The sequence below is a fragment of the Flavobacterium sp. CG_9.10 genome, assembly GCF_015752245.1.
Classification (GTDB): Bacteria; Bacteroidota; Bacteroidia; order Flavobacteriales; family Flavobacteriaceae; genus Flavobacterium.
In genome coordinates this window covers 1-57,671 of the sequence record NZ_JADOVD010000006.1, presented here as the reverse complement: position 1 = coordinate 57,671, position 57,671 = coordinate 1, and the positions used below count along the sequence as shown (strand labels likewise).

Annotated in this window: 61 protein-coding genes (1 of these 61 running past the window's edge); 43 read left to right on the top strand and 18 right to left on the bottom strand. The window is 33.9% G+C overall.

The features are described from left to right. From IWX84_RS06675 to IWX84_RS06635, 9 genes are all read left to right on the top strand, one after another. Positions 1-1,526 carry the 3' portion of an energy transducer TonB gene (locus IWX84_RS06675; protein ID WP_196849962.1) on the top strand. Its footprint begins 598 nt before the window's first position, so the window shows 1,526 of its 2,124 coding nt (coding positions 599-2,124); its start codon lies off the left edge, out of view; its stop codon occupies positions 1,524-1,526. Between the two features lie 108 nt (positions 1,527-1,634). Next, the gene (gene cyoE / locus IWX84_RS06670; protein ID WP_410743752.1) at positions 1,635-2,534 is read left to right on the top strand and encodes a heme o synthase; all 900 of its coding nucleotides are present in this window, start codon (positions 1,635-1,637) and stop codon (positions 2,532-2,534) included. A 2-nt stretch (positions 2,535-2,536) separates the two neighbouring features. Then, positions 2,537-3,124: a heme-copper oxidase subunit III gene (locus tag IWX84_RS06665; RefSeq protein ID WP_196849960.1), complete on the top strand. Its 588-nt coding sequence runs from the start codon at positions 2,537-2,539 to the stop codon at positions 3,122-3,124. Positions 3,125-3,166: 42 nt separating this feature from the next. After that, on the top strand, positions 3,167-4,144 hold the full coding sequence (locus IWX84_RS06660; protein ID WP_196849959.1) for a cytochrome c oxidase subunit 3: 978 nt from the start codon (positions 3,167-3,169) through the stop codon (positions 4,142-4,144). 16 nt (positions 4,145-4,160) lie between these two features. Continuing rightward, on the top strand, positions 4,161-4,511 hold the full coding sequence (locus IWX84_RS06655; protein ID WP_196849958.1) for a cytochrome C oxidase subunit IV family protein: 351 nt from the start codon (positions 4,161-4,163) through the stop codon (positions 4,509-4,511). Positions 4,512-4,586: 75 nt separating this feature from the next. Beyond that, positions 4,587-5,228: a hypothetical protein gene (locus IWX84_RS06650; RefSeq protein ID WP_196849957.1), complete on the top strand. Its 642-nt coding sequence runs from the start codon at positions 4,587-4,589 to the stop codon at positions 5,226-5,228. A gap of 12 nt (positions 5,229-5,240) precedes the next feature. Next, positions 5,241-5,927: an SCO family protein gene (locus IWX84_RS06645; RefSeq protein WP_196849956.1), complete on the top strand. Its 687-nt coding sequence runs from the start codon at positions 5,241-5,243 to the stop codon at positions 5,925-5,927. Between the two features lie 2 nt (positions 5,928-5,929). Then, complete coding sequence (locus IWX84_RS06640) at positions 5,930-6,472, top strand: DUF420 domain-containing protein (protein WP_196849955.1); 543 nt, start codon at positions 5,930-5,932, stop codon at positions 6,470-6,472. Further along, positions 6,462-6,728, top strand: a complete 267-nt coding sequence (locus IWX84_RS06635; RefSeq protein ID WP_196849954.1) for a hypothetical protein — start codon at positions 6,462-6,464, stop codon at positions 6,726-6,728. The genes IWX84_RS06640 and IWX84_RS06635 overlap by 11 nt, the downstream gene beginning before the upstream one ends. Before the next feature lie 40 nt (positions 6,729-6,768). On the opposite strand, the gene IWX84_RS06630 is transcribed toward IWX84_RS06635, so the two are convergent. Continuing rightward, positions 6,769-8,178, bottom strand: coding sequence for a DUF4403 family protein (locus IWX84_RS06630; RefSeq protein ID WP_410743751.1), 1,410 nt, complete (start codon positions 8,176-8,178; stop codon positions 6,769-6,771). A 337-nt stretch (positions 8,179-8,515) separates the two neighbouring features. On the opposite strand from IWX84_RS06630, the gene IWX84_RS06625 reads away from it, so the two are divergent. The 4 genes from IWX84_RS06625 to tsaB all read left to right on the top strand — a co-directional run bounded on the left by IWX84_RS06625 (position 8,516) and on the right by tsaB (position 12,514). Then, the gene (locus tag IWX84_RS06625; RefSeq protein WP_196849953.1) at positions 8,516-9,952 is read left to right on the top strand and encodes a TolC family protein; all 1,437 of its coding nucleotides are present in this window, start codon (positions 8,516-8,518) and stop codon (positions 9,950-9,952) included. Positions 9,953-9,958: 6 nt separating this feature from the next. After that, the gene (locus IWX84_RS06620; RefSeq protein ID WP_196849952.1) at positions 9,959-11,257 is read left to right on the top strand and encodes an efflux RND transporter periplasmic adaptor subunit; all 1,299 of its coding nucleotides are present in this window, start codon (positions 9,959-9,961) and stop codon (positions 11,255-11,257) included. A 182-nt stretch (positions 11,258-11,439) separates the two neighbouring features. Continuing rightward, positions 11,440-11,820, top strand: a complete 381-nt coding sequence (locus IWX84_RS06615; RefSeq protein WP_196849951.1) for a hypothetical protein — start codon at positions 11,440-11,442, stop codon at positions 11,818-11,820. A gap of 25 nt (positions 11,821-11,845) precedes the next feature. After that, positions 11,846-12,514, top strand: a complete 669-nt coding sequence (gene tsaB / locus IWX84_RS06610) for a tRNA (adenosine(37)-N6)-threonylcarbamoyltransferase complex dimerization subunit type 1 TsaB (RefSeq protein WP_196849950.1) — start codon at positions 11,846-11,848, stop codon at positions 12,512-12,514. A gap of 5 nt (positions 12,515-12,519) precedes the next feature. Here the strand turns inward: tsaB and IWX84_RS06605 are convergent, their stop codons facing one another. From IWX84_RS06605 to IWX84_RS06590, 4 genes are all read right to left on the bottom strand, one after another. After that, positions 12,520-13,347, bottom strand: a complete 828-nt coding sequence (locus IWX84_RS06605; RefSeq protein ID WP_196849949.1) for a mechanosensitive ion channel family protein — start codon at positions 13,345-13,347, stop codon at positions 12,520-12,522. Between the two features lie 80 nt (positions 13,348-13,427). Beyond that, a complete protein-coding gene (locus IWX84_RS06600; protein ID WP_196849948.1) occupies positions 13,428-14,111 on the bottom strand; it encodes a hypothetical protein in 684 nt (227 codons plus the stop codon). Positions 14,112-14,376: 265 nt separating this feature from the next. Then, a complete protein-coding gene (locus IWX84_RS06595) occupies positions 14,377-14,577 on the bottom strand; it encodes a dodecin family protein (protein WP_196849947.1) in 201 nt (66 codons plus the stop codon). Positions 14,578-14,717: 140 nt separating this feature from the next. After that, positions 14,718-15,617, bottom strand: coding sequence for a NifU family protein (locus tag IWX84_RS06590; RefSeq protein WP_196849946.1), 900 nt, complete (start codon positions 15,615-15,617; stop codon positions 14,718-14,720). Between the two features lie 152 nt (positions 15,618-15,769). Between IWX84_RS06590 and IWX84_RS06585 the strand changes: the two genes are divergently transcribed. Then, positions 15,770-16,768, top strand: a complete 999-nt coding sequence (locus IWX84_RS06585; RefSeq protein WP_196849945.1) for a type IX secretion system membrane protein PorP/SprF — start codon at positions 15,770-15,772, stop codon at positions 16,766-16,768. A gap of 10 nt (positions 16,769-16,778) precedes the next feature. Further along, positions 16,779-17,306 carry a gamma carbonic anhydrase family protein gene (locus tag IWX84_RS06580; protein WP_196849944.1) on the top strand — a complete coding sequence of 176 codons (528 nt, stop codon included), beginning with the start codon at positions 16,779-16,781 and terminating at the stop codon, positions 17,304-17,306. Between the two features lie 10 nt (positions 17,307-17,316). Here the strand turns inward: IWX84_RS06580 and murI are convergent, their stop codons facing one another. The 8 genes from murI to IWX84_RS06540 form a co-directional block, all read right to left on the bottom strand. Next, the gene (gene murI, locus IWX84_RS06575) at positions 17,317-18,096 is read right to left on the bottom strand and encodes a glutamate racemase (RefSeq protein WP_196849943.1); all 780 of its coding nucleotides are present in this window, start codon (positions 18,094-18,096) and stop codon (positions 17,317-17,319) included. Between the two features lie 110 nt (positions 18,097-18,206). Beyond that, positions 18,207-18,707, bottom strand: coding sequence for an OmpH family outer membrane protein (locus tag IWX84_RS06570; protein WP_196849942.1), 501 nt, complete (start codon positions 18,705-18,707; stop codon positions 18,207-18,209). Positions 18,708-18,727: 20 nt separating this feature from the next. Next, positions 18,728-19,750, bottom strand: coding sequence for an OmpH family outer membrane protein (locus IWX84_RS06565; RefSeq protein WP_196849941.1), 1,023 nt, complete (start codon positions 19,748-19,750; stop codon positions 18,728-18,730). A 37-nt stretch (positions 19,751-19,787) separates the two neighbouring features. Next, on the bottom strand, positions 19,788-22,541 hold the full coding sequence (locus tag IWX84_RS06560; protein ID WP_196849940.1) for an outer membrane protein assembly factor: 2,754 nt from the start codon (positions 22,539-22,541) through the stop codon (positions 19,788-19,790). Beyond that, positions 22,474-23,214: an isoprenyl transferase gene (locus IWX84_RS06555; RefSeq protein ID WP_196849939.1), complete on the bottom strand. Its 741-nt coding sequence runs from the start codon at positions 23,212-23,214 to the stop codon at positions 22,474-22,476. Before IWX84_RS06555 ends, IWX84_RS06560 begins: the two co-directional genes overlap by 68 nt. Positions 23,215-23,218: 4 nt before the next feature. Further along, the gene (locus tag IWX84_RS06550) at positions 23,219-23,902 is read right to left on the bottom strand and encodes a DUF6089 family protein (protein ID WP_196849938.1); all 684 of its coding nucleotides are present in this window, start codon (positions 23,900-23,902) and stop codon (positions 23,219-23,221) included. A 158-nt stretch (positions 23,903-24,060) separates the two neighbouring features. Next, positions 24,061-24,945, bottom strand: coding sequence for an NAD kinase (locus IWX84_RS06545; RefSeq protein ID WP_196849937.1), 885 nt, complete (start codon positions 24,943-24,945; stop codon positions 24,061-24,063). Positions 24,946-24,999: 54 nt separating this feature from the next. Continuing rightward, on the bottom strand, positions 25,000-25,659 hold the full coding sequence (locus tag IWX84_RS06540) for a CBS domain-containing protein (RefSeq protein ID WP_196849936.1): 660 nt from the start codon (positions 25,657-25,659) through the stop codon (positions 25,000-25,002). Positions 25,660-25,772: 113 nt separating this feature from the next. Between IWX84_RS06540 and IWX84_RS06535 the strand changes: the two genes are divergently transcribed. From IWX84_RS06535 to IWX84_RS06400, 28 genes are all read left to right on the top strand, one after another. Next, positions 25,773-26,486 (top strand): pyridoxine 5'-phosphate synthase, encoded by a 714-nt coding sequence (locus tag IWX84_RS06535; protein WP_196849935.1) that lies wholly within the window; start codon positions 25,773-25,775, stop codon positions 26,484-26,486. Between the two features lie 157 nt (positions 26,487-26,643). Beyond that, positions 26,644-27,405 carry an alpha/beta fold hydrolase gene (locus IWX84_RS06530; protein WP_196849934.1) on the top strand — a complete coding sequence of 254 codons (762 nt, stop codon included), beginning with the start codon at positions 26,644-26,646 and terminating at the stop codon, positions 27,403-27,405. Between the two features lie 54 nt (positions 27,406-27,459). Further along, positions 27,460-27,804 carry a phage holin family protein gene (locus IWX84_RS06525; protein ID WP_196849933.1) on the top strand — a complete coding sequence of 115 codons (345 nt, stop codon included), beginning with the start codon at positions 27,460-27,462 and terminating at the stop codon, positions 27,802-27,804. A gap of 84 nt (positions 27,805-27,888) precedes the next feature. Continuing rightward, a complete protein-coding gene (locus IWX84_RS06520) occupies positions 27,889-28,254 on the top strand; it encodes a hypothetical protein (protein ID WP_196849932.1) in 366 nt (121 codons plus the stop codon). A 149-nt stretch (positions 28,255-28,403) separates the two neighbouring features. Next, positions 28,404-29,279: a DUF3347 domain-containing protein gene (locus IWX84_RS06515; protein WP_196849931.1), complete on the top strand. Its 876-nt coding sequence runs from the start codon at positions 28,404-28,406 to the stop codon at positions 29,277-29,279. A gap of 2 nt (positions 29,280-29,281) precedes the next feature. Further along, positions 29,282-29,842 carry a helix-turn-helix domain-containing protein gene (locus tag IWX84_RS06510; RefSeq protein ID WP_196849930.1) on the top strand — a complete coding sequence of 187 codons (561 nt, stop codon included), beginning with the start codon at positions 29,282-29,284 and terminating at the stop codon, positions 29,840-29,842. Positions 29,843-29,951: 109 nt separating this feature from the next. After that, complete coding sequence (locus tag IWX84_RS06505; RefSeq protein ID WP_196849929.1) at positions 29,952-30,662, top strand: DUF3347 domain-containing protein; 711 nt, start codon at positions 29,952-29,954, stop codon at positions 30,660-30,662. A gap of 1 nt (position 30,663) precedes the next feature. Further along, complete coding sequence (locus IWX84_RS06500) at positions 30,664-31,134, top strand: heme-binding domain-containing protein (RefSeq protein ID WP_196849928.1); 471 nt, start codon at positions 30,664-30,666, stop codon at positions 31,132-31,134. A gap of 5 nt (positions 31,135-31,139) precedes the next feature. Continuing rightward, positions 31,140-32,435, top strand: coding sequence for an efflux RND transporter permease subunit (locus IWX84_RS06495; RefSeq protein WP_196849927.1), 1,296 nt, complete (start codon positions 31,140-31,142; stop codon positions 32,433-32,435). Next, the gene (locus tag IWX84_RS06490) at positions 32,432-34,369 is read left to right on the top strand and encodes an efflux RND transporter permease subunit (protein WP_196849926.1); all 1,938 of its coding nucleotides are present in this window, start codon (positions 32,432-32,434) and stop codon (positions 34,367-34,369) included. The genes IWX84_RS06495 and IWX84_RS06490 overlap by 4 nt, the downstream gene beginning before the upstream one ends. 43 nt (positions 34,370-34,412) lie before the next feature. After that, a complete protein-coding gene (locus IWX84_RS06485) occupies positions 34,413-35,609 on the top strand; it encodes a TolC family protein (RefSeq protein WP_231385429.1) in 1,197 nt (398 codons plus the stop codon). 2 nt (positions 35,610-35,611) lie between these two features. Further along, on the top strand, positions 35,612-36,859 hold the full coding sequence (locus IWX84_RS06480; protein ID WP_196849924.1) for an efflux RND transporter periplasmic adaptor subunit: 1,248 nt from the start codon (positions 35,612-35,614) through the stop codon (positions 36,857-36,859). A 2-nt stretch (positions 36,860-36,861) separates the two neighbouring features. After that, complete coding sequence (locus IWX84_RS06475; RefSeq protein ID WP_196849923.1) at positions 36,862-37,983, top strand: efflux RND transporter periplasmic adaptor subunit; 1,122 nt, start codon at positions 36,862-36,864, stop codon at positions 37,981-37,983. A gap of 726 nt (positions 37,984-38,709) precedes the next feature. Beyond that, a complete protein-coding gene (locus IWX84_RS06470; protein WP_196849922.1) occupies positions 38,710-39,189 on the top strand; it encodes a DUF305 domain-containing protein in 480 nt (159 codons plus the stop codon). Between the two features lie 46 nt (positions 39,190-39,235). After that, complete coding sequence (locus IWX84_RS06465) at positions 39,236-39,754, top strand: helix-turn-helix domain-containing protein (RefSeq protein WP_196850081.1); 519 nt, start codon at positions 39,236-39,238, stop codon at positions 39,752-39,754. Positions 39,755-39,840: 86 nt separating this feature from the next. Next, complete coding sequence (locus tag IWX84_RS06460; protein WP_196849921.1) at positions 39,841-40,125, top strand: heavy-metal-associated domain-containing protein; 285 nt, start codon at positions 39,841-39,843, stop codon at positions 40,123-40,125. A gap of 143 nt (positions 40,126-40,268) precedes the next feature. Continuing rightward, positions 40,269-42,833, top strand: a complete 2,565-nt coding sequence (locus IWX84_RS06455; RefSeq protein WP_196849920.1) for a heavy metal translocating P-type ATPase — start codon at positions 40,269-40,271, stop codon at positions 42,831-42,833. Between the two features lie 171 nt (positions 42,834-43,004). After that, complete coding sequence (locus IWX84_RS06450; RefSeq protein WP_196849919.1) at positions 43,005-43,451, top strand: universal stress protein; 447 nt, start codon at positions 43,005-43,007, stop codon at positions 43,449-43,451. Between the two features lie 108 nt (positions 43,452-43,559). Next, positions 43,560-43,922: a hypothetical protein gene (locus tag IWX84_RS06445; RefSeq protein WP_196849918.1), complete on the top strand. Its 363-nt coding sequence runs from the start codon at positions 43,560-43,562 to the stop codon at positions 43,920-43,922. 236 nt (positions 43,923-44,158) lie between these two features. Beyond that, positions 44,159-45,187, top strand: coding sequence for a pesticidal protein Cry7Aa (locus IWX84_RS06440; protein WP_196849917.1), 1,029 nt, complete (start codon positions 44,159-44,161; stop codon positions 45,185-45,187). Between the two features lie 22 nt (positions 45,188-45,209). Then, positions 45,210-45,458 carry a hypothetical protein gene (locus tag IWX84_RS06435; protein ID WP_196849916.1) on the top strand — a complete coding sequence of 83 codons (249 nt, stop codon included), beginning with the start codon at positions 45,210-45,212 and terminating at the stop codon, positions 45,456-45,458. A 359-nt stretch (positions 45,459-45,817) separates the two neighbouring features. Continuing rightward, a complete protein-coding gene (locus IWX84_RS06430; protein WP_196850080.1) occupies positions 45,818-47,914 on the top strand; it encodes a copper-translocating P-type ATPase in 2,097 nt (698 codons plus the stop codon). A gap of 11 nt (positions 47,915-47,925) precedes the next feature. Next, positions 47,926-48,975 (top strand): type II glyceraldehyde-3-phosphate dehydrogenase, encoded by a 1,050-nt coding sequence (locus IWX84_RS06425; RefSeq protein WP_196849915.1) that lies wholly within the window; start codon positions 47,926-47,928, stop codon positions 48,973-48,975. 186 nt (positions 48,976-49,161) lie between these two features. Beyond that, the gene (locus IWX84_RS06420) at positions 49,162-49,782 is read left to right on the top strand and encodes a membrane or secreted protein (RefSeq protein ID WP_196849914.1); all 621 of its coding nucleotides are present in this window, start codon (positions 49,162-49,164) and stop codon (positions 49,780-49,782) included. Between the two features lie 191 nt (positions 49,783-49,973). After that, a complete protein-coding gene (locus IWX84_RS06415) occupies positions 49,974-50,111 on the top strand; it encodes a hypothetical protein (protein ID WP_196849913.1) in 138 nt (45 codons plus the stop codon). Between the two features lie 24 nt (positions 50,112-50,135). Next, entirely contained in the window at positions 50,136-52,757 is a 2,622-nt protein-coding gene (locus tag IWX84_RS06410; protein ID WP_231385428.1) for a multicopper oxidase domain-containing protein, read from the top strand. Between the two features lie 134 nt (positions 52,758-52,891). Next, positions 52,892-53,029, top strand: a complete 138-nt coding sequence (locus IWX84_RS06405; protein WP_196849912.1) for a hypothetical protein — start codon at positions 52,892-52,894, stop codon at positions 53,027-53,029. A 271-nt stretch (positions 53,030-53,300) separates the two neighbouring features. Further along, complete coding sequence (locus IWX84_RS06400) at positions 53,301-53,474, top strand: hypothetical protein (RefSeq protein ID WP_196849911.1); 174 nt, start codon at positions 53,301-53,303, stop codon at positions 53,472-53,474. A 116-nt stretch (positions 53,475-53,590) separates the two neighbouring features. Here IWX84_RS06400 and IWX84_RS06395 read toward each other — a convergent pair whose 3' ends face one another. The 5 genes from IWX84_RS06395 to IWX84_RS06375 all read right to left on the bottom strand — a co-directional run bounded on the left by IWX84_RS06395 (position 53,591) and on the right by IWX84_RS06375 (position 57,508). Beyond that, the gene (locus tag IWX84_RS06395) at positions 53,591-54,499 is read right to left on the bottom strand and encodes an NmrA family NAD(P)-binding protein (protein WP_196849910.1); all 909 of its coding nucleotides are present in this window, start codon (positions 54,497-54,499) and stop codon (positions 53,591-53,593) included. Positions 54,500-54,705: 206 nt separating this feature from the next. After that, positions 54,706-54,912 (bottom strand): hypothetical protein, encoded by a 207-nt coding sequence (locus IWX84_RS06390; RefSeq protein WP_410505207.1) that lies wholly within the window; start codon positions 54,910-54,912, stop codon positions 54,706-54,708. Positions 54,913-54,964: 52 nt separating this feature from the next. Then, on the bottom strand, positions 54,965-55,336 hold the full coding sequence (locus tag IWX84_RS06385) for a hypothetical protein (protein ID WP_196849909.1): 372 nt from the start codon (positions 55,334-55,336) through the stop codon (positions 54,965-54,967). Between the two features lie 147 nt (positions 55,337-55,483). Then, entirely contained in the window at positions 55,484-56,935 is a 1,452-nt protein-coding gene (locus IWX84_RS06380; protein WP_196849908.1) for a flavin-containing monooxygenase, read from the bottom strand. 270 nt (positions 56,936-57,205) lie between these two features. Beyond that, positions 57,206-57,508: a hypothetical protein gene (locus IWX84_RS06375; protein ID WP_196849907.1), complete on the bottom strand. Its 303-nt coding sequence runs from the start codon at positions 57,506-57,508 to the stop codon at positions 57,206-57,208. Positions 57,509-57,671 lie beyond the last annotated feature (163 nt).

The following is a 57,671-nucleotide window of genomic DNA, read 5'->3' as shown; positions in this document are numbered from 1 at the left end:
CTTTAAATCAAGTGGGCAGTAATAATCATACAGCATCTAAGCCATATACCTATGTGGAGGTTTCGAAATATTATAATCTTAAAGCGGTAAATGAAAAGCTTAAAAAAAATACTTCTGGCTGGTGGGCCAGAAAATTATGGAATGAAAGTACGGTTGAAATTCAAGGGGAAGGGTATTGGTTTACATTAAATCCGATATTGGATTTACAAGTTGGTAAAGCATCGCAGACCAAAGCGAATTATACGTATATAAACACACGTGGGATAAATTTTAGAGGTGGTATTGGGCAGCAAATTAATTTCACAACTACGGTTTTTGAAAGTCAGGGGCGATTTGCGGATTATTACAATCGGTATGCCGAATCTATAAAACCAGCGGGAGGAAATCCTGCAATTATTCCGGGTATGGGAATTTCCAAAAATTTCAAAACGGATGCTTATGATTTTCCTTTGGCGGAAGCCAATATAACTTTTGCACCAAGTAAACATTTCGATTTGCAATTGGGTTACGGGAGAAATTTTATAGGAGATGGGTACCGCTCATTATTAGAAGGTGATGGTGCGAGTCCGTATCCATATTTTAAAATTAACACCAATTTTTGGAAAATAAAATATACAAATACGTATATGTGGCTCAAAGATGTTCGCCCAGCGGTGACTCTGGAGAGAACATACGCCACAAAATTCATGGCAAACCATTATTTGAGTTGGAATGTATCGAATAAATTAAATATTGGTTTGTTTGAATCGGTAATTTGGACCAATACGAATGATAGGGGATTTGATGTAAATTTTGTAAATCCAATTATATTTTATCGTTCGGTTGAATTTGCTTCTTCGGCAAGAAGTGGAAATGCCGTTTTAGGATTGACCTATAAGTACAAATGGGATAATCAGATAAATGCATACGGACAATTTATTCTGGATGAATTTTCTCTTGGAGATATTAAAAAAGCGGATAATAGCTGGAAAAATAAATTTGGATATCAGTTAGGTGTTAAATATTACAATGCTTTTCATGTGGATAATTTATTACTGCAGTTAGAATACAATCATGTTCGCCCTTACGTTTATTCTCATAGCAATCCCATTACAAATTATGCACACAATAATCAAAGTGTTGGGCATCAGTGGGGAGGGAATTTCAAAGAGTTTTTAGCGATCGCCCGTTATCATAAAGGAAGGTATTTTGGAGATGCCAAATTTACAGTAGGAACTCGAGGATTGGATTTTGATACGGTTGAGGATGGTTATAATTATGGAGGAAATATCTATAAAGATTATGATGAGAAAAGACCCTTTGATTCCGGAGTAAAAGTAGGGCAGGGTAATAAAACTGCTGTTTTTATTGCAGATATTCAGGGCGGATATTTGATAAATCCGGCTACTAATTTAAAACTTTTTGGAAGTTATATTTACCGAAGTTTTGATCCTAATATGAATACAACAACTACTTTTAATCAAAGTACTAATTGGTTCACATTGGGAATACGATCAGATGTTTTTAATTGGTATTTTGATTATTAGTTCTGATTGAATTAAAATAAATCTTTTTTATGAATTGTTTTTTGTCAAATCCCTTTTGTTGAGTTACTTTTGCAAAAGTTTTTACAAAGCAAATAAACGAGAACATTGATCCCAACACAAAATACACTTTCATTAAAATCTATTTATATTGATTTCCGCGAAATTACTAAGGCTCGCCTTGCTATTAGCGTAGTGTTCTCTTCTTTAGCGGGGTTTATGCTTGGAATTTATGACATTCATTCATTTAGTTGGATGGTGTTGTTGAAATTGGCAATTGGAGGATATTGTATGGTGGGTGCATCTAATGCATTTAATCAGGTTATCGAGAAAGATTTAGATGCGTTAATGGATCGAACAAAAAATCGTCCTGTTCCAGCAGGAAGAATGTCTTCGACTTCTGCTCTTTTTTTAGCCAGTTTTCTAACGATTGTCGGTATAGCTATGTTGTATACCATCAATCCGAAAACGGCCATGTTCGGAGCAGTTTCAATATTTCTTTACACAAGTGTTTACACTCCATTAAAAACGATTACTTCATTATCAGTATTTGTGGGAGCATTTCCTGGGGCCATTCCTTTTATGTTAGGCTGGGTTGCGGCAACTGGTGATTTTGGAATAGAAGCAGGAACTTTATTTTTGATACAGTTTTTTTGGCAATTTCCTCATTTTTGGGCTATTGGATGGTTTTTGTACGAAGATTATGAAAAAGCAGGGTTTTTTATGCTTCCAACAGGAAAGAAAGATAAAACTACAGCTTTACAGATTATTTTATACACAGTTTGGTTAATAATAGCGTCGTTATTACCTGCTTTAGGTTATACGGGTCGTTTGTATATAACTCCGGTAGCTGCAGTTTTGGTATTTTTACTGGGTCTTTGGATGCTTTATTATGGAGTACAGTTGTATAAAAAGAGAACAGCTAAAGCAGCCAGAACATTGATGCTGGTTAGCGTCTCCTATATTACGTTATTACAGTTAGTTTATATATTTGATAAATTTTTAAGATAGTTATGGAAATTTCAATGACAACAGCAGAAGATAGAGCTAGAACAGCAAGATCCTACAAATTACTATTGCTTTTTGCGATGGTAAGTATGATTATGATGTTTGCAGGATTAACAAGTGCTTTTGTGGTAAGTAAATCAAGAGCCGATTGGTTGAAAGATTTTCAATTACCAACAGCGTTTTACTTTAGTACAGTTGCAATTATTGGTTGTAGTGTTACTTTTCATTTGGCAAAAAAAGCAATCCAAAAAGACAATAGAAGTGCAACAACTACATTTCTTTTATCTACCTTAGCATTGGGAATATTATTTGTGATTTTGCAATTTGCAGGGTTCTCACAGATAGTGGAAAACGGGTATTATTTTACAGGAAGTGAGAGTTCAATAACGACAACATTTTTATACATTGTAACCGTTGTGCACTTGATTCACCTTGCTGGTGGGCTAATTTCGCTGCTAATTATAATTTATAATCATTTTAAACAAAAATATAATTCATCTCAAACCCTTGGAATTGAACTGGGTGCAATGTACTGGCACTTTCTTGATTTATTGTGGGTTTATTTGTTTTTATTTTTATATTTCTTTAAATAAGAAAAAAACGTAAATTTGGGAACTTTTTAACGAATAACTTTTATGGAAGCGACAGTTACTACTGCAAATAGTGAAGAGAAAACTTGGGGAGGCGGCAATGAGCCAATGAGAGCAAGTTATGGTAAATTAATGATGTGGTTTTTTATCGTATCAGATGCCTTAACGTTCTCTGGATTTCTAGCTGCTTATGGATTTTCTAGATTCAAATTTATTGAAACTTGGCCATTGGCCGATGAAGTGTTCACGCACTTTCCATTTATGCATGGAGTATCTGCTCCGATGTATTATGTGGCATTTATGACTTTTATTTTGATTTTTTCATCTGTAACAATGGTTTTGGCTGTTGATGCAGGTCATCAAATGAAAAAAGATAAAGTTGTTATTTATATGTTTTTAACCATTATCGGAGGGATGATTTTCGTAGGATCTCAAGCTTGGGAATGGAAAAATTTCATAAAAGGGGAATATGGTGCGATTGAAACAAAAGGAGGTAGTTTACTTCAATTTGTGGATAAAGAAGGACATCGCGTTGCTCTTGCCGATTTCGCTGCAAAATTGCCAGAACAAAGAGAACAATTGACTAGAAGTAAGGGAAAATGGTTCATGGAAGAATCAACTTTACCTTCTTATTCAGTTTCTGAAGTTCAAGCCGGATTTAAATCACATCCAGGTCTTTTGATAAGAACAGAGGTGATAACGAAAGACAAACAAAAAACAATTCTTTCTAGAAAAGATTCTGAATTGAGATTGACCCAAGCCAGCTTAGTAGTTGAAGGGGCTAATTTAACTCATAATGAATATGGAAGTAAGTTATTTGCTGATTTCTTTTTCTTTATTACAGGTTTTCACGGTTTTCACGTATTTTCTGGAATAATTATAAATATTATCATATTCTTTAATGTACTAGTAGGTACTTATGAGAAAAGAAGAAGTTACGAAATGGTCGAAAAAGTTGGTTTATACTGGCACTTTGTCGATTTAGTTTGGGTATTTGTATTTACGTTTTTCTACTTAGTTTAATCTTAGATTTATTATTATGTCACACGAACATGTTTCTAATACAAAAAGAATTTGGACCGTTTTTGGTCTGCTATCTGTAATAACAATTGTTGAGGTGTTTTTTGGAATTTTTAAGCCAGCAGCACTTTATATGAATAGCTTCATGGCTATGAGTTTATTAAATTGGTTATTTATTATCCTTACACTTGTAAAAGCATATTATATCGTATGGGCCTTCATGCACATGGAAGGTGAAAAAAGTACTTTAAGAAATGCTGTTGTTTTACCAGTGATTTTTCTAATATTATATTTGCTTTTCATTCTTTTGACTGAGGGAAATTATATTTATGAGGTTTTTAAGAATTCTACTATAAAATGGAATTTTTAACAAGATATTAATTCAAAAAAAGGGTGCGCATTGCGTGCCTTTTTTTATTTTTGTACTTTAAATAATTTCAAAATAATGAAAAAAAATATCGTTCTTTTTGTGCTTTTTATTTTGCCTATTGTAGCTTATCTTTTTTTTGCGTCAGGAATTAATAGTTTTACTAAATTACCGGTAATTACTCCTAAAGTTTCTGATTTTGGACAATGGAAATCTCTAAATGGAGAAAAAGTCACCTTGAATAATAAAATAACTATTTTAGGTTTTTCCGGAACAGAGCTTTTAAATAACAGAGGTAATTATTTCAACTTAAATGAAAAAATTTATCAAAGATATCATGATTTTAAAGATTTGCAGTTTGTTGTAATTTGTCCACTCGGCACAGAAGATCAAGCTCGAAAGTTAATTGATGCCTTAGATGATTTTACGGATGTTTCACAATGGCATTTTCTATTTACTTCTCCTCAGGAAATTAATTCTTATTATAATCAACTAAAACTCGTTGGAAAACTAGATGAACATCTAGGTACTCCAAATGTTTATATTATTGATAAGGAGAGAAATCTTAGAGGAAGAAAGAAAAAGAAAGAATATAAAGAAGGTTACAATACATTCCATCCCGCTGAATTGAGTAATGAGATGTTAGATGATTTTAAAGTTATTCTATATGAATATCGTGCCGCTCTTAAAAAAAATCATAATGCTACGAAAGAACTTTAATTCTTAGAAAATATGCTTAAAAATAAATCATATATAGGGATTTCATTCATTATTTTAATCTTTGGCATATACGCTATTCCAAAGATAGTTGAAAGGATACAAGATAATGATATCGTTAAAGGAGATCGTTTAGACCAGGTTGGTGGAACTACTAGACGTGATGATAAACTGGTTAAAATAGGTCCAGCGCCAAATTTTGAATTAGTAAATCAAGACAATATAAAAGTCAGCAATGAGACCTATAAAGGCAAAGTATATGTTTTAGAGTTTTTCTTTACCACGTGTCCTAGCATTTGTCCAAAGATGAATTTAAGCATGTTGGACATCGAAAAAAGTTTTTTTGGAAACCCTAAATTTGGATTGGTTTCTATTACGATAGATCCATCTCATGATACGCCTGAAGTTTTGAAATCGCACGCAAAGTTGCTGGGTGTTAAATCGTCGAATTGGAATTTTTTGACAGGAGATCGAGAATACATTTATAATTTAGCCAATAAAGGTTTTAACCTGTACGTTGGAGAAAACAATAAGATAAAAGGAGGTTTTGAACATTCTGGATTATTTGCCTTGATTGACAAAAATGGAAATATTCGTTGTAGAAAAGACAATTTTGGGAATCCAATTTTGTATTACGATGGGTTAGATAAAAAAGGAGTTAGAGATATTCAACAGGATATTAATATTTTATTAAAAGAGTAGTTATGGAAGATAATACAGTAGAACAAAAATATAATAAATGGATTGTTATCCTTTCTATTCTTATACCTGCGGCAGTTGCCATACTTTTTAAGGTAAAGCTTAAAGATTTTGGTATTCATGTTGCTCCATTACATTTTTTGCCATCGATTTATGCAACAACTAACGGGTTAACTGCCGTTGTTTTAGTTGCTGGTGTATTGGCAATTAAAAATGGAAGAAGGAAACTTCATCAACAATTGATGACGTCAGCAATTGCTCTTTCGGTGGCTTTCTTGGTGATGTATGTTGCGTATCACATGACAACGGATTCTACCAAATTTGGTGGCGAAGGGATTATTAAATACGTTTATTTTTTTATTTTAATAACACATATTATTTTGTCAGTGGCTATTATTCCATTGGTGATGATTACGTATGTTAGAGCTTTAGCAACTAAATTTGACAAACATAAAAAAATTGCCAGAATAACATTTCCACTATGGTTATATGTTGCTGTTACTGGAGTAATTGTCTATTTAATGATTTCCCCATATTATGTTCAATAAAGAAACAACAAACAGAACGCAAGAAAAACGATTTTTAGGAAAATGGGTTGTACTGACTTTTCTTCTTATCTCGATTTTACTGCCTCAGAATTCTAATGCTCAGTGCGCCATGTGTCGTGCTGCTTTGTCAAGCGAAGGTAATAAGACTAAAGCTGCAGCAGTAAATGACGGAATTGTTTACCTAATGGTAATTCCTTACTTGCTTGTCGGCGGTATAGGTTATGCTGTTTACCGAATGAGAAAGAATAAAAAATAGGACTTTTTTTGGGTATGCACATGTTGTATGGAATGTCACTTTACTTTAGTCCGTTTACGGATACATTTACAGTTCCTTTTACTTTTATAAAGGCAATGATGGCTTGATTGGTTAATTCTATTTTTTGGAATTGAATGTCTTCCATTTTTCCGTTTACATACACCCCTTGCATGGGAGAATAATTTTTTAAGTAATTCATCATGCTTTGTTTACCTTCTTCTAAATTTGGTTTTATCGAATAGCGACAGCTTTGTTGAATTTTTCTTAAAACTAATCCTTGCGTAAGCCAGTTTGCCGTTCGTATTAATTTGTTTTTGGTATCAAGTGCATAATCTAATTGATCAAAAAACACCTCTTTAGTTTGTTCATTGTATTTGGGGAAACCTGCTAAATAGATTGTTCCATTTACAGAGCCCGTTACATCTAAAGCAATGATCATTTTACCCTTTTTATGCCAAATGGCTACGTTTTGTACTTTTATTTTATTGCTTCCAGAACCAAATTCTTGTCCCGAAAAATTCTTTGTCATTATTTTTGAAGCTTCTTCATAAGTAGAAACGGCAACTATATTGGCTGTTATGTCTTCCGGGATTTTAGCAACGGGTTTCAAAATTATTTTACTTGCCTCAAATTTTGATTCGGGTTGTCTTCCTATCAACGTTTCCATGTTGCATTTCATTCCCATTTCCAGTAAAAAAGTATCGTTTTTAAGTTTGGCATTAGTAGAATAGATTTCGATAGGAACAATTCGAAGCCAACTTTCGTAATCGGAATTCATTTGAAAAGGGGTACAGATTTTTTCTAGTGCGGCCAAAACATTAGGTTTGAAATCCATTGATTTTTCAATTACAGCATCAATCTTTTTTTCGATTTTTGATTTGAAAAGTGTAACCCCAGGATTAATGAGATACGTTACGGGTACATTTTTTCCAAAAATGGTCATCGTGGGACTTTTATTCCAATCTAGTGATTTCAGTTCTGTTTTAGTATTTAATTTCCAATTGGTCAAGCCAACTTCACTAACTAAAGTCACTACTCCGTTTAGATTAAATTCTCTTGTGTCATACAATGGAACACCAAGTCTTTTTGTGCCTATTCTATATTTTACGATTGCTTTTAACGGTAAAATCGTTTTTATTTTATCTCCGGATGTCCCGTGATCGTTTACTATAGTAATGGGTGCCAGTTTCCAAATTTTCATTTCAATATCATCATCTTCAATGTTGTTGTCTTCATAAATCAAACCGTTCAATAATGTGTTAGTTTGGTTCTCAATATCCTTCAGTTTTACACTAATAGGTAAATTAATAAAAGAAGGAACATTTTCGTAAACCAAAGGAATGGCATCATCTGGTTCTGGTTTTAGTGTAGCTATCTTTTGAGAAGTGGAACAGCCAGAGATTAGTATGACAAATAGAAAAACAAATAGAATCGAAAAGAATTTCAGCATATTATTATTGTTAGAAAGAACAAAATTAAGAAAACAATTATATTTTATAGTTAAACTGTAACATTTTCACCGCTATTATGTCTTATAGGTAAATTACTGGGAAAGCTAGTAATTTATTTAAATTACGATCTTATTGAAAAATTAATTTTGGTTCAAAATTATCAGAATCGATTTTAAAATTTGTAAAGATAGAATTAGGCTTATGGTAGAATATTAGTTGGAAAACACAAGTAGTTAAATAAGCATCAAATCGTTTAAAGGTTGCTTAAAAAGAGAATTAGTTTGTAAAAAATGTTAGATTTGTGTAGTACCTTTGTTACACTTTCATCAAATGAATATGAGAAAAAATAGTTGTATTAGTGTCGTTTTTATTGTTCTTTTTGGAATGTTCGCTCGTGGACAATCTAAAAAGTGGACACTGGAAGAATGTGTAAAGTACGCCGTAGAAAATAATATTTCAATCAAGCAAACAGAATTGGATTCTCAAATTGCCACAATTGATAAAAAGGGAGCCATAGGTAATTTTTTACCTTCTGTAAATGCCAATGCTTCCCATTCTTGGAATATTGGTTTAAATCAAGATATTACAACAGGACTTCTGCGAAATCAGACTTCACAATTTACCTCTGCCGGAGCAAGTGTAGGAGTTGATATTTATAAAGGATTGCAAAACCAAAATACGCTACGAAAAGCCAATCTGTCCATAGTTGCTGCGAAGTATCAACTGTTGAAAATGAAAGAAGATGTTGCGTTAAATGTGGCGAACGCTTTTTTGCAAATTCTTTTTAACAAAGAAAATTTAAAAGTACAGCAAGAACAAAAAGTATTTAACGAAAAGCAATATGCACGTTCAGAAGAATTAGTAAAAGCAGGATCTATCCCCCGAGGTGATTTATTTGACGTAAAAGCTACTTTGGCTTTGGATAACCAAAAAGTTATCGCTGCTGATAATGCTTTGCTAATTTCTAAATTAAGTTTGGCTCAATTGTTACAGTTAAAAGATTTTGAAAGTTTTGATGTAATTGATGATACTTCAGCTAAAGATGAAAATAATATTTTGGCTCAAACACCCACTTCTGTTTATGAAAAAGCCAAAGAAAGTCGCACTGAATTAAAAATCGCCAATACGAATTTGGAAATTGCAGAGAAAAATCTAGCCATTGCAAAAGGTGGTTTTCAGCCTACTTTAAGAGGATTCTATAATTTTAATAGTAGGGTTTCATATGCCGATGTTATTACTGGTTTTGGTCCAAATCCTACGAATCCTACTTCGGTAATTGGTTATGTTGAAGGAACAAATCAGAACGTATTACAACCAAATTCCTCTGCTATTTTAGGCAAATCGGCACCTTTTTTCGATCAGTTTAGCAATAATAAAGGGCAATCTTTTGGGGCGCAATTGTCAATTCCAATTTTTAATGGGTTTTCTGTACGAAACAATGTTGAACGATCTAAAGTGAGTTTGGAAAAATCTAAAATTGCAGTTGAACAACAAAATTTAGATTTGCAAAGAAATGTATATATCGCATTTACAGACGCGAAAGGAGCACTGAATGCCCATGAATCTGCGATTGCATCGCTTGAATCCAGACAAGAATCGTATAATTATGCTAAAGAAAAATATGCTGTTGGTCTAATGAATTCATTTGATTTTAACCAATCACAAACCTTATTGTCAAATGCACAATCTGAAGTTATAAGAACTAAATACGATTATATTTTTAAAATTAAAATCCTGGAATTCTATTTTGGAATTCCAATTATCAAAAACTAATTTATCATGTCAAAAAAAACAATCTATATCTTAATTGGTAGTGCAGTAGTAATTATTGCATTATTAGTTGTCCTTTCAAAAACAGGAGTAATTGGTAATAAAGATAAAGGAAAAGAAGTAGAGTTAACCACCGTTAAATCATCAACAATTGTTGAAACTGTATCTGCAACCGGGAAAATCCAACCTGAAATAGAAGTTAAAATATCTTCAATGGTTTCAGGAGAAATTATTGCATTGCCTATAAAAGAGGGCCAAGTGGTGAAAAAAGGGGATTTATTGGTAAAGATAAATCCAGATTTATATACTTCTGGATTAAACAGAACTGTTGCTAATTTATCAGGAACCAAAGCTGGTTTAAGTCAGGCAGATGCGTCTTTTAGAGAAGCCAAGTCAAGTTATGACAGAAATAAAACATTATTTGATAAAGGAATTATTTCTAGATCGGATTGGGATAAAGCAATCGCTTCTTTTGGAGTAGCAAAAGCAACAAAACAAACGGCTTATTTCAATGTACAAAGTGCTTCGGCTTCTGTAATTGAAGCTAGAGATAATTTAGGTCGTACTGTCATTTATGCGCCGGCAGACGGAACTGTTTCTGTACTTAATGTGGAGTTAGGAGAACGTGTTTTGGGAACGCAACAAATGGCAGGAACTGAAATATTGAGAGTTGCTAATTTGAACAATATGGAAGTTGAAGTTGATGTAAATGAAAATGATATTGTAAAAATAAAAGTAGGTGATGAGGCTAAAGTTGAAGTTGATGCATATTTGAAAAAACAATTTAAAGGTATTGTTACAAGTATTTCTAATTCGGCAAGTTCTTCTTTAACGGCGGATCAAGTGACTAATTTTAAAGTAAAAGTGAGAATACTTAAAGAATCATATCAAGATTTATTAGAAGGGAAACCTGCTGCTTATTCTCCTTTTAGACCAGGAATGACTGCAACTGTTGATATAATTACCAAAACTAAAAATAATGTTTTGTCAGTCCCAATTAGTTCTGTTGTAGTAAAAGCGGATACTAGTGCGGTTGTAAAACCTAAAATGGAAGATGCCAAAGCAGAAGCAAAAGATGTAGCTCCAAAAAGCGACAAAAAATTTGAATGTGTTTTTGTGAAGGTAGGTGATAAAGCAAAAATAAGAATCATAAAAACAGGTATTCAAGATGATACGAATATTGAAGTTTTGACCGGTCTTAAAAAAGGGGATGTTGTTATAACAGGACCTTATACTACGGTGTCAAAGGATTTGAATTCTGGGGATAAAGTGACCTTGAAAACTGATAAAGAAAAAGAGAAGAAGTAATTTTTTTTTAAATTTTAGAAAGCAAATCTAAAATTTAAAGTTTTATACCGAGATTTGTACTGTGATTGTATTTTATTACAAAATAAATCTCTCAAGTTTTGTCATTCCGACGAAGAGAGCTTTATGTGATTCCTCCTTTGTCGGAATGACAAGTTTTGGAAGTATACAAAAAAATAATAATTATGATTTTTGAAATTATTGCAGGCTTAATAATATATTTGTTTCTCCCAATAATTGGTATAATTTATTTTTTTAAAATTAAAAAGAAAATGGTTGTTGAAGGAATTAAAAATCAACCGATAGTCGAAATTTTTTTGCATTTCGTTACCTATGGAGGATTATTGCTTGTGGTGCTGACATCATTTTTTTTGAAATGGTCTGGATTGGCCTCGCTTGGAACTTTCTATTTAGTTATTGGAGCTCCAATTATCATGGGGATTGTAATATCTAAACAATCAAAAAATAAAGAATTATCAAAATATCACTTTTGGATTTACCACCTTGGGGTTTTGTATTTTTTAATAGCACCATTATCATTTTTGGGTCTCTTTTTAATTGATTGAAAATAACTTTAAATTTTAAACTATTTTGACTTACATACTCAATATTGAAACCGCGACTAAAAATTGCTCTGTTGCTATTGCAAAAGACGGAATAACCATTTCTTATAAAGAAATTGCTGAAGAAGGCTATTCTCATGCCGAACGATTGCATGTTTTTATTGAAGAGGTAATTGCGGAAGCAGGTATAAATTTAAAAGATTTGTCTGCGATTGCTGTAAGTCAAGGTCCCGGTTCTTATACAGGTTTGCGAATAGGTGTTTCAGCTGCTAAAGGGTTATGCTATGCGTTAGACATTCCATTAATTGCAATTGATACTTTGAAAACTCTAGCTTCGCAAGTAATTGTTAAGGAGGGTTTGATTATTCCAATGATTGATGCCAGGAGAATGGAAGTTTATAGTGCCATATTCACTCCTAATTTTGAGATTAAACGAGCGATTTTGGCGGAGGTAATCACTGAAGATTCCTTTAATGATTTAGAGGAAACAATTTATTTTGTGGGTGATTGCTCTGAGAAATGCAAAACAGTTTTGACGAAAGATAACTTTATTTTCTTAGACGAGATCAAGTATCCTTCTGCGAAAGAAATGAGTTTGTTAAGTTTTGAAAAATACAAAATAAGCGACACGGTCGATGTCGCTTATTTTGAACCTTATTATTTGAAAGATTTTATGATTACAACTTCAAAGAAATAGTATTCTTAAGCATTACTTTGAGACATTTCTTTTACAAATGGCTGAATAATAATTCCAGCAGTGTCAAAAGCCAACTTACAATTTTCTAAAGTTTCAGCGTAAACAATACCAAAATCTTCATTAATGACCCATGGTCGAACAGCAAGTTGTATGGAATTATCGGTCAAATTCTTTACTGACACTTCAAAGCTAGGGGTTTTAAGCACTTTAGGATTTTGATTTAAAACTGCAGTAATAATATCTTTTGCTTTTTTTATGTCAGTATCATAGGAGATAGAAATCGTTAAATCCAGTCTTCTAGAACCCTGTAAGGAGTAATTTATGATTGTTCCATTTGATAAAGATCCGTTTGGTACAAAAATAGTTTGGTTGTTAGCCGTAATTAATTTGGTCACAAATATTTGGATTTCACTTACTGTTCCGGAAACACCTTGTGCCTCAATTGAATGGCCAACTTTAAATGGTTTAAAGACAATAATAAGCATTCCGCCGGCAAAATTAGATAATGAACCTTGAAGTGACAGACCCACAGCAAGACCCATAGCTCCAAGAATGGCAACAAAAGAGGAGGTTTCAATTCCTAATTTTGAAATAAAAGAGACAAATAAAAGAACCCTTAACACCCAAAGTAATATATCAGCAAGAAACTTAGTTAAAGTAGGGTCTAAATCCCTTTTTACCATTATTGTTCTAATGAATCTATTGATAAGTCTAATAACATAAAGTCCTGCAAATAGAATGAGGAATGCAGATATTAATTTTGGAGAATAATCAATTAATACTTTTGTAAAAGTGCTGGCATAATCCGTAATTTGACTTGGATCTAAGTTCATTTTTTAAAAATAAAAAACCCTCTCGTGAGAGAAGGTTGAGTTTGATTGGCAAAAATACATATAATTTATTTTCTAATAAACTAATCAGCGTCTTCTTCTATTTTATTTATAGTTTTTTTAGCAATTTCGTGGGCTTCAGAATCTGCATCACTTATCAATTCACTAGTTTTTTCGGAAATTGAATGTGCAGTTTCGGATGCAATTGCTTTCGATTCATCTACAACATCTTCAACTTTGTCTTTTGCATCTTCGATATTTTCTTTTACATTATGTGTAGTTTCTGAAGCAATAGCTTTCGATTCATTTACAGCATCATGTATATTTTCTTTTACATTATGTGTAGTTTCTGAAGCAATAGCTTTTGAATCTTCGGCTAAACTTTCAGCTTTGTCTTCACCAATGTTAGTTTTTTCTTTTACGGTATCCACTACTTTTCCTAGAGCGTCACTGGCTTTTTCACTATACTCGCTAACCACTTCCTTTGCTTTATCGGCATAAACTCCAGATTTTTCTATAATTGGAGCTGCAGTTTCTTTTATCTTATCGATTGTTTCGTCTGCAAATGTCTCTGCTTTTTGAAGATAAGGTGATGCAGTTTCTTTTGCTTTATCTATTGTCTCTTCTGCAAATGTTTCTGCTTTTTCAATATAAGGCGTTGCCGCTTCTTTCGCTTGTTCGTAAGTTGTTTCAGCTTTATCGGCAAATTCACCAGCTGATTCTTTGGCTGAGCCAAATAATTTTTTAAAAAATGATGCTACTCCCATGGTCTTTTTATTTGATTAGTCTTACAATATTAAGCAATTTATATTAATATTGTTTTAATATCTAGTTAATAATTTGCTGAAAATCAGCATTTGGCATTATTTACGCGTAGTTTTTACAAGTATAAAAAAGGATGATTCCATCTATATTGTGTGCTGCCAGAAAAGAAAAGTTTGTTTTTTTTGTGTATTTTTATTTTAGTAGGGGACTTAAAAACAAAAAAAAGCGTCTCCAATGAAACGCCTCAATTTAATTTTTAAAATTACTCTATTCCAATTCGAATGTTAATTTTAAAGTTACTCTGTACTCTGAAATTTTACCGTCATTTACGGCAGCACTATGGTCTTTAACATATACAGAACGTATATTTTTTAACGATTTAGCTGCCTGAGTAACCCCTTTTCGAGTTGCATCTTCCCAACTAATTTCTGAATTAGCCAGCACTTCAATTACTTTTAATATTGACATGATTACTAGGTGTTAAATTAGATATTAAATGTACCAAATTTTTTAAAATTTTAATTTAAAATTAGGTGTTTTTTAATTTAATATTAACATTGTCAATTGGTTATGCGTTTTTAAAATGATTTTTATAAATGACCGATTGTTTATGCGTTTACCGCTTCCACTTTAATGTTTTCATCGTTCAGCATACTTTTCAACATGTTTTCGATGCCACTTTTTAACGTAAATGTTGAAGAAGGGCAACCACTACAAGCCCCTTGCAAAATTACTTTTACAGTTTTGTCATTTTCATCGTAGGAATCAAAAACGATGTTACCACCATCAGCAGCAACAGCCGGCTTTACATATTCTTCTAATATATTAATAATTTGCTGTGAAGTCACATCCAGATTATCGAAATCTTGATGCGTACTGTTTTCTTGTTTTGCACTAGCTTCAACTAAACTTTCATCAAGTACAGTTCCGCCATTCTCAATGTATTGCTTGATAAAACTTCTTAACTCTAGGGTTATTTCTTGCCATTCATTGATTTCATATTTAGTTACCGAGATGTAATTTTCGTCGATAAAAACTTCTTTTACATATGGGAATTTGAACAATTCTTTCGCTAATGGCGAAGGAGTAGTTTGATCAATATTTTTAAATTCAATAGCGTTTTTAGTCAACATCTTGCTAACTACAAATTTTAATGCTGCTGGATTGGGAGTTGTTTCTCCGTAAACAGTAATAGGCTGTTTTTTTGTTTTGTTTTCCTCGACATTGATAATTACTCCGCCATTGTTTACAAATGTTTCTATTTGTTCAGCAACGGCATCCTTAACATCTTCCCATTCTACAATGCTGTATTTTTCAATTGCAATGAAATTTCCTGAGATGTAAATTGTTTTTACAAATGGTAAGTAAAATAATTGTTGTGCTAGAGGGGAAGTTTTGGCTTCATCTATGTTTTTGAATTCAAAACTTTCATTTTGAGTAATGAAATCTTGGAATTCAAATTTTAGTATGGTTGGGTTTTGTGTTTCTTTTATGCTAACTTTTGTCATGATCTTTGTAAATTTTTACAAATTTAGTAAAGAAATTTTCCACGATTAGCTATATTTGAATATTAATAAAATAAATTAACAATAATTTAGTTATTCAATTAGATATTTGTATTTTTATTAGGGTAATAACCGTTCTATATAATTGTATTTCAATGTATAATAAAATTAAATTTTTAGTACTACTTTTTTTTATATCCCAATATTCTTTTTCGCAAGAAGGAATTGCTGTTTATTCTGATTATTTATCAGACAATTATTATTTGATACATCCTTCTATGGCTGGTGCTGCCAATTGTTCTAAAATTAGATTAACGGCACGAAAACAATGGTTTGGTCAGGAAGATGCGCCTGAACTTCAAACCGTAAGTTTTAATGGAAGAATCACGGACAAAGCGGGAGCAGGGATTATTCTTTTTAATGATAAAAATGGATATCACTCTCAAAAAGGAGTTAAGCTGACCTACGCTTATCATCTAATGTTTTCGAGAGATGATATTGATCTAAATCAATTGTCTTTCGGAATTAGTGCAGGTTTAATTCAAAGTCAATTAGACGAAACTGCTTTTTTACAATCTGGAGATTTTGATCCCATAATTGATGGGACTGTTGTACAAAAAGATTCCTATTTCAATGTTGATGTTGGTGCGTCATATAATTATTTGGATTTTTATGTTCATGGTACGGTGAAGAATGCCATTGAGACTAGGAGAGATATCTATACCGAATATGAAAGTGATAATTTAAGAAAGTATTTGTTGAGTGCCGGTTATGTATTTGGGGATAGGGATAGAATATTATGGGAACCATCAATTTTATTTCAATTGGTTGAAAAGACCCAAGAAAAGTCAATTGATCTTAATATGAAAGCGTATAAGAATTTTGATTTCGGGAAATTATGGGGAGGCTTATCTTACCGCAGAAGTTTTGATGGTGCTGAATATACGAGCGGAAGCGGAATTTCTAAACAGAAACTACAATATGTAACTCCTATTATTGGGCTTAATTTCAATAATTTTATGTTTGCTTATACTTATTCTCATGTCGCTGGGGCCATAAAATTCGATAATGGTGGTTATCACCAAATTACTTTAGGATTGAATTTATTTTGTAAACCTGAAAAGTATGAATGTTTTTGTCCTGCAATAAATTAATTATAGTACCATGCTGATTAAATCTGTTAACGGAAAAACACCTTCTATACCGAAGGATTGTTATGTAGCCGAAAATGCAACTATTGTGGGTGAGGTAACTTTTGGAGATTCTTGTAGTGTTTGGTTCAATGCGGTCATAAGAGGCGATGTGAATTTTATCAAAATAGGTAATAAAGTAAATATACAGGATGGCGCAATTATTCATTGTACCTACAAAAAACACCCAACAATTATAGGCAATAATGTTTCCATTGGTCACAATGCAATTGTTCATGGCTGTACCATTCATGACAATGTATTAATTGGAATGGGTGCGATTGTAATGGACAATTGTGTAATAGAAAGTAATTCTATTGTGGCAGCAGGAGCTGTAATTACCCAAAATACAGTTGTATCCTCAGGGACTATTTATGCAGGCGTTCCTGCGAAAAAGGTAAAAGATATTGATCAATCTGACTTTGCAGGGGAAATCGAGCGGATTTCGAATAATTATGTAATGTATTCCGGTTGGTTTAAAGAATCTACCGACGAAGACTAAATCTCTTATTTTAAAAATCTATTTCTTCGATAGTATATTTATTTCCCAGTATTTCAGATAATACTTGTGGATTGGTGTTGGTGTAGAATATAGGTTCGCTTTTTTCTGCTGAAGAAAAACCTATTTTCTCTTTTAATATTTTTTGTGTTTGTTTAGCAACCGCTTCTCCGGAATCAATTATTTGTATGTGTGGTGGAAGTATGTTTTTTATTTGAGGAATAAGGTAAGGATAATGACTGCAGCCTAATACCAGATAGTCTATATTAGCTTCAATCATTGGCGTAAGATAGGAGTGGAGTAGTTTCGTCATTTCAGGTGAGTTGATATCGCCATTCTCAATTAGCTGTACTAATCCATGACCAACCTGTTCTATTATTTTGGTGTCTTGATACTTTTCAGTAGTCTTGTTAAATAATTCGCTGTTAAGCGTTCCTTGTGTGGCTAAAATACCGATTATTTGCGTCTTAGAATGATTTACAGCTGGTTTTATCGCTGGTTCTATACCAATGAAAGGGACATTGTATTTTCTTCTTAACTCTTCAATAGCATTAGTAGTTGCGGTGTTACATGCGACTACGATTAATTTGCAATTCATCTGGAGGAGAAGTTCAGTATTCTTCATGCTTAATGCAATAATCTCGTCCTTTGATTTCTGACCATAAGGAGCATTCTTGCTATCCGCTAAATAAATTGTTTTTTCATTTGGTAGTAAATGGTGTATTTCTCTCCAAATTGAAGTCCCGCCAATCCCTGAGTCAAAAATCCCTATTGGTTGATTGTTACTATTCATAAAAACAAAGTTAAGTGCTACGATTTATATATCCTAAAAATAATTTCGGTCAAAAAAAAACTGCTCGATTCCAATTGAATGAGCAGTTTTGTATACTAATTGTGTGTTTTTTAGAAACCCAAATCTTTCTTCACATCAGCAGTCAAGTTTGGACCATCAGCTAATAAAAGTGTAGAACCATCTAATACATATTGGAACCCTTTAGCTTTACCTACTTTTTGGATTGAAGCTCTTACTTTTTCCATTAATGGTTTTACGATATCAGATTCTTTTTGTTGCAATTCTTTTTGTGCATTGTCTCTAAAGTCAACAATTCTTTTTTGCATATCTTGAACTTCTTTTGAACGTTCTCCATTTACAGCTTCAGTTACAGTTGCAGATTCTCCGTCGTATTTTTTTAATTTTGTTTGGTATTCTTCCACCATTTTTTTATAGTTAGCGTCATAAGTACCACTCAATTTCTCCAATTGTTTTTGAGCATCAATCATAGATGGCATTTTAGCCATAATTTCACTTACATCAACATGTGCTGTCTTTGCTTGTGCATTAATTGTTTGATTTGCTCCAAAGAATAGTATTCCGGCAATAAGTAAAGTTTTAATTTGTTTCATCGTTTTTAAAATATTTAATATTAATTTTTGTTTGTATTCTCTTTTAATTTTTCTGCTTTTGCTTTTTTAAGTGCTTCTCTTTCTTCTAGTATTTTTTTCTTTTTTTCTTCCAATGCTTTTTTGCGATCTTCTATTACCTTTTTACGGTCTTCTAAAATCTTTGATCTTTCGTCTGCTTGTTTAATTTTAGTCTCTTCTAGAACTTTTTTTGAAGCTAATTTAGTCGAGTCATTTGCAGTCGTTGTTGTTTTTACTTCGTCTGTTTTAGAAGAGGCAGAAACCGTGCCAGTTTTTTTAGCTTCTCTTTCGGAAAGAAGTTGTTTTCTTCTATCGTCAAATTCTTTTTTCTTTTGCTCCTGAAGTAGTTTTCGATCAGCGATAATCTGGTCTCTTGCTGCTTTTTTCTCGTCCAATGCTTTTTTTCTATCCGCTAAAACTGGATTTTCATCCACTGCATCTTCCTTACTTTCTTTGACTTGTTGGTCTTTAAGTTGTTTTTTACTTAACTGCTCTCTTTTTTCAGTACGGTTCAGCACTCGCAAAACCTGCTCGCTAACGTCAAATCTTTTTGCTGCAAAAAGCATCGTCAAATCAGATGATTTGTCAAAAATAAAATCATATTTTTTTGCTTCAGCTATATCTTGAATGGCAGTAAATACTTGATCTTGTATTGGCTTTGCCAAAACTGATTTTTGCTGCATTAAATCACCAGTTGGACCAAATCTTTTCTGCTGGTAATCTACTATTTCATTTTCCAGAAACTTAATTTCAGTTTCTCTTTCGTCAATTAGTTCTTTTGTTAATAACGCTTTTTCTGCCTTTAGCGCCTCTTTCAGTTTATTGACATCTAATTTTTTTACTTCAATTTCTTGCTTCCATTTTTGAGCTTTTTGATCTAATTGGCTCTTGGCTTCGGTATAATCAGTTACATTTTCTAAAATGTACTCCATATCAATATAGCCTATTTTGGTTCCTCGGGTTTGCCCTTTGACTGTGTTTAAAACGATCACGGCTAAAAATAGAAATAAAAATTGTTTTCTCATAACGGTTTAGTATTAGAAAATTTTATGTCATTTTTTTTTAAAATTGTTGTCCAATGATAAAATGTGTTTCCCATCCATTAGCTTTTGCTGTTCCAGGCAAAGCATCAAAACCATATCCAAAATCAATACCTAGTAATCCAAATGCAGGCATGAATACACGTAAACCAGCTCCAGCGGAACGATTCAATGAAAACGGATTGTAGCTTTTGAAATCTGCATAAGAAGATCCAGCTTCCAAGAAAGTCAACGCATAAATAGATGCCGATGATTTCAACGTTATTGGATAACGCAATTCCATTGAGAATTTATTATATACCGTTGCTCCAATTTGTTCATTTGTGCCCTCTTTTACTGGAGTTAAAGAATTGTTTGGATATCCTCTTAATTGTATCGTTTCTCTTCCATCCATCGAATAATTTGCTAATCCGTCTCCACCTAAATAGAATCTTTCAAATGGCACAACGCCTCTTTCTTGATTGTATGCGCCAAGGAATCCAAATTCGGTCAAAGTTCGCAGTACTAATTTACCATAAATTTTCGTGTACCAGTCGGCTTTGAACTTTATTTTGTAATATTCTAACCAATTAAATTTCTTTTGGTCAACTAATGCAGGGTCAGCGGCAGCATTTTGAAGGTTGTCAATTGATACTCTATTTGGGGTCGTGTTTGAAGCACTTGGAATAGCTTCTACATAATCTCCTTCATTCACTTGAATTCCGTTTGAACCAGTATAAGTTGCTCCCTTATGTTTGTATTTATATTCTTGCTTGTCTCCTAAGGTTGCATAATCAATTCCGTTCATTAAGGAATAAGGTGGAGTTACTTTTGCTGAAATACTAAATTCTGAACCATAAGTAGGGAAAATGGGGTTAGTTCCTTTGTTACTTCTTGTTAAACCTATAGTGTAAGCTAAATTTCTAGATGTTCCATTTCCAAATGTAAATAAACCTGTATTGTAATTATTTAAGTCATAATGTTGGTAACTTACGGATTGAGACAATACAAAGAAATCATCCGGCACAGTCAGTCTTTTTGCCAAACCTACAGATAAGGTTAGAATATTAAAGCTTTTCGTTTTGTCGACTCTTTGCGTAATATAATTATTTAAGAACTGCTTGCTGTATGACAATGAGGTGCTGAATTGAACAGGTTTCTTTTGTCCAAACCAAGGTTCTGAAAAGGACATACTATACGTTTGGAAATAAGTACTTCCTTGTAATCGTAAGGAAACTTTTTGTCCGTCACCCATTGGTAAAGGCTTGTAAGCATCTTTGTTTAAAATATTCCTTGCAGAGAAGTTGTTAAAAGACAATCCTAAAGTTCCTATGAAACCACCACCACCGTAACCTCCTTGAAGTTCGATTTGGCTGGATCCTTTTTCAACAAGATTGTATTCAATATCAACCGTTCCTGCGCTAGAATCTACATTTTTAAATTTTGGATCTATAGCTTCAGGATCAAAGAATCCTAATTGTCCTATTTCACGAATAGTTCGTACCAGTTCTTCTTTGCTGTATTTTTCTCCTGGTTTAGTTCTCAATTCTCTATAAATAACACGGTCATTCGTCTTGTCATTTCCTACAACTGTAATCTTGTTGAAGTAGGCTAGTGGACCTTCAGTAACTCTGATCTCGAAATCGATTGTGTCATTTGCTGTTTTTACCTCTACTGCATTTATATTAGAAAATAAATAACCACTGTTTTGGTATAAATTGGTGATGTCTTCACCGTCTGGTTTTGATTTATCAGCAATTCTTTTTTCTAGAAGTACGCCATTATATGTTTCTCCTTTTTTAACACCTAATATTCTGCCTAATAATTGATCAGAATACACCGTGTTTCCTAAAAATTTAATGTTTCCAAAATAGTATTTATTTCCCTCTTCAACATTTATTTTAATTGCTAATGCCTTTTTATCTTTGTTATAAGAAACAGAATCGGATAATATTCGTGCATCACGGTATCCCTTTTCTTTATAAGCGGCAATTACTTTTTCTAAATCAGTTTTGTATTTTGCTTGAACAAATTTGGATGCCTTTAATATACGTAAAGGATTTTTTTGCTTGGTATCTTTCATTGCGTTACGCAATACCTTATCAGATAATTGTTTGTTTCCGTCAAAATCAATTGATTGGATTTTTACTTTATCACCTTTATCAATGTTAACAAGCATGTTTACCTGACTTACTTTTGTCGTGTCCGCTTTGGTAGTAATGGTAACTTTAGTATTGTAATAACCTTCTTTTTTGTATTTATTTTCAATGTAATTTTTAGTGGTAGTAATTAAATTTTCATTAACTATTTTCCCCTTAGTTAGGCTGTTATCTTTTATTAAAGCCTCCGTTTTATTTTTCTTAATTCCTACAAATTTAACCTCATTTAATTTAGGTAATTCAACTAAGTTTAAATCAAGATAAATGCTGTCGTTCTGGATTTTATTTACATAAAATGAAATTTCATCAAAAAGGCCCAGTTTACCAAGCTTCTTTATCGCACTGCTTATTTCTTCACCCGGAATTATTATTTCTTGTCCTTTTTGAAGACCTGCAAAAGTTATTACGGTTTGAGTGTTAAAGCTTATTTTACCAACAACTGCAACATCTGCAAGGATATATTTTTTTCCTTGATCAAAAGGGACTCTGTCTTGTGCTTTAATTTGGGTAAGACTTCCAAAAATTAATACGGTAAGGGCTATTCTTATACTTTTATGTAACACTAAAAAATTATTTAATTTGTTCACTTGTTTTTCCAAATCTACGTTCTCTTTTTTGATAACTAATAATAGCCTCATATAAATCTTGTTCTTTAAAGTCCGGCCACAATATATCAGTAAAATACAATTCTGCATAGGCAATTTGCCAAAGCAAGAAATTACTTATTCTATGTTCTCCACTTGTTCGTATTAATAAATCTACATCCGGTAAATTTTGCGTGTAAAGATGCTCATTTATAATTGAATCATCAATAGTGTCTATTGAAATTATATTATTTTTAACTTTACTGCATATATTTTTTACAGCACTGACTAATTCTTCCCTAGAACCGTAGCTTAACGCTAGGGTCAACGTCATTTTTGTGTTGTCCTTTGTTTTATTTATTACATCAAGAAGTTCTTTTTGAGCAGATTTAGGTAATTTTTCCAAATTACCAATAGCGTTCAATTTGATGTTGTTTTTTTGAAGTGTTACGAGTTCTTTTTTTAATGAATTGATAAGCACCTTCATTAAGGTTTCGACCTCCAGTTTTGGTCTGTTCCAGTTTTCGGTAGAGAATGCGTATAGAGTTAGGAATTCAATTCCTAATTTTGCACTTGCCTCAATTATTACTTTTACTGATTTTGTGCCACTTTCATGTCCCAAAGCTCTTAAAAGTCCTTTTTGTTTTGCCCAACGACCATTGCCATCCATAATGATAGCTAAATGTTTGGGTAAATTCGTTGCGTCAATCGTATCTAGTAAATTCATTTTTTTAATCTGTACAGTAACATGGTTTGTTTCCAAAGGTATATGTAAGGGTAAATCCCGAAAAAACATACCAATCATTATTATTTAAATTCCCGAATCGTAATGGTTTCAAATTTTCATTCTTCGGATTGCTTCCGTCAATGTTATCTGTTAATGTATAGCGAGCTCCAACCTCTACGGCCAATATGAAATTTGGCGTGATGTTGGATTTAATTCCTAAATTCATTGGAATGGCAAATGAACCAGAGCCTTTGTCTTTTTTTGTTTCACCAGCTAAAATATATAACTCATCATATCTAAAATAGCTTATCCCAGAATATACATAAGGAGTAATTTTATTTGACATCTCATGAAGATTAAAATCAAAAAAATTGAATTCAAGGCCTAAAGATACTTCTTTTATACTATTTTCAAAACGGTATCCTCTTTGATTTCTGCCGTCTTCTTTTGAATCAAGGTCGTTAGAGGTGATTTTTGATTGGGTGTAGGAGAATCGATAAGAATGTCTCGGGCTTTTATTCCATTTATATAACAAACCCAGAGCAGGTTCATTTGGCGATATATAAGTGGTAGGACCTACATCACCTATAAAATTACTACCGCCTACAAAAACACCAATCTCATGAATTTGAGCTTGGATTGCCAGGAATGGAAATAGGCATAACAAAAAGTGGAGAATTTTGTTCATTCAAATTAAAAATTGCGTGCAAATATAATAATTATCGATACGATTCAATACCTATTAAGTTAATTGTCTGTTTTTTTGAAAAACAAACAATAAATAGGTCTGTGATTATTCCAAACGTAAAAAAGGGATAAAATCGTATAGTATTAATTAGAAATGGATTAGTTCCTTCTATCTTCTCCCCAGAGTAATTTGGTACGTAGGGTTTTTAAGAATGTTTCTTCAGGAATCTCTACCATATTTATTTGAAAAGGAGTTTTCTTAATCGTTAGAATTGATTCGTTTTTCACAGATGTTATTCTGGAATCTAGGGAAACTAGATAATTTTCCTCTCTACCGGAAACTTTTAACCGAATTTCTGTTTCATCAGGAACAACAAGTGGTCTTGCGTTTAGATTATGAGGAGCGATTGGGGTGATGACTAAACTTTTTACGTCGGGAGTTAAAATAGGCCCGCCACAACTCAAAGAATAACCCGTTGATCCTGTCGGGGTGGAGATAATCAAACCATCTGCCCAATAAGAATTTAAAAATTCATCATTTAGATAGGTGTCGATTGTAATCATCGAGGTAGTGTCTTTTCGACTAACCGTAATTTCATTCATCGCAAAATTTAAATCCCTAATGGATTCATTCTCTGGAGAACAGGATAAACTCAATAACGTTCTTTTAGAAAGGGTGTATTTTTTTTCAATTACAAACTGCATAAACGCAGCAATATTTTCTTTTTGTACCGTCGCGAGAAAACCTAAACGTCCTGCGTTTATACCTAATATAGGTACGCCTAAATCTCGAACTAAAGTTGCGGCTCTTAAGATTGTTCCGTCTCCGCCAATGCTTATTAACATATCAAAGCTTTGATCCAATTCGGTATGGGATTCAAAAGTTTTATATTCCTTTCTTACAATGTCTTTTTCGTAAAGCATTTTCAAGAAATTGGCCTCAATAACCATTTCTACCTTATTGGTATTAAAAAAAACAAAAATGTCTTTTATTATTGGTTCGGTACTGTTCAGGTAATATTGTCCGTATATGGCTACTTTCATATTTTGTTTAATCGGGGATATGTTTATTCGTTTCTTTTTCGGTAAAACGTCATATTATATATTAAGGTATTTATCTAAATAATCAGAACGCTCTTTCAAACTATTGATATAATTGTCTTCGGGATGATTAGATATGATCTCGTAATTGTATCTTCGGAAAGTTTGAATTATTTCATTTAAAGCACCCAAACTTATTTTCATTGTAATTTGAATAGTTGTAACATCTGCTTCCGAAATAAATAAGCCTAAAAGTCTGCCATTGTTACTTTCAACAATTTGTGTAATCTGACTCATGGAATAATCCAATATTTCTCTCTTAACTATTAATATTCTTCCAGGTTCTTTAAGGAAAGGAGTTTCATGAAAGAATTTCATGATGTCTACAATTTCATAGTAACCTACATAGCTATTATTTTCATCTAATACTGGAATCAAATTAGTGTTGTTTTTTGCGAAAATTTCCAACACATCCAGCCAAATCGTATTTGTTCTGGCAAAAAAGCCTTCAAGGGTATATTTATAATCAGACACTTTTTTACCATCGTCAAATGTTTCAATGTCATCCGCTGCAATGCTGCCAATATAAATACCCTCCTCAATTACGGGAAAATGGGTAAAATGCAAATCATTAAAAAAGTCATGAACAGTCGCAATAGAATCTTGGCTGTCAATCGCTTTAAAATCGTTGGTAATATATTCTGTAATTTCTGTCATAAATCAATCTCCAATATTTCATGCAAAATAATCAAAAATAAGCAAAAACTCCTAGGTTTTACTTTGTATTTTTGCCTAACAAATACTATTTTCAACAATCAAAAAGTGTTCCAATGACAAAGTTAAGTGTAAACATCAATAAAATAGCAACGTTACGTAATGCCCGCGGAGGAAATGTTCCCGATTTACTAAAAGTGGCAGCCGATATTCAAAAGTTTGGTGGCGAAGGAATCACCATACATCCGCGTCCAGATGAGCGTCACATTCGTTATCAAGATGCCCGCGATTTGAAATCAATTGTTTACACCGAATATAATATTGAGGGAAATCCAGAGAAAACATTTATAGATCTTGTTCTGGAAATAAAACCGACTCAAGTGACTTTGGTGCCAGATGCTGTAGATGCGATAACTTCTAATGCAGGTTGGGATACTATAAAACATGCCGCATATCTAACCGAAATAGTTCAGGAATTTCAGCGCAAAGGCATAAGAACTTCCATTTTTGTCGATCCGGTTCTGGAAATGATCGAAGGCGCTAAAAAAATTGGAACAGAAAGAATCGAGTTATACACGGAAGCGTTCGCTCATAAATACAGTTTGGGAAATAAAAGAGGAATTCAACCGTATATGGAATCGGCAATTTTGGCAAACCAGTTAGGTTTGGGCATCAATGCCGGTCACGATTTGAGCTTGGACAACATTCAGTTTTTCAAAGAAAATATTCCGGGTTTACTAGAGGTTTCTATCGGCCATGCTCTGATTTCCGAAGCCATTTATATGGGATTGGATAATGTGGTTAATATGTATTTGCAAAAACTGAAATAAAATAATTGGGGCGTGACCGTGCTTTCACTAGCGTTACAGCAAGGTCGGGCTATCCGTTGCAATCTTTTTTTCATTCCGCTATCGCTTCATGATAAAAAAGGATTTCCACTTTTATCCCTCACGCACGTAATTCTGCAATCTAAAATCTAAAATCAAAATGCTTTACTCAAAAATAGAAGGTTTAGGCAAACCACTTTTAATCTTACATGGTTTTCTGGGAATGTCTGATAATTGGAAAACACTCGGAACGCAATTTGCCGCCGATGGTTTTCAAGTTCATATGATCGATTTACGCAATCATGGCCGAAGTTTGCATTCGGAGGATTTTAGTTATGAAATCATGGTTCAGGATATTTTTGACTATTGTCACGCCAATTCTTTAGAAAATATCAATATCATCGGTCATTCAATGGGTGGAAAAGTGGCCATGCTTTTGGCGACAACTCATCCGGAATTAGTAGATAAATTGATTGTTGCTGATATTGGACCAAAATTTTATCCGCAACACCATCAGGATATTTTAGCGGGATTAAATGCAGTTGATTTTTCCAAAAAACCAACACGCAGTGAAGTCGAAGAAATTATGTCACCACATATTCCTGATTTTGGAACGCGACAATTTTTAATGAAAAGTTTGTATTGGCAAGAACCGGGACAACTCGCATTCCGATTTAATCTGGAAGTTTTCAATAAAAAAATGGAAGAAATAGGAGTTCCATTGCCTCCCAATGCTATTTTTGAGAAACCAACATTATTTATACGCGGCGGAAAATCTAATTATATTTTGGACAGCGATTTCGAAAATATAAAGCAGCATTTCCCTGATGCAAGTTTAGAAACGATTCCTAATGTAGGGCATTGGCTTCATGCCGAAAATCCAATTCTGTTTCATCAAATAGCAAGTTCCTTTTTAAAATAAATTAAACAGATTTAAATATTTACTACATTTATTAAAATTTTAAAACAAAAATCTATGAATTTATTACTCAGAATCCTTATTACATCCGGTTTAGTATTGCTAATTGCCCACTTTATGCCAGGAGTCCATGTGGATAATTTTACTACAGCTTTAATCGTGGCGATAGTTCTTGGTTTGCTTAACATATTTATCAAGCCTATATTGGTGCTACTGACTTTGCCAGTTACTATTGTTACATTAGGATTGTTTTTACTAGTGATAAATGCGGTAATTATTTTGTTGTGTACTAATATAGTAGGCGGATTTCATGTTGATTCATTTTGGACTGCCTTAATCTTTAGTATTGTATTGTCACTATTACAATCTATAATGAATGGTATATTGGGAGAAGGAAAGTAATTGCTTATTTTAACAAGTAATTATGAGTTAATGAACTAGCTGTAATAGTTAATTCAATACCTTTGTTTTTTAAAAAAGTAAATTATGACAAAAAAGGTTTACATATTACTATTGGTTATGCTTGGTTTCTTTATGATGCCAAGCATGGCTTTTGCATGTGAATCTAAATCGGAGAAAACGAGTTGTACAAAAGAATCTGCTTCGCAAACTTGTGAAAAAGAATGTTGCAACAAGGAAAAAAAATCAAAAAGCCATGAGGGCTGTGACGGAGGCTGTAAACATGTTTCATGCGGCAGCTCAGTAGTTAATTTGGCTTTGTCTTCTCCATTTTATGTTGAAATCAATACGCAACTTTTTAGTTTTTCACCTGAGAAACAAAATTATTATTACTCAGAAATCTTTATCTCTTCTGATTTCCGTTCGATTTGGCTTCCACCTAAAATAAGCTAAATCTTTTATGCACAGCCATAAAAGGGTCTAATTCAAAGCGGAAAATGCTTTAAAATCATTAAATTTATAGTCATATTTAATTTGAATTTTAACGATAATGTTAGAATTTGAAAATGACTATTTACTAATTCAACTTAAAATTATATACAATGAACACAATAAAAAAATTATTGATGGCAGTTACACTATTGCTTTCAATCACAATAACTAATGCACAAATTAAAAATGCTAAAACAGAAACTATAAAAATTTATGGGAACTGCGGAATGTGCAAGACTACTATTGAAAAAGCGGGAAATCTTAAAAAAGTAGCGCTGGTAGATTGGAACAAAGACACCAAAATGGCAACGCTTACTTACGATTCACAAAAAACAAATCAAGATGAAATCTTAAAACGCATCGCTTTGGCGGGTTACGACAGCGAAAAATTCCTGGCTCCTGATACTGCTTATAATAGTCTTGCCGGTTGTTGTCAATATGACCGTGAGGCAAAAGTTGCTGTAAAAAGCGAAACTAAAACTGAAATGGGAACTATGGAAAATCACAGTCAACACGCTATGGCATCAGAATCAACAATGACCGTTCAAAAAAAGGAAAATAAATTGAATCCTGTTTTTGAAACTTATTTTTCATTGAAAGATGGTTTAGTGAAAACGGATGGTAAAATGGCTGCTGCCAAAGCGAAAGAAGTATTGAATTCCTTAACCGCTGTAAACATGAACGACTTGCCAATGGATGTTCACATGGTTTGGATGAAAGTAATGAAAGATTTAATGGCTGATGCCAAGAGTATTTCTGAAACAGAAGATATTAAAAAACAAAGAACCGTGTTTATGGGCTTGTCTAAAAACATCTATGCTTTGATAAAAGTGGCGAAGTACGAAACTCCAGTTTTTTATCAATTTTGTCCAATGGCAGATGGAGGAAAAGGAGCCAATTGGTTAAGCAAAGACAATGCAATTAAAAATCCATATTATGGTTCTCAAATGATGTCTTGTGGTAAAACGGTCGAAACCATTAAATAAAAATGAAGATTTATATCAAAAATATGGTATGCAATCGCTGTATAAATGTCGTGAAGTCCGAAGTTGAAAAAATTGGACTTCACGCTATTTCAGTTCAATTAGGCGAAGTACTACTTTCAGAAGATTTCAAGGAGGGCGAGAAAGAGCGATTGTCAAAAAGTTTGCACGAACTTGGTTTTGAATTATTAGATGATAAAACAAGTATAACTATTGAGCGGATTAAAAATCTGATTGTTGATATGGTACATTATCAAAATACCGAATTAAAAATCAATTTATCACATTATTTAGCGGAACACTTGATGCAAGATTATAACACATTAAGCAATCTGTTTTCTGAAGTGGAAGGGAAAACTATAGAACATTACTTTATTACTCAAAAAATTGAAAGAGTAAAAGAGTTGCTTCTGTATGATGAATTTACATTGAGCGAAATTGCTATTCAATTGAAATATAACGATGTAGCGCATTTGAGCAATCAGTTTAAAAAGGTAACGGGTTTGACGCCAACATACTTCAAAAAAGCAAAAGAAGCCATCCGATTCGAAATTGACAAATTATAAATTTTACAATTTATTATCAATATTATACAATAATCTAAAACGATTATTTTTAGAACTTTGAATAGTTAAAATAAAGCTAGAAGTAAAAATAAAACTAAAAAATATTAAAATGAAAAAAGTATTCTTATCAATTGTAATTATGGCTGTAACTTTAACAGCTTGTAATCAGAAAGTCAAGCAGGTTGAAGAAACAAAAGTTGAAAAAACTGTTGCAACCACAGATTTATATGCTTGTTCTATGCATCCCGAAGTAACGGGAAAGAAAGGGGATAAATGTTCTATTTGTGGTATGGAACTAACAGTACCGGTTAATGAAGCTACAACTGTTACTCCAAATACGACTGTTGAAACAAAAACAGAATCAACTGTTACAACAACTTCCCAATCTTCATTTTCTACAAGTGAAATTGTAGCAAATTATTTGAAAATAAAAAATGCATTTATTAAGGACGATTCAAAAGGTGCGGCGAATGCAGCTAAAGCATTATATGCGACTTTCAATAGTTTAGATGGCAAGTCATTGGACACGAAAATGAAAGCGGAATACATTGATATAAAAGATGATGCTAAAGAACATGCGGAACACATTGGTAGCAATGCTGGAAATATTGAACACCAAAGAGAACATTTTGCTATGTTGAGTAAAGACATAAATGATTTGATAAAAACTTTTGGAACGACTCAAAAATTGTATCAGGATTATTGCCCAATGTATGACCAAGGGAAAAGCGGATATTGGATTAGCGAAATTAAAGAGATCAAAAATCCGTATTATGGTTCGCAAATGCTTACTTGCGGAGGAATAAAAAAAACCTTTTAAAATGAAAATCGTTATCAAAAGAATAATAATTTCAGGTTGTGTTATTCTTTTGCTATTACAATTTTATCAACCCGTCCGTAATTTAGATTATGGACGGGTTCTACCAATTCATTTTAACAAAACATATAATGTTCCTTCAAATGTTAACAACATTTTAAAGACTTCCTGTTATGATTGTCACAGTAATAATACAAAATATCCTTGGTATTCCTATATTCAGCCAACGAGAATGTTTATGGATAGCCATACTACTGAAGGAAAAGAGAATTTAAATTTCAGTGAATTTGGTAATTATTCTAAACGAAAACAAGGGAATAAATTAGATAGAATTATCAAACAAATTAAATCAGATGAAATGCCATTGTCTTCTTATACCTTAATCCACAGAAATGCTAAACTCACTATAGAGAATAAAGCAGTATTGATACATTGGATGGAGCGAACGAGAGATAGTATTTCTATAGAAAATTAAATAGTATGGTAGAAAAACTCATATCATTTTCTCTGAAAAATCGAGTAATAGTATTGCTTGTTTCCGCCTGTCTATTTGGTTGGGGTATTTATAGCTTGCAACAAAATCCCATTGATGCCATACCCGATTTATCAGAAAATCAGGTTATTGTTTTTACCGAATGGATGGGAAGGAGTCCGCAGGTTATTGAAGATCAGGTAACTTATCCTTTGGTTTCTAATTTGCAAGGCATTCCAAAAGTGAAGAACATTCGGGGTGCATCCATGTTTGGGATGAGTTTTGTCTATATCATTTTTGAAGATGGCGTCGATGCTTATTGGGCTAGAACCCGCGTTTTGGAAAGATTAAACTATGCGCAACGATTGTTGCCTCAAAATGTCGTGCCAACCTTAGGTCCTGATGGTACGGGTGTCGGACATATTTTTTGGTATCATTTAAAAGCCAATGGTATGGACTTGGGAGAGCAAAGAGCGCTGCAAGATTGGTATGTGAAATTTGCATTGCAAACCGTTCCCGGTGTGGCGGAAGTGGCTTCCTTTGGCGGTTTTGAAAAACAGTATCAATTGGTATTGGATCCTTTAAAAATGCAGTACTATAACGTAAGCATGATGGAAGTGATGAATGCCGTTAAGGCCAACAATAACGATGTTGGCGGACGAAAGTTTGAAATGAGCAACATGTCTTACATTGTGAGAGGATTGGGTTATATCAAAAACATAAAAGAGGTAGAAAATATTGCCATTAAAAATTACAATGCTGTTCCCGTAAGAGTAAAAGATCTTGGTTCTGTACAAATGGGAGGCGATTTGCGCTTGGGAATTTTTGACGAAAATGGCGACGGAGAAGTAGTCGGTGGAATTGTGGTCATGCGATATGGGGAAAATGCCGATAAAGTAATAAAAGCGGTGAAATTGAAAATGAAAGAAGTCGAAAAGGGACTTCCACAAGGTGTTACTTTCAAAACTTCCTATGACAGAAGCGAACTAATAGAGCAAGCAGTCGAATCCGTTAAAGGAACTTTAATCGAAGAGATGATTGTGGTATCTATTATAGTTCTTCTGTTCCTTTTTCATTGGAGAAGTGCACTAATTATCCTCATTCAGTTGCCCATATCCGTTGCTGTAGGTTTTATTTTGCTTCAAGTTTTTGGGATTACATCCAATATTATGTCATTAACGGGAATTGCACTTGCGATAGGCGTTGTGGTCGATGACGGTATTGTAATGGTCGAAAATGCATATAGAAGTATTTCAGAAAAACAAGAAGAGATGGATAGTAATCAACAATCGACTGATAAATGAAAAGCTTTTTAAAAAATGTATTCAAAAAAGAACACGACCCATTATCTTCGGAAGAAAAACTGAAAATAATCGAAACCTCTTCTAAATTGGTTGGCCCCGGTGTTTTTTATTCCACTATAATCGTAATTACTTCATTTTTACCGGTATTCCTTTTGACAGGTATGGAAGGTAAATTGTTTAGCCCGCTGGCCTGGACAAAATCCTTCATCCTCATTGTCGATGCGTTTTTAGCCATCACGCTTACGCCGGTTTTGATTAGTTATTTACTGAAAGGAAAACTTCGCCCAGAAAACAAAAATCCAATTAACAAAAAATTAGAAAGCATCTACACACCGATTTTAACTTTTTGTTTAAAATGGCGAAAATCATTGTTGGGAATCAATATCCTCGCATTATTAATTGGGGTTTTTATGTTTACACGCTTAGGTTCGGAATTTATGCCTCCTTTAGATGAAGGTTCCATTTTGTTCATGCCGGTAACGTTGCCTGATGTGTCAAATTCCGAAGTAAAACGAATTTTGCAGGTTCAGGATAAACTGATAAAATCGATACCGGAAGTGTCTCATGTTTTGGGAAAAGCCGGAAGAGCAAATACAGCAACCGACAATAGTCCAATAAGTATGATTGAAACGATTGTTTTGCTTAAACCGCAACAAGAATGGAGAGACGGTAAAACAAAAAATGATATTGTAACAGAAATAAACAATAAACTGCAAATACCTGGGGTAACCAATGGATTTACCCAGCCCATAATTAATCGGATCAATATGCTTTCTACCGGTATCAGAACTGATGTGGGAATAAAAATTTACGGAGCAAGTCTGGATACCATTGATGCCTTATCCCAAAAAATTAAAAAAGCACTAGAAGGTACGGCGGGTGTTAAAGATTTGTATGCCGAACCCATAACTGGCGGAAAATATATTGATATTATAGCAAAACGCGAAGCAATTGGCAGATATGGACTTTCGATTGACGATGTAAATAATGTTGTTGAAGCGGCTATTGGTGGAATGAAATTGACCACAACCATCGAAGGTAGAGAACGATTTTCAGTAAATGCCAGATATGCACAAGAATACAGAAATAGTATTGAGGCATTAAAAAAGTTGCAGGTGCAAACCATGCAATTTGGACCAATCCCATTGGAAACCATAGCAGATATACAAATAAGTGATGGACCACCGATGATCAATAGCGAAAACGCAATGCTTCGCGGCAGTGTATTGTTTAATGTTCGGGAGCGCGACTTGGGCAGTACCGTAAAAGAAGCGCAGGAAAAATTGAATGCGTTGATGACCAGAATGCCTAAAGGCTATTACGTCGAATGGAGCGGTCAATGGGAAAACCAAATTAGGGCCAACAAAACACTAACCATGATATTACCTATTGTTCTTGTTATTATTTTTCTTGTTTTATACTTTACCTATCATTCAATGAAAGAGGCCTTAATAACGATGATAACCGTACCATTTGCCTTAATTGGCGGAATATTTATGGTCTATTTTTATGGTATTAATTTATCGGTGGCGGTGGCTGTTGGCTTTATTGCACTGTTTGGACTGGCTATAGAAACAGCCATGTTAATGACCATTTATTTGAATGAAGCCATGAATAAAATGGTAGAAAAATACGGCAATAGTAATGAGACTATCACTGAGGCTATTTTACGACAGTATATTATTGATGGTTCAGCAAAAAGGTTACGACCAAAACTGATGACGGTTTCCGTTTCGTTGTTTGGTCTAATACCCATTCTTTGGGCAACAGGAACTGGTGCCGATGTGATGCTACCTATTACTGTTCCACTCATTGGAGGGACGATAACTTCAACTATTTATGTTTTATTGGTAACACCAGTTGTTTTTGAAATGGTTAAGCTACGTGAATTAAAAACAAAAGGTAAAATTGAAATTATAGATGCTAAAGAATAAATATTTTCTCGTTATAAGTTGTTTGGTTCTAAATGTCACTGTTATGGTAGCACAAACGCTATCATTGGATGCCGTTTTGGCCAAAATCAAAACCAATAATCCGCAACTGAAAATGTACGATGCCGATATTCAAACTATGAATGCTGCCGCAAAAGGAGCCAAAAGTTGGATGGCACCGCAAGTGAATACGGGTTTTTTTATGACTCCTTACAATCCAAGATTGTGGAAAGCCGACGAAATGGGACCAGGAATGGGGAATTATATGTTAGGCGTTACACAAATGATTCCTAATGTTTCAAAACTTAAGGCTGATTTTAATTATATGAGCGCCATGTCTTCGGTCGAAGCCGAAAATAAAAATTACACCATCAATCAGTTGAATGCTTTAGCAAAAACGAATTATTATCAATGGTTGGTACTCAGTAAAAAAATAAAAATTGCCAATGATAATTTATTGCTTTTGGAATATATGATTAAAAGTATGGAAATACGATACCAATATAATATGGATAAATTACCAACGTATTACAAAGCGAAATCACAATACAGTAAATTGCAAAGCATGACTGTAATGTTGCAAAATGATATATCCCAAAAACGGATTGTGCTTAATACGTTGATGGCAAGAGATAAAAACACCGCTTTTGAGATAGATCCAATCTATAAATTAATTGATTTCAATCAGATGGAATCAGATACCACATCACTTTCTCAAAATCGAAGTGACCTTAGAGCCATCGAAAAAACAATTGCCTTAAATCAATTGAAAATAAAAGCCGAAAAGACAAAATTATTACCCGAATTTGGTGTCAAATATGAACACATGTTTGCCTTTGGTGAGCAACCGCCACAATTCACTTTAATGGGAATGATAAATATTCCAATGCCTTGGTCAACAAAGATGAATAAAGCCAACATCAATAGTTTTCAACTGAAAAATGAAAGCCTTTATTGGCAAAAACAGATGATTCTAAATGAAGCGAGCGGAATGATTTCAGGAATGAATACCGAATTGGTAAACGTAAAAAAACAATATGAAATTGCCGAGAAAAGTATTATTCCCGCCTTACGAAGAAATTATGATACGGCAATTATAGCTTGGCAAAATAACACGGGAGATTTGTTTGTTGTTCTGGATGCTTGGGAAGCTTTGAACATGGCTCAAATTGAAGCATTAGATAAATTGCAAACTGTTTTGAGCACGCAAGTGGAAATTGAAAAACAATTGGAAACCAAATAATTATGAACAAGTATTTGAAATATAGTTTAGTGGTACTGGTCATTTCGATTATTGGAATTACTACTTATTATTTTATAAACAAATCCAATACTCAATCAAATCATGGGCATCAAAAGGAATTGTACACTTGCCCGATGCATCCCCAAATCATTCGGGACAAACCGGGTAATTGTCCCATTTGCGGAATGGCTTTGGTGAAAAAAACAATTCGGAATCAGGCTGTAAACAGTAAATCAATTGAAGATTTATTAACGCCAACCGATAATTTTATAGTGGGTAATTATCAAACTACAACACCAAAAGACACCGCCATAAGCAGTGAAATGAGTTTACCGGGAATTGTTACTTATGATCCAAATGCTGGAGTAAATGTGGCGGCAAGAATAAGCGGCAGAATAGAAAAAATGTATGTCAATTATAAATACCAAAAAGTAAATAAAGGACAAAAACTTTTTGATTTATACAGTCCGGAACTACTGACTGAACAGCAAAATTTCATCTATTTAATCACAAATGATGCCGATAATACATCGATTATTAAAGCATCAAAACAAAAATTGGTTCTTTACGGAATGACTAATAATCAAATAAATTCGCTGGTTTCAACCAGAAGGTCAAGCCCCGTAATTTCCATTTATAGTCCTGCATTCGGTATTATTCAAGGAACGGAAAGCATGACTAAAAGCGCAGAGAGTCCTATGCAAAACTCCAGCGGTACCACAGAGAATTTAACCGTAAAAGAAGGGGATTACATTAAAAAAAATCAGGTCGTTTTTAAATTAGTGAATACGGATAAAGTGTGGGCTATTTTTAATGTTCTGCAAGGATACAATAGCTTGATTAAGACAAATCAATCCATCCGGATTTCCTCGGAATTAGACGAAAATGATTTTATTGATGCCAAAGTAAATTTTATTGAAACGCAATTCAACCCGACTGATAAAAGCAATAGAATACGAGTTTATTTAAATAACAACACTTTAAAATTTCCCATCGGTTTGAGGTTGCAAGGCATTGTTGAAACAAATCCGATACAAGGGATCTGGCTTCAAAAACAGGCACTGGTAAGTATCGGCAGTAAAAAAATTGTTTTTATAAAAATGAATAACGGATTCAAAGTAAGAGAAATAAAAACTGGAATTGAAATCAATGATTTTGTCCAAATTATCGATGGGATTTCCGTTCAAGATACAATTGCTGAAAATGGGCAATATTTAATTGATAGCGAAAGCTTTATAAAAACAGAATAATTATGCAAAAGATAAAAAAATTCAGTTTTATATTATTACTGTTTACTGTATTTTTAGCCTGTAATACTAAAAAGGAGGAGGACCAAAACGCTCATCAAGCGGAAGAACAAAATAATTCTGCTTCTAATGAATTTGTCCTGAGTGACCAGCAAATTAAACTGGGTAATATTACCACCCAAACTATTTCGGAAACAAGTAGCAGTCTGGAACAAAGCTATACTGGCGTTCTTACGATTAATCAGGAAAAAATTAGAACCATTTCGGCGCGTGCAATGGGACGAATCGAAAAGTTATATTTCAAAACTGCCGGTGATTATATTAATAAAAATGAAGCAGTTTATCAATTATACAGCGAAGATATCGCAATTGCCAAACAAGACTATTTTACGGCATACAAACAGCTTGCAATGCCGGGTGATTTTGGGAAAAACGCTCGAATTATGTTCAATGCAGCCAAGCAAAAACTTTTGTTTTTTGGTTTAACCAATAAACAAATTGAATATATAAAAAGCAGTAATGAAGTCTCGCCTTATACCACTTTTTACAGTGCCTACAGCGGTTATGTTTCGGAAATACTAGTCACAGAAGGCAGTTACGCCATGGAAGGTTCCGGTATAATTAAATTGGCCGATTTAAACAGTCTTTGGCTTGAAGCGCAGGTAAACGCAAATTATGCAAAAAGTATAAATATTGGACAAAACGCAAAAGTTACATTTGCCGATTATCCCGATAAAACAATAAATGCTAGAATTTCATTTATTAATCCGGAAATAAATCCAGACACCAGACTGCTTTTAATACGAATGGAAATCCCGAATCAAAACTCATTCCTGAAACCCGGAATGCAGGGAATTGCAAAATTAACGCAATCGAATCTAAAAGGATTATTTATACCGGCCGATGCCGTTATTCGAGAACAAAACTCGTCGTATATTTGGATTGAAAAAAGTCATGGCGTTTTTGAAGTATTAATGGTAGAAACCGGCGTGGAAACCAATGGCATGATTGAAATAAAGTCGGAAATGGATAAAACCCAAAAAGTGGTTGTTACAGGTGCGTATGGCATAAACAGTGAATATAAATTCCGTAAAGGTGCCGACCCAATGGAAGGAATGAAAATGTGATATTTTGCAAATTTTTTCCAAAATTGTACAACTATTTAAAGCCATTTCATTTGGATATTTGTAATGATAATTTAAACGAGTAAAAAAATGACACACTACTCCTATACTATCACCGGAAGCTCCTGCAATGATTATCATGTCAAATTGAAAAAAAACCGTTACGGTTGTTGAACATATTGTAGCCAAAGTTTCCTTCATTAATAAATCCAGACTTCAGATTTTTTTTAATTCGGATTGAAAATTAGTACAAATTGGAATGAAAATACTCAATTATAACCTGGTGTTGCGGTCAAATATGCGGGTACTTGCAAAATAAACCCAAACCGATAGGAAAGGTAATTTATTCCAACGTATGCTGTCATTTGAGGAAAAGATGAAACTTAAATTTGGTTCGGAAAATTAAAAACGGGATTGTTGAAAGTGTAGTTGAATCTAACGCAATGATTGAAATTAAATCAGAAATGGACTCAACCCAAAAAGTAGTAATTACCGCTGCCTAAACCATAATTAGTTAAGGTATATACTCCGCAAGGGAGTCGATTTAATGGCCAAGGTGAGGATTTATATCATTGGTTTATAGATATTTATAATAAAAAAAATTGGCTGAATTAGTACTGCGTTAAGGAGCTTTGAAAACATTTCAAAATTAAAATAATTATAAAAAAGACGTTATCCGATAATTAAATCGAATGTCATTTAAGAACTGTAATAAAAAAAAACAAAACTATGGAACATAATAACACAGAATCAAAGAACAACCCTTATGCAAAATTTGCCCTAATAATGGCCGTTTCATTTATACTCATGTATCTGATAATGTTTTTAAATGTTGCTGAATTCAGTCATATTTATAATAGTATTACTCGTTTTTATATGACTACTTTAATGATTGCGGTAATGACAGTCAGTATGTTACTTTTTATGTGGAAAATGTACCCAAATACTAAAATTAATTTTGCGATAATAGTCTTTGCTTCTTTTACATTTTTTGGAACACTATATCTTTTAAGAACACAAACTTTTATTGGAGATATACAGTATATGAAAGCTATGATTCCTCATCATTCATCCGCCATTATGACAAGTAGTAATGTAGATTTTAAAGATCCAGAAGTCAAAAAATTAGCTGAAGATATAATCGCTGCCCAAGAAAAAGAAATTAAGCAAATGAATGAAATGATTGTTCGTTTAGAAAGCAAAAAATAATAAAGTGAAAATTTTCATCAAAAATATGGTTTGTGGCCGTTGTGAAATGGCAGTGACGAAAGAGTTCATAAAAATGGGACTTTCTATCGTTAAGATGCAATTAGGTGAAGTTGAAATTGCAAATAATTTAAACGAAAGCCAAATCCAACTGTTGTCGAAAAACCTGAATTTGCTTGGTTTTGAAGTGTTAAATGATAAGGTAAATAAGTCGGTCGAAAAGATCAAAAATCTAATATTTGAGTTGGTACATAATAAAAGAGATCAACTTAAAAGTAATTTATCAAGCTATTTGTCAGCTGATTTAAGGCAAGATTACAGTACCTTAAGCAAGTTATTTTCAGAAAAAGAAGGGGTAACAATTGAACATTATTTTATCGCTCAAAAAATTGATTTAGCAAAAGAACTTTTAATCTATAGTGAAATGACGTTAAGTGAAATTGCGATTCAGCTTAATTATAGTAATGTCGCGCATTTAAGCAATCAATTCAAAAAAACTACTGGTTTTACTGCTACGCATTTCAAGCAATTGAAAGTTAAAAAGAAAAAGCAGATTGGTGAATTATAAATTATACAAAGCTTACCCAGAATTATGTAACAACATAAAGTAGATTCATTCCGATATTTGTTATGTTAATTTAAAACTTCAAAAAAATGACACACTCTTATAACATTACTGGAATGAGTTGCAATGGTTGTCGCAGTACAGTGGAGAAAACATTGAATGCTATTGAGGGGGTTGAGGCTGTTGTTACCTTAGACCCAGCAGTAGCGACTATCACAATGGAAAAACACATTCCTACTTCAAATTTGCAAGAAGCTTTGACTAAAGCTGGAGACTACACTATAGAAATGGGAAATTCTACTGACATAATCCATAAAACGGAGGAAAGTGCAAAAGAAAATTCTTGTTGTTGCGGTACCAAAAAAACAGCATAAATCTCAATAAATCTAAGGCTAAAAGTAATTTACTTTTAGCCTTATTGTTGTAAAAATAAATTTATCAGAATCTAAAGACTAATAAGATAAATGGGGTTGTTCTAGAAAAACTTCCAAAAAATAAGGAATTAATTATATTATTCATGAAACATACCTATACTATTACCGGAATGTCGTGCGATGGTTGCCGTACCAAAGTAGAAAAAACACTGAATGCCGTTGAGGGAATTGAAGCTATAGTTTCATTGGATCCACCGATGGCAACCATAATAATGGAAAAACACATTCCTACTTCACAGTTGCAGGAAGCTTTAACTGCTGCAGGCGATTATACCATTGAAATGAGCAAGCCGGCAGCCGCTGCTGAAAAAACCGATGAAGAACCAACTGCAAAATCGTGTTGCGGTACTGAACCACATCAACACAACACAGACAGTCATCATCATATTCATAACGAAGAAGCCAAAATTCCCTTGAATGCGGCAGGAAAATATTATTGTCCCATGCATTGCGAAGGCAATAAAGTTTATGACAAACCAGGAGATTGTCCTGTTTGCGGAATGGATTTGGTAAAAGCCCCCGAATTAAGTGCATCGAAAGTAATGTACACCTGCCCGATGCATCCCGAAATAATTCAGGAAGGGCCGGGATCCTGTCCCATTTGCGGAATGGATTTGGTGCCAATGAAGCCTACCGAAAGTGAAGATAACAAGACCTATCTCGATTTGGTTCGCAAAATGAAAATCGCAGTCGTTTTTACACTGCCTATTTTTATCATCACAATGTCAGATATGATACCCAATAATCCTTTGATGAAATTAATGGATATGTCAAGTTGGAACTGGGTACAATTTGGATTATCACTTCCCGTGGTTTTTTATGCGTGTTGGATGTTTTTTGTGCGTGCCTGGAAGTCTGTAATTACATGGAATTTAAATATGTTTACCCTTATCGGAATTGGTTCTGGGGTCGCTTTTCTATTTAGTGTATTTGGACTGTTTTTTCCGGAACTTTTTCCAAATGAATTCAAAACAGAAGGCGGAACAGTGCATCTGTATTTTGAAGCAACAACGGTAATCCTAACTTTAGTTTTGCTGGGTCAGCTTTTAGAAGCCAAAGCACATAGCCGTACCAGCGGAGCGATAAAAGAATTGTTGAAATTGGCTCCAACTGAAGCGACTTTGGTTGTGGATGGAGCGGATAAAGTAATTTCGATCCACGACATTAAAAAAGGAGATTTATTGCGTGTAAAACCGGGAGATAAAATTCCAGTGGATGGAAAAATAACTGATGGTGAAAGTACAATAGACGAATCGATGATTTCGGGAGAACCTATTCCCGTTGACAAAACGATAGATGATTCCGTTATTGCCGGGACCATAAACGGTAACAAATCCTTTGTGATGATTGCCGAAAAAATAGGTTCAGAAACGGTGCTTTCGCAAATTGTACAAATGGTAAATGATGCGAGTCGTTCCAGAGCCCCAATCCAAAAACTAGCCGATAAAATTGCCAAATATTTTGTGCCAATAGTTGTTCTTACTTCTGTAATCACTTTTTTTGTTTGGGAAAAATTTGGACCGGAACCTGCATTGGTTTACGGATTTATTAATGCGATTGCGGTTTTAATTATTGCCTGTCCGTGTGCTTTGGGATTAGCCACGCCAATGTCCGTGATGGTCGGAGTGGGGAAAGGAGCGCAATCTGGGGTGTTGATAAAAAATGCCGAAGCCTTAGAAAATATGAATAAAGTGAATGTTTTAATTACTGATAAAACAGGAACAATTACCGAAGGAAAACCTTCCGTTGGACAAGTATATTCTGTACCAAATAATGAAATTGATTTATTACAAAATATAGCTTCGCTAAATCAATACAGCGAGCATCCATTGGCGCAAGCCGTAGTCAATTTTGCGAAAGCTGCAACCGTTTCATTAATCGAAGTGAAAGATTTCGAAGCCGTTTCGGGTAAAGGAGTTTTAGGGACAGTGACCAATAAAAAAGTGGCATTGGGAAACAAAAGCCTGATGGAACAAGTGAGTGCAACAATTTATGCTGATTTAGAGAGTCAAATTATAGCCGAACAAAAACTGGGAAAAACGGTTTCCTATATTTCCATTGATGGGGTTGCCTTAGGGTTTGTTTCCATTACCGATGCTATTAAGGAATCCAGTGTCGAAGCTATAAAAGAGCTGATGCGTCAGGGTGTTGAAGTGATTATGATGACTGGAGATAATGAAAATACTGCTAAAGCTGTGGCTGCCGAATTGCATTTAAGTTCGTACATAGCGGGATGTTTACCCGAAGATAAACTCAAAGAAATTAAGCGTTTGCAAGCAGAAGGAAAAGTAGTGGCTATGGCTGGCGACGGAATTAATGATGCTCCGGCATTGGCACAATCGGATATAGGAATTGCGATGGGAACAGGAACGGATGTTGCCATAGAAAGCGCCAAAATTACCTTAGTAAAAGGGGATTTAAAAGGGATTGTAAAAGCCAAAAATTTAAGTCATGCCGTAATGAGAAACATCAAGCAAAACTTGTTTTTTGCTTTCTTTTACAATGTGTTAGGAATACCAATTGCCGCGGGCGTTTTGTATCCGTTTTTTGGAGTTTTGCTTTCGCCAATGATTGCAGCTTTGGCGATGAGTTTTAGCTCAGTTTCTGTAATTGCAAATGCGTTGCGATTAAGAAGTTTAAAGCTTTAAAAAAAAAGGATCTGAACTTGTTTCTCGAAAAAAGGAAATTGTTGTCCTATTGTTATAATTATAGAAAATCGCCACTAAAGCTGTTGAAAATATCTTAAATTTATAATGTAATTTTAATAAATTTAATTTTTAACTGTCTTAATTTGAATAACATAATAAAACTGTAGTCAAATGAAAATAATTTTAGCAACTGATGGTTCACTTTTTAGTATCGCAATGGTAAAAGAGTTTGCAAAGAGACCTTTGCCGTCCAATACAAAAGTTAAAATCATCTCAGTTTATGAAGGAGCTTCTCTTATGAATGTTGCTCCTATGGGTGTCTTAACGGAATATTATGGCAATGAAGATGTAAACTCATCAAAGTTTGCAGAAAACTCTGTAGATGAGGCAGCGAAAATCATTAGAAATAAAAACCCGGAACTTTCAATTGTCACGGCAACAATAGAAGGAGTTCCTAAAACTGTTATTGTCGATGAAGCCGAAAAGTTTGGTGCAGATTTAATTGTTCTTGGTTCGCATGGCTATAGTGTTATTGATCGTCTTTTATTAGGGTCGGTCTCACAGTCTGTTGCATTGCATGCCAAATGCTCTGTTGAAATTGTACGGAAGAAAAAATAATAATAGTTTGCATTCAAATTAATGGAGTGATAGTCACAAAGTTCAAATTTAAAAACAATTGAAATTTTTAAAAAAAATATTATGAAAACATTATAAAAAGTTACGTTAATGGTTGGTTTAGTTGCTCTTCTATATTCTTGCCAGTCAACACAACAGGTTCTCTCAAAATCAGATAAGAGAATGGAAATTATGAATGAGATTGCTAATGATGATAGCATGTCCAAAGAGATGATGGGGATGCTTATGAATAGCAAAAGCGGTAAAATGATGATGCAGGAAAAGGAAATGATGATGACGAAAGAAAGTCATGCTAAAATGATGGCAATGATGAAGAATAATCCGGAAATGATGAAAAAAAATCATGCTAAAATGATGTCGATGATGAAAGAAAATCCCGAAATGATGAAAAGCATGATGCCGGAAATGATGAAAATGATGCAAGATAATCCAGAAATGGAGAAATGCATATAGGAGCGCATTTTTTCATTGGAATGCAAATCGATTGGTTGGTTTTAATAATTGTATTTCTTGTTTTTATATTGGTGATGTTAAGTCGATTCAGAAAAAGAAAATTACGATTGCATAGTTTAAAATAAAGACTGATTAATTCCTTAATCTAATAAAAAATGGAATCGAAATTATTTAGTATTAAAACGATTGTTGAAACACATTAGCACTTAAAAATGAATTATCCAAAATAAATCAATATGATAGCGGTTAAAAAATTGGGGATTTTATTAGAAAAAACAGAATTTGAATTTGAAAATGAAGGTGTATTAAATCCTGCCGTAATAAAGGAGGGAAATAATGTTCACATCTTTTATCGTGCATTAAAAAAAGGAAATTATTCAAGCATTGGATATTGCAGATTGGATGGACCACTTAAAATAATTGAACGAAATCAAAAACCTATAATATACTCGCAATATGATTATGAAAGTCATGGAGTTGAAGACCCTAGAATAACAAAAATAGAGAATACGTATTATTTGACCTATACCGCTTTTGATGGAAATAATGCTTTAAGTGCACTTGCAACATCAACAAATTTAAAAGATTTTCAAAAATTAGGTTTAATCACCCCTCAAATGAATTTTGAAAAGTTTAAATGCCTATTGGAATATTGTGAAACAAAAACAGAAGAAAAATATACCCGTTTTTATGAATTCTTAAAAATAGAAATGTCTGGAAACTCTTTTAATTTATGGGATAAAGATGTTGTTTTCTTTCCAAGAAAAATAAATAAAAAATTTGTGTTTCTTCAAAGAATACGCCCTGGCATACAGATGGTCTCGTTTAACTCAATAGAGGATTTAACACAAATTTTTTGGGACAACTATTTCAAAAATTTTTCAGAATATATTGTGCTTGAACCTAAATTTAATCATGAAGCTTCGTATATCGGTGCTGGTTGTCCACCAATTGAAACTAAAGATGGCTGGATATTAATTTATCATGGAGTTGAGAGTACAGCCGATGGGCGTGTTTATCATGCCTGCGCTGCCTTACTTGATTTGGAAGATCCTTCAAAAGAAATTTCAAGGTTAAAGTATCCTTTATTCTCACCAGAATTAAGTTATGAAAAGAAAGGTGTTGTGAATAATGTAGTATTTCCTACAGGTACAGCTTTATTTGATGATCAATTATACATTTATTACGGTGCTGGTGACGAGCAAATTGCTGTAGCATCGGTAAATTTCAATACACTTTTAGACGAATTAAAAAAAACAAATTAGTAATCAATTAAAATTTAAAATTATGACAGATATCACCATTAACATCAAAACAGGTTCAGACAATAGCGAACCCAAAGTTACAACAACAGACAGTGATTTAGTTGCTGTTCCAAAAACAGAATTCCCAACAGCAGAATCACCAAAAGTACAAACTCCAAAAAAAGATACGAAGGAGAAAACTTCTACGGATAAAGAGTCTCCAAAGAAAGCCGCCTCAAAAAAAATGGACATGACAGAAGAAGAGCATGCAAAAATGGGTTCTAAAAAATAGACTTTTGAGATAAGCTATTTCAACTATGGTATAGCTTATCTCATAAAAGGATTGCTCAATAAAGTGTAAACAGAATAACATTGACAACTATGACTAAAATCACTATCAATATTGACACGGACGGTGACGAACCGAAGGTTACCGCCACAACGGAAAATTCCAACGCAGATATTCCAAAAGCAGAGCTAACAAAAGAGGAAGCCCCGAACGAACAACCGAAGGAAGTTACTCCAGTAGAGGAATCTCCCGAGGAAGAAAAGAAAGAAGAAACTTCTTCGGAAAATGATGTCAATGAAGGGGAATCTCCAGAAAAAGAGGACTCGACGAAAATGGATATGTCTGAGGAAGAGCATGCAAAAATGAGTGATGAAAAACCTTCAGAAAAAGAATTCACTAAGGATGAATCTCCAGAGAAAGAGGACTCGACGAAAATGGAGATGTCTGAGGAAGAGCATGCAAAGATGGAACACGGCAATGCACCAATGGGAATGCAAGGTCATGACCATCATAAAATGATTGCAGATTTTCGATTGAGATTTTTCATTTGTCTTGGGCTTTCCATTCCGATAATGATTTTATCTCCCATGCTTCAAATGCTCGTTGGTATAAATTGGCAATTTGCGGGTTCACAATATGTTGCCTTTGCACTATCTTCAATAGTTTTCTTTTATGGTGGCTTACCATTTCTGAAAGGATTTTGGAACGAAATAAAAACGCGCACACCTGGAATGATGATATTGATTGCAGTGGCTATTTCAACTGCATACATATATAGCACAGCAACTGTTTTTGGTTTAAAGGGAGAAGATTTTTTTTGGGAATTAGCAACATTAATTACCATTATGTTGCTTGGCCATTGGCTCGAAATGAAATCTATTGCAGGTGCGTCAAGAGAATTGGAATTGCTTGTACAGTTAATGCCCGACCAAGCACATCTTGTCACTGGAGATCAAATCAGTGATGTAAAAACGGATTCACTTAAAGAAGGAGACATTATCCTTATTAAACCTGGTGAAAAAATTGCTGCCGATGGCTTAATTGCCGAGGGAGAAAGTTATTTAAACGAATCTATGCTCACTGGCGAATCCGTTCCAGTAAAAAAATCGAAAGGGCAAAAAGTAATAGCGGGTTCCATCAATGGTAATGGTTCTATAAAAGTTACCGTTAGTCATGCTTCCAAAGATTCTTATCTCTCTACGGTAATTAAGATGGTAGATGATGCACAAAAATCAAAATCAAAAACACAACTGCTAGCTGACAGGGCTGCACTCGTTCTTACCATTGTTGCATTAACGCTCGGCTTCGGAACATTTGCTTTTTGGCTAATATATGGTGAGACACTTCAATTTGCATTGGAAAGAATGGTAACTGTAATTATTATTAGTTGTCCTCATGCACTAGGTTTAGCAGTACCATTAGTGGTTGCTATCTCAACAGCGTTATCAGCAAAAAACGGATTACTCATTAAGAATAGAACAGCATTTGAGAACTCAAGAAAAATAACAACTATAATTTTTGACAAAACAGGGACACTTACCATCGGAAAATTTGAAGTAGCAAAAATAACTCCTCTATCTATCGGAGACGAAAAAGAAATTATTAGGCTTGCCTCTGCGCTGGAGCAAAATTCCGAACATCCTATTGCAACAGGAATACTCACCAAAGCAAAAGAATTGTCTATTACAATTCCAGAAGTTTCAAATTTTAAAGCAATAACGGGCAAAGGAGTTGAAGCCGAAGTAGATGGGAAAAATATCAAAGTTGTAAGTCCAGGCTATCTTAAAGAAAATAAAATTGAATTACCTGAAAATTATGCAGGGAACAAAGCCGAAACAATTGTTTTCATTATTATAGATGGAAAACTGGGAGGATTTATTTCATTGGGAGATAAAATAAGACCTGAATCTGCCGAAGCAATACAAACACTTCACGACAATAAAATCAAATCAATTTTACTTACTGGCGATAATGAAGCCGTTGCCAAAAGTGTTAGTGATGAATTAAAAATGGATGGCTATTTTGCAGAAGTGTTGCCAGAACAAAAATTAGAAAAGATAAAAGAGCTGCAGGCGAAAGGAGAATTTATTGCCATGACAGGTGACGGGGTAAACGATGCCCCTGCATTAGCACAAGCAAACATAGGAATTGCTGTGGGGAGCGGAAGCGACATTGCAGCCGAAACAGCAGGAATAATTTTAGTGAACAGCAATCCAAAAGACATTGCAAGTTTGATTTTATTCGGCAAGGCAACCTATCGCAAAATGATTCAGAATTTAATTTGGGCGACAGGTTACAATGTAGTTGCCATACCGCTTGCAGCAGGTGCGCTCTACAAATGGGATATTTTATTAACTCCAGCGGTTGGCGCGGTGCTAATGAGTGTGAGTACGATTGTAGTTGCCATTAATGCGAAAATGTTGAAGGTAAAGTCAGTTTCCAAAAAAGATGAAAAATAAATAATTATAAAATGAAAAAAATCAGAGTAGCAGTAAATGGATATGGAGTCATTGGAAAACGTATCGCCGATGCCATTCTTTTACAGGATGATATGGAACTAGTTGGAATTGTCGACCTAGTAACTGATTGGAGAATTAAAGCAGGGGCAACAAACAATCTTCCTGTTTTTGCTTTTGATAATGACTCATTTCAAAAAATGAAAGCATCAGGTATTGATGTTAAAGGAACATTAGATGATTTGCTTAAAAATGTTGATTTGGTTTGTGATGCAACACCAAAAAAAGTTGCTGCTTTAAATTTCGAAAAGTATAAAAATGCAGGCGTGAAATCAATTTTTCAGGGCGGAGAAAAACATGAGCTTACTGGACATTCATTTGTTGCACAAGCAAATTATGCAAGTGCTATAGGAAGGGATTCTACAAGAGTTGTTTCGTGTAATACAACGAGCATCGTTCGTATAAATGGCGCATTGCATCAATCAGGTTTATTCAAAAAAGGCAATGGAGTACTTGTTCGCAGAGCTACCGATCCTTGGGAATCTGACCATTCAGGAATTATGAATACTATCGTTCCTGAAACAACGGTTCCATCGCATCAGGGTCCTGATGCACAAACAATAATTCCTGGACTTGAAATTACAACCGTTGCATTAGTTGCTGCCCAAACAACCAGTCATTTTCATAGCTGGCATGTAGAACTTGCACGTCCTTGTTCAAGGGAAGAAATAATTTCAATTTTTGAAAAAACGCCAAGAGTTATTTTTCTCAGGGAAAGTGATGGGCTTACAGCATTAAATCATACCATAGAATTGATGAGTGATTTAGGGAGGCCAAGAGGTGATATGTGGGAAGTAGGTTTATGGATCGATAGTTTAAAAGTGATAGGCAATGAACTTTATTTCAATTACCAAGTGTACAATCAAGCCATCGTTGTACCCGAAACCATTGATGCCATCAGGGCTTTGACAGGTATAGAGAAAGAGGCAACTGCTTCCATCAACAAAACAAATAATTCAATGGGAATAATTCAGGGAGATGTTTTCAAAAATCTGTTTAAATAAAAAATGCAGTTCATTCATAAAAAGTTTAAAAACGATTAGTAGTTAAATCAGTTACAGGCACAATGAATTAAAAATAATATTTTTTTTGACTTGAAATTGAATAAAAAAAGACAATGTAATAAATACTTTAAAAGTAAAACGGAGTGATAGTCACAAAGTGGAATTTAAAAACAATAAATAAAAATTATGAAAACATTACAAAAAGTTACGTTAATGGTTGGTTTAGTTGGTCTTCTATATTCTTGCCAGTCAACACAACAGGTTCTCTCAAAATCAGATAAGAGAATGGAAATTATGAATGAAATTGCTAATGATGATAGTATGTCCAAAGAGATGATGGGGATGCTTATGAATAGCAAAAGCGGTAAAATGATGATGCAGGAAAAGGAAATGATGATGACGAAAGAAAGTCATGCTAAAATGATGGCAATGATGAAAGACGATCCTGCAATGATGAAAAATATGATGGCGGAAATGATGAAGAATAATCCAGAAATGATGAAAGAAAATCATGCTAAAATGATGGGGATGATGAAAGATAATCCCGAAATGATGAAAAGCATGATGCCGGAAATGATGAAAATGATGCAAGATAATCCAGAAATGATGAAAAGTATGATGGCAGGAATGATGGAAAAATGTAAAAATGATGAAGCTATGATGTCTGGAATGTGTAAATCGATGATGGAAAATCCCGAAATGATGAAAATGATGGAGAAAATGAAAGGTGAAAAAATGGACATGAAAAAAATGAAAACGATGGATAAAAAAATGGAAAAGAAAGAAGATCATAAAGCACATCATTAATATTTAAGTATAATTACCTGTTTCATGTAATTATATTAATTATGTTTATTAGTTTTAACCACATAGTCCCGATAGTTAATGGAATTATGTGGTTCATAAATAAATTTAGTCAAGAAATATAAATAATACCTATATCAATAAATTAAAATAATAAATTACACTTTACGGGTTAACTCTAAAATTATAAAATTATGCATGATAGCGATAACAATGGAATGCACATGGACGGATATTCTTTCATGGGAATGCAAATGTATTGGTTGGTTTTAATAATTGTATTGCTTGTTTTCATATTGGTAATGTTTAGCCGATTCAGAAAAAGAAAATAATTAGTACAATTTAGAATAATAAAAATGAGAAGAATAATAGTAGCAGCGTTCATATTGATTTTTTATTCCGGTGCGCAAGCGCAGAATATGAAAGGGATGAATATGTCAAAAAATGAAAAGCAACAAAAGGTACAGGCAACCACTTATACCTGTGTGATGCACCCCGAAATTCACGCAAGTAAACCGGGAAATTGTCCAAAATGCGGAATGGTATTAATAAAGGAGAAGGCAAAAACAGTTAAGAAAGTAGTAATACAAAAGCCAAAAAGTGTCAAAACACCCATGACGAAAACTTCCAAAAAAGAAGTTAAAATGGATGGCATGAAAATGAATGAGGCGGATGCTCATAAAGGACATGATATGGGTACTATGGATATGCCAAAAGCTAGCTTAGGACCAATCAAAACAGTAGTAAGTAAAATTGCTCCAAGAACAGTCAGATACGATTTATACGTTCGTGATACCATCGTAAATTTTACAGGAACTCCTAAAAGAGCCATTGCCGTAAACGGTCAGATTCCGATGCCAACGCTTACTTTTACCGAAGGCGATACGGCTGAAATTCATGTGCATAACGAATTGGATGAAGAGACATCGTTGCACTGGCATGGACTAATGCTGCCCAACCAATATGATGGCGTGCCTAATTTGACACAAATGCCTATAAAACCACATACGGAACATGTGTATACTTTTCCAATTATTCAACATGGAACACATTGGTATCACAGTCATACTGGTTTGCAAGAGCAAATTGGGATGTACGGTTCTATGATTTTGAACAAAAGAGAAGATCTTGATATTCCAACCATTCCCCTAATTTTGAGTGAATGGACGGATATGAACCCGAAAAATGTGCATCGAATGTTGCATAACGCCTCGGATTGGTTTGCGATTCAAAAAGGAACAACTCAAAGCTACTCGGAAGCGATAAAAGCCGGTCATTTCAAAACTAAAGTTAAGAATGAGTGGAAACGAATGAACGCCATGGACGTAAGTGATGTGTATTACGATAAGTTTCTAATCAACGGAAAAAGCGAAAGTCAATTGTCCCAATTTAAAGCGGGAGATAAAGTCCGATTGCGAATTTCAAATGGTGGCGCTTCCACTTATTTTTGGCTTACTTATGCAGGCGGAAAAATAACCGTTGTTGCCAATGACGGTAATGATGTAGAGCCAGTTGAGGTGGATAGACTAATTGTTGCCGTTTCTGAAACGTACGATGTTATTGTTACCATTCCTGCGGATAAAACGGCTTATGAATTTTTGGTCACCTCAGAAGATCGCACAAAATCAGCTTCCCTGTATCTAGGTGACGGGATTAAGCAATTGACAACTCCTTTACCAAAATTAAAATATTTTGAAGGGATGAAGATGATGAACGGAATGATGAAAATGAATGGTGATTTAGACGATATGGGAATGCAAATGTCACTGAACCAAATGGACATGAACGTAGTGATGTATCCGGAAATTACAGGGCCTCTAACTCCTAAAGGCGAAATGAAAATGGAAAGTGCAATGGATCATTCTTCACATGATATGGGAAAAATGAAAATGGATGATTCTTCGCCAAAAAAGGACGGTATGAAAATGACGGAGGACGATTATAACAGCAACGAACTTTCGGATATTGTTACATTGAACTATGCGATGCTGAAATCGCCAATCAAAACAACACTTCCAAAAGATGCGCCGGTAAAAGAATTGAAATTTGAACTAACCGGAAATATGAACCGTTACGTTTGGAGTTTAGACAACAAAGTAGTTTCGGAAGCAGATAAGATTCTAATTAAAAAAGGAGAAAATATCCGTTTGATATTGCATAACGGCTCGATGATGCGTCACCCGATGCACTTGCACGGACACGATTTTAGAGTAATCAACGGTCAAGGCGATTTTGCCCCCATGAAAAACATCATTGACATCATGCCAATGGAAACGGATACGTTGGAATTTGCAGCCACCGAAAGTGGTGATTGGTTTTTTCACTGTCATATTCTGTATCACATGATGAGCGGAATGGGAAGGGTTTTCTCTTATGAAAATTCTCCTGCTAATCCAGAAATACCAAATCCTAAATTGGCGCAACGCAAATTATTCGCAGATGACAGAGCTTTCCATGTGATGGCGGAAAATGATTTTGCTACTAATGGAAACGATGGAATGCTGATGATTCAAAACACGCGTTGGAGTATTGGTACCGAATGGCGTTTGGGTTACAACGATCATCATGGATATGAAACCGAAACTCATATTGGAAGATACATTGGAAAAATGCAATGGCTGATGCCGTTCATTGGTTTTGACTGGAGGTATCGAAAAATGGAAATGGGAGTAATGGAAGAAAATCTTTTTGGTCAAACTAATACCAAAGACAATCGCGCCGTTTTCAGTGCAGGGGTGGAATATACTTTGCCCATGCTCATCAAAGCACAAGCTGAAGTCTATACGGACGGAAATTTCAGATTGCAATTTGAACGTATGGATATTCCGGTTTCTAAACGATTGCGCATGAATTTAATGTGGAATACAGATAAAGAATACATGGCAGGTTTGCGATACATTATCACGAGAAATCTTGGTGTGACTACACATTATGATAGCGATATGGGAATTGGTTTTGGTGTGAATTTGAATTATTAAATATCCTTTGGGAAGTTTTTGTTTCGAATGCGCAGCTGCGTATTGATAAAAGAAATGGATAAAAGACGGAAGTAATAAATAGGATCATAATCCTGCAATGAAAATTGTTGTTAACTTTTTAAAAAAATAATGCTATGATGGATAAAGGAAATGGAGAAATGCACATGAACGCCTACACATTCATGGGACTACATATGTTTTGGTGGGTCTCTATAATATTTTTTGCACTTGTGTTATTAGCAGTGGCGCACCGTTACAGAAGAAGAAAATGATTCTGAATTTTACTCCATAATTAATTTGAAATAGATATTAACTTTTAAAAAATGCAGGAAATCGACCTAAAGTCTGATTATTTAGTGGTATTTGTAGTTACAAGATAATTTTTTAAAATCCACAAATACATTAGATTTTTTAGCTTGTTTGCTAAAAATGTGTGAATCATGTAATTATAATCTCTAATTGTGGTAGATTTTATCAGTTTTATACCGTTATTTTTGTTTTGCCGAAATATATTAACTTCGGAGCAACTATAAAATTATTTATATGAATAACCCTTCAGCACCAAAGAAAATTACCTGGATTATAGGATTGATTTGCGGTATACTAGGAATCATCGGACATTTTGCACATATTCAGATTTTATCGGAGTATAATTACACGCTATTACTAATTGGTTTTGTTGTTTTGGCAATAGGAACTACTGTAAAAGGAGTTTAGATAAAAAAATGTAGCTGATAAAAGAGTTTTCATAGCAAGAAATCCTGACTAGTGTAAATCTGTTTCTAGCGTTAGTCGATTTTTTCATTCGCTAAATAACTTAACTTTCAGATAGTTTAAATATTTTTTTTCCCATGATGTTTGAATAGAAAATCTTTTACCGTTGTCCAATGTATTTCTGGGTAGCGACTACTATCGAGTTTTGCTATTTTCGAACGTTCATCGATCATATTGTGCATGTATTGCATTCCTTGCCAAGCAGGATAAAGTTCTTTTTCTCCTGGCGCTAATTTTCGTGCAATCTTTATAATTATCGTAAGAAGTCTTTGTCCGCCAGGTCTAAATAAGCGAAACTTCTGTCCTGTTACCTGACTAACTATTGCTTTTACTTCGCGCGGACTTACTAGGTCACCTGCAATTCTAAGGTATCGGGGAGTATTTGAGTCCAGAGCTACTTTAGCTGTAAATTCTGCGGTATTATCCATTGTGGTAAAGCCCAATTTGTAATCCTTATTTCCCCAGTATAGAATCATTTTCTGCTTGAAAAGGATCATAGGCATTTCATTTATTAACAATTCAGTAAAGGCTCCGTTAAAAATTGAAGTTGCTGTAATTGAAGTTTTGTCAAGGTATTCGTGAAATTCACGTCTTAGATCCAAGTTTCGGTTTTCGCCATATGAAAACTTAGTAAAATCTAATGAATAGTCTGATGGAATAAAGCGAGGAACGCCGGCTGCAATGGCGGCATCTAACAAAACTTTTTGGGCATCTATAACCACTTCACGTAATCCGGCTAAAGCGGAAACTACGCACGAAACACCAATGCAAGAAGTTTTTAATTCTTCCAAATTCCAACTACTCACCTTATAAATTTTAACACCTAAATTTTCAAGTTCTTTTATTTTTTCAATATCACTGGTCGAACGAACAACTACACGTATTTCAGTATCTTTATTTAGTAAAGCCTTTACTATTCTTAGCCCTAAATTACCTGTCGCACCTGCTACTAAAATTATTTTTTTCATTTTTCTATACTATTTTCTATTGTCCGTAGAAAGGTTTTATAATTAATCAACGTCAGTTTACCTAAAAATCGGCAAATTGGGTTGTTTCGTCTTAATTACAAAGTAAATATAGATGATTAAGATTGTAATTAGTTTTTTTATAAAAAGAGATTGGATTATAAATCTAAGCAATGGGCTTTAGCGGAACATATTTGCAAGCAATCAAATCAATCTTTTTTATGTTGTTCCGTGTGATTTTGATTTCCGTTAATCGTATGATCTCCCGCGTTCATTCCGTTTGACATTCCAATCATGAAGGCAGTGATAATTAGCATTATTTTTCTTTTTATCCAAAGAGTAGGTCGTTTAGATTTCTCCAAACGTGTTTTTTTATTGTGTTTATACATTGTGTAAATGATAAATGATTTAGACATTTGTTTTATCATCTTTATGCATGGAGTTGCATAAATGCTTAGAAAGGAATTTCTAGGCTATGTATAAATTTTTATAGGAATTTCTTGAGGTAATCATCTCATTTAGAAAGAGATGTTTTATGGTAAATGAACTTACTTTTTGATAAAGCAGCGTTTGTAATTTTAGAAGAACCCGAATTTGAAGACTATAAATATCTTGAAATTGGAGATAAGCTAACTGAAATACGAATGGGGTTTTTTCAGACGAATTTATCTGATTGAATAGGTATAATTTCGAATGAGCATCACGAAATTCATTTCTAATCTTGACGTATGAAACTTGATAATAATCCGCTGAATTTGATTGAGAATCTAAAATACAATCATTGACCATCAGGCCTAAAGCCAGAAAGAGTGAAATCAGATATTTTAAATACTTTGTCAATTTATTTAATTTGAATTATCATTTTTATTGATCTGTACAAGTTTCCTAATCTTGGTTAGGATTTTGGAGCTGAAATACTATTTATTTTTCGGATTAATACCATTGGCCAAATCCGTGTTATTGGATTTAAATACTCTTTAACCACCTTTATTTTAAAAAAGTAAGACGTTTGTCTTTAACTGAATCCAGACGAAGCATTTTATAATCCAGAACATAATTTTGGTATATGCGCCAAGGCGCTTTATTCCCTTGACTGGGAAGCATATTCGCTGACCGGTTAATGTATCCGGAATTGAGGTTGAGTAACGGAACTGGTTTTAAATCAGTCTCCACTACTTTTGCCTGCACCGCTTTATAATTATGTTTGTCTAAATATTTTAAAACCCGTGAAATATATTCGCTGGTAAGGTCACTTTTCAACGTCCACGACGCATTGGTATAGCCTACAAAAATAAAGAAGTTGGGCAGGTCGCTTAACATAAGGCCTTTATAGACAAAAGATTTAGAAACATCAAATGGTTTTGAATCCAGTTGAATTTTCACTCCTCCAAACGCCACTAAATTAAGTCCTGTTGCCGTGATAATAATATCGGCGGCTAATGTTTTACCAGACTTCAATAAAATTCCATTGGTTACAAAACGATCGATATGTTCGGTAACTACTGTCGCTTTCCCTTTCCTGATGGCTCTAAAAAAATCTCCGTTTGGCGCGATACAAAAACGTTGTTCCCACGGATTGTAGTTGGGTATAAAATGAGGGTCCACCGGAAAGTTACCCAGACCTTTTTTAGCACCTTTGATAATGAATTTTTTCATCGCTTCGGGAAAGAACTTGCAGAGATTAAAAAAGACAATCGCATAAAAAATGTTTTTATATCGAATCAGCTTATACGCTATTTTTTTTGGAAATAGTCGTTTCAGTCTGGCGGCAATCTTGTCCTCATTGGGCAAAGCAGCAATGTAGGTTGGCGATCGCTGCAACATTGTAATTTGCGCCCCTTCGGCGGCAAGCTCGGGTACGATGGTGACCGCTGTTGCTCCGCTGCCAATTACGACCACTTTTTTATCGGCGACATCTAATTTTTCAGGCCATTTTTGAGGGTGGATTATTTGTCCTTCAAAACTGGATTGATCCTTAAATTCTGGGGTGTAGCCTTTGCTATAATTATAATAGCCGCTACAGCTAAAGATAAACTGGCACGTATAAACTGTTTCTTCTTCTGTGGCTGTATTTACGGTAGTTATCGTCCATAATTTCTCTTTGGTATCGAAGTTATAAGAAACAGCACTTTGTCTGTATCGGATATGATCTCGTACTTTATATTCGTCGGCAGCTTCATTCAGGTATTTCAAGATTGAAGGTCCGTCCGCGAAAGATTTTTGCTCATCCCATGTTTTAAAGGAATACCCAAAAGTATACATATCCGAATCAGAACGGATTCCCGGGTATTTAAACAAACTCCAAGTGCCTCCAAGTTCCGCTCTTGCTTCTAAAATAACATAGGTTTTCTCAGGATTTTTACGGGATAAATGACAGGCAGCCCCTATTCCGGACAAGCCAGCTCCTATTATGATAATATCGGTATGCGTTGTGTTCATGTTGTTATTTTAGAATGAAATGCTGTTGCAAAATACAAAATAGAATCAACAAAAAAACACCATTAAATTTTCAAGCTTAATGGTGTTTTTAGTTTATAGGATGATTTTTTAGAAGAGGAAAATCAAGGAGGATTTGGTTAGCGCTTTGCTCAGTCATTGCGAGTTCAGACAGCTATCGGAATCAAGCATTCCTAGTTGCGGCATTTTGTATCTTGTTCTTGACAATCACAGCATATCGTTAAAAAAACGTGTTGCGCTTTTATGACCTTTTTATATTTTAATCATTTCAATTCCTTTCATCCAGAAGATTTCAGATTCCAAGTACCTGAGCCTTGTTTTAATTATTCGGTCAGTTTTGTCTCTCGGAGATTTTATTATAAGTCTGGCTTTGGATTTAGTAAAGTCCAACGTATGTTTTTGGTCAAAGTCTTTTTGCTTATCGACAAAAAATGATATCACATTGTTTTCTATAGTCCATTTCCCTTTTCCGTATTTATTTACTTCAGGCGGAATCCCGTTTTTAATGTTTGAGTAATACTGGAAGAAAAATGTTCCATCTTGATTTAAATTCAAGTTATATTCAAATAAGTGATTTTCCTTATTTCCAAATGTAAGTGTATAATCACCAGCTACTTTATCCGTGTTTCAGCCCCTTAAATAATCGGACACAATTATAAATAGAAATCTATAATTTTGTACGATGGAAAAGAGAAAATTTACCAAAGAAGAGAAGCTA

What these genes read in the sequence shown, in the direction of transcription:
- IWX84_RS06665 (WP_196849960.1), top strand. Translation starts at nt 2,537, where the DNA reads ATGGAAATTTCAATGACAACAGCAGAAGATAGAGCTAGAACAGCAAGA.
- IWX84_RS06660 (WP_196849959.1), top strand. Translation starts at nt 3,167, where the DNA reads ATGGAAGCGACAGTTACTACTGCAAATAGTGAAGAGAAAACTTGGGGA.
- IWX84_RS06655 (WP_196849958.1), top strand. Translation starts at nt 4,161, where the DNA reads ATGTCACACGAACATGTTTCTAATACAAAAAGAATTTGGACCGTTTTT.
- IWX84_RS06650 (WP_196849957.1), top strand. Translation starts at nt 4,587, where the DNA reads ATGAAAAAAAATATCGTTCTTTTTGTGCTTTTTATTTTGCCTATTGTA.
- IWX84_RS06645 (WP_196849956.1), top strand. Translation starts at nt 5,241, where the DNA reads ATGCTTAAAAATAAATCATATATAGGGATTTCATTCATTATTTTAATC.
- IWX84_RS06640 (WP_196849955.1), top strand. Translation starts at nt 5,930, where the DNA reads ATGGAAGATAATACAGTAGAACAAAAATATAATAAATGGATTGTTATC.
- IWX84_RS06635 (WP_196849954.1), top strand. Translation starts at nt 6,462, where the DNA reads ATGTTCAATAAAGAAACAACAAACAGAACGCAAGAAAAACGATTTTTA.
- IWX84_RS06630 (WP_410743751.1), bottom strand. Translation starts at nt 8,178, where the DNA reads ATGCTGAAATTCTTTTCGATTCTATTTGTTTTTCTATTTGTCATACTA.
- IWX84_RS06625 (WP_196849953.1), top strand. Translation starts at nt 8,516, where the DNA reads ATGAGAAAAAATAGTTGTATTAGTGTCGTTTTTATTGTTCTTTTTGGA.
- IWX84_RS06620 (WP_196849952.1), top strand. Translation starts at nt 9,959, where the DNA reads ATGTCAAAAAAAACAATCTATATCTTAATTGGTAGTGCAGTAGTAATT.
- IWX84_RS06615 (WP_196849951.1), top strand. Translation starts at nt 11,440, where the DNA reads ATGATTTTTGAAATTATTGCAGGCTTAATAATATATTTGTTTCTCCCA.
- IWX84_RS06605 (WP_196849949.1), bottom strand. Translation starts at nt 13,347, where the DNA reads ATGAACTTAGATCCAAGTCAAATTACGGATTATGCCAGCACTTTTACA.
- IWX84_RS06600 (WP_196849948.1), bottom strand. Translation starts at nt 14,111, where the DNA reads ATGGGAGTAGCATCATTTTTTAAAAAATTATTTGGCTCAGCCAAAGAA.
- IWX84_RS06595 (WP_196849947.1), bottom strand. Translation starts at nt 14,577, where the DNA reads ATGTCAATATTAAAAGTAATTGAAGTGCTGGCTAATTCAGAAATTAGT.
- IWX84_RS06590 (WP_196849946.1), bottom strand. Translation starts at nt 15,617, where the DNA reads ATGACAAAAGTTAGCATAAAAGAAACACAAAACCCAACCATACTAAAA.
- IWX84_RS06585 (WP_196849945.1), top strand. Translation starts at nt 15,770, where the DNA reads ATGTATAATAAAATTAAATTTTTAGTACTACTTTTTTTTATATCCCAA.
- IWX84_RS06580 (WP_196849944.1), top strand. Translation starts at nt 16,779, where the DNA reads ATGCTGATTAAATCTGTTAACGGAAAAACACCTTCTATACCGAAGGAT.
- murI (WP_196849943.1), bottom strand. Translation starts at nt 18,096, where the DNA reads ATGAATAGTAACAATCAACCAATAGGGATTTTTGACTCAGGGATTGGC.
- IWX84_RS06570 (WP_196849942.1), bottom strand. Translation starts at nt 18,707, where the DNA reads ATGAAACAAATTAAAACTTTACTTATTGCCGGAATACTATTCTTTGGA.
- IWX84_RS06565 (WP_196849941.1), bottom strand. Translation starts at nt 19,750, where the DNA reads ATGAGAAAACAATTTTTATTTCTATTTTTAGCCGTGATCGTTTTAAAC.
- IWX84_RS06560 (WP_196849940.1), bottom strand. Translation starts at nt 22,541, where the DNA reads ATGAGGCTATTATTAGTTATCAAAAAAGAGAACGTAGATTTGGAAAAA.
- IWX84_RS06555 (WP_196849939.1), bottom strand. Translation starts at nt 23,214, where the DNA reads ATGAATTTACTAGATACGATTGACGCAACGAATTTACCCAAACATTTA.
- IWX84_RS06550 (WP_196849938.1), bottom strand. Translation starts at nt 23,902, where the DNA reads ATGAACAAAATTCTCCACTTTTTGTTATGCCTATTTCCATTCCTGGCA.
- IWX84_RS06545 (WP_196849937.1), bottom strand. Translation starts at nt 24,945, where the DNA reads ATGAAAGTAGCCATATACGGACAATATTACCTGAACAGTACCGAACCA.
- IWX84_RS06540 (WP_196849936.1), bottom strand. Translation starts at nt 25,659, where the DNA reads ATGACAGAAATTACAGAATATATTACCAACGATTTTAAAGCGATTGAC.
- IWX84_RS06535 (WP_196849935.1), top strand. Translation starts at nt 25,773, where the DNA reads ATGACAAAGTTAAGTGTAAACATCAATAAAATAGCAACGTTACGTAAT.
- IWX84_RS06530 (WP_196849934.1), top strand. Translation starts at nt 26,644, where the DNA reads ATGCTTTACTCAAAAATAGAAGGTTTAGGCAAACCACTTTTAATCTTA.
- IWX84_RS06525 (WP_196849933.1), top strand. Translation starts at nt 27,460, where the DNA reads ATGAATTTATTACTCAGAATCCTTATTACATCCGGTTTAGTATTGCTA.
- IWX84_RS06520 (WP_196849932.1), top strand. Translation starts at nt 27,889, where the DNA reads ATGACAAAAAAGGTTTACATATTACTATTGGTTATGCTTGGTTTCTTT.
- IWX84_RS06515 (WP_196849931.1), top strand. Translation starts at nt 28,404, where the DNA reads ATGAACACAATAAAAAAATTATTGATGGCAGTTACACTATTGCTTTCA.
- IWX84_RS06510 (WP_196849930.1), top strand. Translation starts at nt 29,282, where the DNA reads ATGAAGATTTATATCAAAAATATGGTATGCAATCGCTGTATAAATGTC.
- IWX84_RS06505 (WP_196849929.1), top strand. Translation starts at nt 29,952, where the DNA reads ATGAAAAAAGTATTCTTATCAATTGTAATTATGGCTGTAACTTTAACA.
- IWX84_RS06500 (WP_196849928.1), top strand. Translation starts at nt 30,664, where the DNA reads ATGAAAATCGTTATCAAAAGAATAATAATTTCAGGTTGTGTTATTCTT.
- IWX84_RS06495 (WP_196849927.1), top strand. Translation starts at nt 31,140, where the DNA reads ATGGTAGAAAAACTCATATCATTTTCTCTGAAAAATCGAGTAATAGTA.
- IWX84_RS06490 (WP_196849926.1), top strand. Translation starts at nt 32,432, where the DNA reads ATGAAAAGCTTTTTAAAAAATGTATTCAAAAAAGAACACGACCCATTA.
- IWX84_RS06485 (WP_231385429.1), top strand. Translation starts at nt 34,413, where the DNA reads ATGGTAGCACAAACGCTATCATTGGATGCCGTTTTGGCCAAAATCAAA.
- IWX84_RS06480 (WP_196849924.1), top strand. Translation starts at nt 35,612, where the DNA reads ATGAACAAGTATTTGAAATATAGTTTAGTGGTACTGGTCATTTCGATT.
- IWX84_RS06475 (WP_196849923.1), top strand. Translation starts at nt 36,862, where the DNA reads ATGCAAAAGATAAAAAAATTCAGTTTTATATTATTACTGTTTACTGTA.
- IWX84_RS06470 (WP_196849922.1), top strand. Translation starts at nt 38,710, where the DNA reads ATGGAACATAATAACACAGAATCAAAGAACAACCCTTATGCAAAATTT.
- IWX84_RS06465 (WP_196850081.1), top strand. Translation starts at nt 39,236, where the DNA reads ATGGCAGTGACGAAAGAGTTCATAAAAATGGGACTTTCTATCGTTAAG.
- IWX84_RS06460 (WP_196849921.1), top strand. Translation starts at nt 39,841, where the DNA reads ATGACACACTCTTATAACATTACTGGAATGAGTTGCAATGGTTGTCGC.
- IWX84_RS06455 (WP_196849920.1), top strand. Translation starts at nt 40,269, where the DNA reads ATGAAACATACCTATACTATTACCGGAATGTCGTGCGATGGTTGCCGT.
- IWX84_RS06450 (WP_196849919.1), top strand. Translation starts at nt 43,005, where the DNA reads ATGAAAATAATTTTAGCAACTGATGGTTCACTTTTTAGTATCGCAATG.
- IWX84_RS06445 (WP_196849918.1), top strand. Translation starts at nt 43,560, where the DNA reads ATGGTTGGTTTAGTTGCTCTTCTATATTCTTGCCAGTCAACACAACAG.
- IWX84_RS06440 (WP_196849917.1), top strand. Translation starts at nt 44,159, where the DNA reads ATGATAGCGGTTAAAAAATTGGGGATTTTATTAGAAAAAACAGAATTT.
- IWX84_RS06435 (WP_196849916.1), top strand. Translation starts at nt 45,210, where the DNA reads ATGACAGATATCACCATTAACATCAAAACAGGTTCAGACAATAGCGAA.
- IWX84_RS06430 (WP_196850080.1), top strand. Translation starts at nt 45,818, where the DNA reads ATGAGTGATGAAAAACCTTCAGAAAAAGAATTCACTAAGGATGAATCT.
- IWX84_RS06425 (WP_196849915.1), top strand. Translation starts at nt 47,926, where the DNA reads ATGAAAAAAATCAGAGTAGCAGTAAATGGATATGGAGTCATTGGAAAA.
- IWX84_RS06420 (WP_196849914.1), top strand. Translation starts at nt 49,162, where the DNA reads ATGAAAACATTACAAAAAGTTACGTTAATGGTTGGTTTAGTTGGTCTT.
- IWX84_RS06415 (WP_196849913.1), top strand. Translation starts at nt 49,974, where the DNA reads ATGCATGATAGCGATAACAATGGAATGCACATGGACGGATATTCTTTC.
- IWX84_RS06410 (WP_231385428.1), top strand. Translation starts at nt 50,136, where the DNA reads ATGAGAAGAATAATAGTAGCAGCGTTCATATTGATTTTTTATTCCGGT.
- IWX84_RS06405 (WP_196849912.1), top strand. Translation starts at nt 52,892, where the DNA reads ATGATGGATAAAGGAAATGGAGAAATGCACATGAACGCCTACACATTC.
- IWX84_RS06400 (WP_196849911.1), top strand. Translation starts at nt 53,301, where the DNA reads ATGAATAACCCTTCAGCACCAAAGAAAATTACCTGGATTATAGGATTG.
- IWX84_RS06395 (WP_196849910.1), bottom strand. Translation starts at nt 54,499, where the DNA reads ATGAAAAAAATAATTTTAGTAGCAGGTGCGACAGGTAATTTAGGGCTA.
- IWX84_RS06390 (WP_410505207.1), bottom strand. Translation starts at nt 54,912, where the DNA reads ATGTCTAAATCATTTATCATTTACACAATGTATAAACACAATAAAAAA.
- IWX84_RS06380 (WP_196849908.1), bottom strand. Translation starts at nt 56,935, where the DNA reads ATGAACACAACGCATACCGATATTATCATAATAGGAGCTGGCTTGTCC.